The 57671-nt window shown below is 64.5% G+C and carries 46 protein-coding genes and 2 pseudogenes (1 of these 48 running past the window's edge); 32 read left to right on the top strand and 16 right to left on the bottom strand.

Annotated elements, in window-relative coordinates:
• Window positions 1–582 carry the 5' portion of an ABC transporter permease subunit gene (locus tag V7Q39_RS02665; RefSeq protein WP_333814796.1) on the bottom strand. 426 nt of this gene lie to the left of the window's left edge, so 582 of the gene's 1008 nt are visible here — the first part of the coding sequence; it begins with the start codon at window positions 580–582; its stop codon lies off the left edge, out of view.
• 69 nt (window positions 583–651) lie between these two features.
• Window positions 652–2253, bottom strand: coding sequence for an ABC transporter substrate-binding protein (locus tag V7Q39_RS02660; protein ID WP_333814794.1), 1602 nt, complete (start codon window positions 2251–2253; stop codon window positions 652–654).
• Window positions 2254–2508: 255 nt separating this feature from the next.
• Here V7Q39_RS02660 and V7Q39_RS02655 point away from each other — a divergent pair, with 255 nt between their 5' ends.
• From V7Q39_RS02655 to V7Q39_RS02620, 8 genes are all read left to right on the top strand, one after another.
• Window positions 2509–3942: an aldehyde dehydrogenase family protein gene (locus V7Q39_RS02655; protein ID WP_333814792.1), complete on the top strand. Its 1434-nt coding sequence runs from the start codon at window positions 2509–2511 to the stop codon at window positions 3940–3942.
• A gap of 3 nt (window positions 3943–3945) precedes the next feature.
• Window positions 3946–5340, top strand: a complete 1395-nt coding sequence (locus tag V7Q39_RS02650) for an FAD-binding oxidoreductase (protein WP_333814790.1) — start codon at window positions 3946–3948, stop codon at window positions 5338–5340.
• 87 nt (window positions 5341–5427) lie between these two features.
• A complete protein-coding gene (locus V7Q39_RS02645) occupies window positions 5428–7095 on the top strand; it encodes a thiamine pyrophosphate-binding protein (protein ID WP_333814788.1) in 1668 nt (555 codons plus the stop codon).
• Window positions 7092–9182 (top strand): hydantoinase/oxoprolinase family protein, encoded by a 2091-nt coding sequence (locus V7Q39_RS02640; protein ID WP_333814786.1) that lies wholly within the window; start codon window positions 7092–7094, stop codon window positions 9180–9182. Before V7Q39_RS02645 ends, V7Q39_RS02640 begins: the two co-directional genes overlap by 4 nt.
• A 1-nt stretch (window position 9183) precedes the next feature.
• Complete coding sequence (locus V7Q39_RS02635) at window positions 9184–10794, top strand: hydantoinase B/oxoprolinase family protein (protein WP_443082480.1); 1611 nt, start codon at window positions 9184–9186, stop codon at window positions 10792–10794.
• On the top strand, window positions 10791–12002 hold the full coding sequence (locus V7Q39_RS02630; protein ID WP_333814784.1) for a pyridoxal phosphate-dependent aminotransferase: 1212 nt from the start codon (window positions 10791–10793) through the stop codon (window positions 12000–12002). The genes V7Q39_RS02635 and V7Q39_RS02630 overlap by 4 nt, the downstream gene beginning before the upstream one ends.
• Entirely contained in the window at window positions 11999–12811 is an 813-nt protein-coding gene (locus V7Q39_RS02625) for an NAD-dependent epimerase/dehydratase family protein (RefSeq protein ID WP_333814782.1), read from the top strand. The genes V7Q39_RS02630 and V7Q39_RS02625 overlap by 4 nt, the downstream gene beginning before the upstream one ends.
• The gene (locus tag V7Q39_RS02620; protein WP_333814781.1) at window positions 12808–14016 is read left to right on the top strand and encodes an NAD(P)/FAD-dependent oxidoreductase; all 1209 of its coding nucleotides are present in this window, start codon (window positions 12808–12810) and stop codon (window positions 14014–14016) included. The genes V7Q39_RS02625 and V7Q39_RS02620 overlap by 4 nt, the downstream gene beginning before the upstream one ends.
• Here V7Q39_RS02620 and V7Q39_RS02615 read toward each other — a convergent pair.
• A complete protein-coding gene (locus tag V7Q39_RS02615) occupies window positions 14013–15221 on the bottom strand; it encodes an NAD(P)/FAD-dependent oxidoreductase (protein ID WP_333814780.1) in 1209 nt (402 codons plus the stop codon). The genes V7Q39_RS02620 and V7Q39_RS02615 overlap by 4 nt on opposite strands.
• A gap of 78 nt (window positions 15222–15299) precedes the next feature.
• Here V7Q39_RS02615 and V7Q39_RS02610 point away from each other — a divergent pair, with 78 nt between their 5' ends.
• The 11 genes from V7Q39_RS02610 (at window position 15300) to V7Q39_RS02560 (ending at window position 24802) form a co-directional block, all read left to right on the top strand.
• Complete coding sequence (locus V7Q39_RS02610) at window positions 15300–16106, top strand: shikimate dehydrogenase family protein (RefSeq protein WP_333814778.1); 807 nt, start codon at window positions 15300–15302, stop codon at window positions 16104–16106.
• Window positions 16099–16881: an SDR family NAD(P)-dependent oxidoreductase gene (locus V7Q39_RS02605; RefSeq protein WP_333814776.1), complete on the top strand. Its 783-nt coding sequence runs from the start codon at window positions 16099–16101 to the stop codon at window positions 16879–16881. Before V7Q39_RS02610 ends, V7Q39_RS02605 begins: the two co-directional genes overlap by 8 nt.
• Window positions 16878–17219, top strand: a complete 342-nt coding sequence (locus V7Q39_RS02600; RefSeq protein WP_333814774.1) for a RidA family protein — start codon at window positions 16878–16880, stop codon at window positions 17217–17219. Before V7Q39_RS02605 ends, V7Q39_RS02600 begins: the two co-directional genes overlap by 4 nt.
• 29 nt (window positions 17220–17248) lie before the next feature.
• Window positions 17249–18001, top strand: coding sequence for a FadR/GntR family transcriptional regulator (locus tag V7Q39_RS02595; RefSeq protein WP_333814772.1), 753 nt, complete (start codon window positions 17249–17251; stop codon window positions 17999–18001).
• A gap of 153 nt (window positions 18002–18154) precedes the next feature.
• Window positions 18155–18859: an SDR family oxidoreductase gene (locus V7Q39_RS02590; protein WP_333814770.1), complete on the top strand. Its 705-nt coding sequence runs from the start codon at window positions 18155–18157 to the stop codon at window positions 18857–18859.
• 7 nt (window positions 18860–18866) lie between these two features.
• Entirely contained in the window at window positions 18867–19610 is a 744-nt protein-coding gene (locus tag V7Q39_RS02585) for an SDR family NAD(P)-dependent oxidoreductase (RefSeq protein ID WP_333814768.1), read from the top strand.
• Between the two features lie 112 nt (window positions 19611–19722).
• Window positions 19723–20754 carry an amino acid ABC transporter substrate-binding protein gene (locus tag V7Q39_RS02580; protein ID WP_333814766.1) on the top strand — a complete coding sequence of 344 codons (1032 nt, stop codon included), beginning with the start codon at window positions 19723–19725 and terminating at the stop codon, window positions 20752–20754.
• A gap of 82 nt (window positions 20755–20836) precedes the next feature.
• Window positions 20837–22015: an ABC transporter permease subunit gene (locus tag V7Q39_RS02575; RefSeq protein ID WP_333814764.1), complete on the top strand. Its 1179-nt coding sequence runs from the start codon at window positions 20837–20839 to the stop codon at window positions 22013–22015.
• On the top strand, window positions 22012–23088 hold the full coding sequence (locus tag V7Q39_RS02570) for an amino acid ABC transporter permease (protein WP_333814762.1): 1077 nt from the start codon (window positions 22012–22014) through the stop codon (window positions 23086–23088). Before V7Q39_RS02575 ends, V7Q39_RS02570 begins: the two co-directional genes overlap by 4 nt.
• Window positions 23089–23090: 2 nt before the next feature.
• The gene (locus tag V7Q39_RS02565; RefSeq protein ID WP_333814759.1) at window positions 23091–23837 is read left to right on the top strand and encodes an amino acid ABC transporter ATP-binding protein; all 747 of its coding nucleotides are present in this window, start codon (window positions 23091–23093) and stop codon (window positions 23835–23837) included.
• Between the two features lie 59 nt (window positions 23838–23896).
• Window positions 23897–24802, top strand: a complete 906-nt coding sequence (locus V7Q39_RS02560) for a LysR substrate-binding domain-containing protein (RefSeq protein ID WP_333814757.1) — start codon at window positions 23897–23899, stop codon at window positions 24800–24802.
• 18 nt (window positions 24803–24820) lie between these two features.
• On the opposite strand, the gene V7Q39_RS02555 is transcribed toward V7Q39_RS02560, so the two are convergent.
• Window positions 24821–25681, bottom strand: a complete 861-nt coding sequence (locus tag V7Q39_RS02555; RefSeq protein WP_333814755.1) for a 2-hydroxy-3-oxopropionate reductase — start codon at window positions 25679–25681, stop codon at window positions 24821–24823.
• Window positions 25682–25746: 65 nt separating this feature from the next.
• Between V7Q39_RS02555 and V7Q39_RS02550 the strand changes: the two genes are divergently transcribed.
• Together V7Q39_RS02550 and V7Q39_RS02545 are read left to right on the top strand one after the other, a co-directional pair.
• Complete coding sequence (locus tag V7Q39_RS02550; protein WP_333814753.1) at window positions 25747–26517, top strand: HpcH/HpaI aldolase family protein; 771 nt, start codon at window positions 25747–25749, stop codon at window positions 26515–26517.
• A 31-nt stretch (window positions 26518–26548) separates the two neighbouring features.
• Window positions 26549–26827: an Arm DNA-binding domain-containing protein gene (locus tag V7Q39_RS02545; RefSeq protein ID WP_333814750.1), complete on the top strand. Its 279-nt coding sequence runs from the start codon at window positions 26549–26551 to the stop codon at window positions 26825–26827.
• 457 nt (window positions 26828–27284) lie between these two features.
• Here V7Q39_RS02545 and V7Q39_RS02540 read toward each other — a convergent pair whose 3' ends face one another.
• From V7Q39_RS02540 to V7Q39_RS02530, 3 genes are read right to left on the bottom strand one after another with little or no spacing between them, the layout of a single operon-like run.
• Window positions 27285–28487 (bottom strand): ABC transporter substrate-binding protein, encoded by a 1203-nt coding sequence (locus tag V7Q39_RS02540; RefSeq protein ID WP_333814748.1) that lies wholly within the window; start codon window positions 28485–28487, stop codon window positions 27285–27287.
• On the bottom strand, window positions 28484–30427 hold the full coding sequence (locus tag V7Q39_RS02535; protein WP_333814746.1) for an ATP-binding response regulator: 1944 nt from the start codon (window positions 30425–30427) through the stop codon (window positions 28484–28486). The genes V7Q39_RS02540 and V7Q39_RS02535 overlap by 4 nt, the downstream gene beginning before the upstream one ends.
• Window positions 30424–31068, bottom strand: a complete 645-nt coding sequence (locus V7Q39_RS02530) for a response regulator transcription factor (RefSeq protein ID WP_333814742.1) — start codon at window positions 31066–31068, stop codon at window positions 30424–30426. Before V7Q39_RS02530 ends, V7Q39_RS02535 begins: the two co-directional genes overlap by 4 nt.
• Window positions 31069–31558: 490 nt before the next feature.
• Here V7Q39_RS02530 and V7Q39_RS02525 point away from each other — a divergent pair, with 490 nt between their 5' ends.
• From V7Q39_RS02525 to V7Q39_RS02480, 10 genes are all read left to right on the top strand, one after another.
• Window positions 31559–32827: an ABC transporter substrate-binding protein gene (locus tag V7Q39_RS02525; RefSeq protein ID WP_333814740.1), complete on the top strand. Its 1269-nt coding sequence runs from the start codon at window positions 31559–31561 to the stop codon at window positions 32825–32827.
• A gap of 90 nt (window positions 32828–32917) precedes the next feature.
• The gene (locus tag V7Q39_RS02520) at window positions 32918–33781 is read left to right on the top strand and encodes a branched-chain amino acid ABC transporter permease (RefSeq protein WP_333814738.1); all 864 of its coding nucleotides are present in this window, start codon (window positions 32918–32920) and stop codon (window positions 33779–33781) included.
• A gap of 29 nt (window positions 33782–33810) precedes the next feature.
• Window positions 33811–34794, top strand: coding sequence for a branched-chain amino acid ABC transporter permease (locus V7Q39_RS02515; RefSeq protein ID WP_333814736.1), 984 nt, complete (start codon window positions 33811–33813; stop codon window positions 34792–34794).
• On the top strand, window positions 34787–35539 hold the full coding sequence (locus V7Q39_RS02510; RefSeq protein ID WP_333814735.1) for an ABC transporter ATP-binding protein: 753 nt from the start codon (window positions 34787–34789) through the stop codon (window positions 35537–35539). The genes V7Q39_RS02515 and V7Q39_RS02510 overlap by 8 nt, the downstream gene beginning before the upstream one ends.
• A complete protein-coding gene (locus V7Q39_RS02505) occupies window positions 35532–36239 on the top strand; it encodes an ABC transporter ATP-binding protein (protein ID WP_333814733.1) in 708 nt (235 codons plus the stop codon). The genes V7Q39_RS02510 and V7Q39_RS02505 overlap by 8 nt, the downstream gene beginning before the upstream one ends.
• Window positions 36240–36288: 49 nt before the next feature.
• Entirely contained in the window at window positions 36289–38313 is a 2025-nt protein-coding gene (locus tag V7Q39_RS02500) for a hydantoinase/oxoprolinase family protein (protein ID WP_333814731.1), read from the top strand.
• Between the two features lie 17 nt (window positions 38314–38330).
• The gene (locus tag V7Q39_RS02495) at window positions 38331–40112 is read left to right on the top strand and encodes a hydantoinase B/oxoprolinase family protein (RefSeq protein WP_333814729.1); all 1782 of its coding nucleotides are present in this window, start codon (window positions 38331–38333) and stop codon (window positions 40110–40112) included.
• A 62-nt stretch (window positions 40113–40174) separates the two neighbouring features.
• A complete protein-coding gene (locus V7Q39_RS02490) occupies window positions 40175–41368 on the top strand; it encodes an MFS transporter (RefSeq protein ID WP_333814727.1) in 1194 nt (397 codons plus the stop codon).
• 65 nt (window positions 41369–41433) lie between these two features.
• Window positions 41434–42900 (top strand): NAD-dependent succinate-semialdehyde dehydrogenase, encoded by a 1467-nt coding sequence (locus tag V7Q39_RS02485; protein WP_333814725.1) that lies wholly within the window; start codon window positions 41434–41436, stop codon window positions 42898–42900.
• 42 nt (window positions 42901–42942) lie between these two features.
• Entirely contained in the window at window positions 42943–45393 is a 2451-nt protein-coding gene (locus V7Q39_RS02480) for a GcvT family protein (RefSeq protein ID WP_333814723.1), read from the top strand.
• A 172-nt stretch (window positions 45394–45565) separates the two neighbouring features.
• Here V7Q39_RS02480 and V7Q39_RS02475 read toward each other — a convergent pair.
• From V7Q39_RS02475 to V7Q39_RS02435, 9 genes and pseudogenes are all read right to left on the bottom strand, one after another.
• Window positions 45566–45752: pseudogene (locus tag V7Q39_RS02475) on the bottom strand (transposase); the annotation flags it as partial.
• 67 nt (window positions 45753–45819) lie between these two features.
• Window positions 45820–46920 carry an amidohydrolase gene (locus V7Q39_RS02470; protein WP_333814721.1) on the bottom strand — a complete coding sequence of 367 codons (1101 nt, stop codon included), beginning with the start codon at window positions 46918–46920 and terminating at the stop codon, window positions 45820–45822.
• 151 nt (window positions 46921–47071) lie between these two features.
• Window positions 47072–48535 (bottom strand): aldehyde dehydrogenase, encoded by a 1464-nt coding sequence (locus V7Q39_RS02465; RefSeq protein ID WP_333814719.1) that lies wholly within the window; start codon window positions 48533–48535, stop codon window positions 47072–47074.
• 106 nt (window positions 48536–48641) lie between these two features.
• Entirely contained in the window at window positions 48642–50225 is a 1584-nt protein-coding gene (locus V7Q39_RS02460; protein WP_333814717.1) for a GMC family oxidoreductase, read from the bottom strand.
• 37 nt (window positions 50226–50262) lie between these two features.
• On the bottom strand, window positions 50263–52236 hold the full coding sequence (locus tag V7Q39_RS02455; RefSeq protein ID WP_333814815.1) for an ABC transporter ATP-binding protein: 1974 nt from the start codon (window positions 52234–52236) through the stop codon (window positions 50263–50265).
• Entirely contained in the window at window positions 52125–53045 is a 921-nt protein-coding gene (locus tag V7Q39_RS02450) for an ABC transporter permease (protein WP_333814715.1), read from the bottom strand. The genes V7Q39_RS02455 and V7Q39_RS02450 overlap by 112 nt, the downstream gene beginning before the upstream one ends.
• Window positions 53045–54085 carry an ABC transporter permease gene (locus V7Q39_RS02445; protein WP_333814713.1) on the bottom strand — a complete coding sequence of 347 codons (1041 nt, stop codon included), beginning with the start codon at window positions 54083–54085 and terminating at the stop codon, window positions 53045–53047. Before V7Q39_RS02445 ends, V7Q39_RS02450 begins: the two co-directional genes overlap by 1 nt.
• A gap of 80 nt (window positions 54086–54165) precedes the next feature.
• Window positions 54166–55794, bottom strand: a complete 1629-nt coding sequence (locus V7Q39_RS02440; RefSeq protein ID WP_333814711.1) for an ABC transporter substrate-binding protein — start codon at window positions 55792–55794, stop codon at window positions 54166–54168.
• A gap of 188 nt (window positions 55795–55982) precedes the next feature.
• On the bottom strand, window positions 55983–57071 hold the full coding sequence (locus V7Q39_RS02435; RefSeq protein ID WP_333814710.1) for a helix-turn-helix domain-containing protein: 1089 nt from the start codon (window positions 57069–57071) through the stop codon (window positions 55983–55985).
• A gap of 156 nt (window positions 57072–57227) precedes the next feature.
• Between V7Q39_RS02435 and V7Q39_RS02430 the strand changes: the two are divergent.
• Window positions 57228–57446: pseudogene (locus tag V7Q39_RS02430) on the top strand (transposase); the annotation flags it as partial.
• Window positions 57447–57671: the final 225 nt, after the last annotated feature.

Raw genomic sequence — 57671 nt, 5'->3', positions numbered from 1 at the left:
GGCGCCGTCCTGCCCCGACAACAGGCTGTCGATCAGCATGAAGCCGGTCACATCGGGAAAGAAATACAACAGGTTGATCCGCCCCGAGACCGGGGTCCAGCCCAGCATGCCGGAAAACAGGATGATCAGCAGCAGGCCCCACCAGAAGATCGGCATCGAAAACCCGACAAGCGCGCCCGTCATGGATATCTGGTCGAACCAGCTGCCGCGTCGGATGGCCGCGATCACGCCGACCGGCACGCCGATCACCGTTGCGATCACGATGGCGCAGAGACCCAGCTCGACCGTCGCCGGGAAGAGGGTCAGGAATTCGGTCAGCACGGGTTTCTTCGTGACCAGCGAATTGCCAAGATCGCCGTGCAGCAGCCTGCCCAGGAAATCGAAATACTGCAGCACCACGTTCTTGTCATAGCCAAGCTGTGCCGAAAGCTGGGCATGGCGCTCGGGCGTCACGCCACGTTCACCGGCCATCAGCAGCACCGGATCGCCGGGCAGGACGCGCACGAAGCTGAAGGCGATGATGGTGATCCCCAGGAAGGTGGGGACCAGGTAGAGCAGCTTGGACAGGATGAAGCGGATCATGCGCCTGGCTCTTTGAGGCAGCGCGCGGGGCGAACCCCGCGCGCGCTGGTTTCGATCGACGGGCCTAAACTACTCGGCAATATCGACCGTGTCGAAGGTGAAGTCGCCCAGGGGGCTCATCACGAAGCCGGTCACTTTGGCCGACATCGGCACATACTGCGTCGAGTGGGCGATGGTGAACCAGGGCGCCTGATCCTTGAAGATCACCTGTGCCTCTTCGTAGAGCTTGGTGCGCTCGGCCGGGTCGGCGGTGATCTTGGCATCCTTCAGAAGCTTCGAGAAGTCCTCGTTGCACCAGAAGGCCCGGTTCGCCCCGCCTTCGCCCGCGGAATCGCAGGACAAGAGGACCGACAGGAAGTTGTCCGGGTCGCCGTTGTCGCCGGTCCAACCCAGGATCACCGCGCCATCGCGGCCCGGTTCCATCGACTTGGCCAGGTATTCGCCCCATTCGTAGGACACGATCTCGACGTTCACGCCGACGGCCGCAAGGTCGGCCTGCATCAGCTCGGCCGTGCGCCGTGCGTTCGGCATGTAGGGCCGCTGCACCGGCATCGCCCAGATCTTCATCGACAGGTTCGAGACACCGGCCTCGGCCAGCATGGCCTTGGCGGCTTCGGGATCGTAGGGATCGTCCTGGATCGCGTCGTTGTAGGACCACATCGTCGGCGGGATCGGGTTCTTGGCCGGTTCGGCCGCGCCCTGGAAGACCGCGTCCACGATGGCCTGCTTGTTGATCGCCATGTTCAGCGCCTTGCGGACCTTCGGATTGTCGAAGGGCGCCATGGTGGTGTTGTAGGCCAGATAGCCCACGTTCAGCCCGGCCTGTTCATCCAGCTTCAGGCTGGGGTCGGCCTTGATCGCCTCGATGTCGGCCGGAGCCGGATAGGGCATCAGCTGGCATTCGCCCGCCTTCAGCTTCTGCAGGCGCACGGCTGCATCGGGCGTGATCGCGAAGACCAGGTCGTCGATGATGGGCTGGGTGCCCCAGTAGTCGGTGTTCTTGGCGTAGCGGATCACCGCGTCCTTCTGGTAGGCCACGAACTTGAACGGGCCGGTGCCGATCGGCAGGTTGTTCAGGTCCTCGGGCGTGCCCGCGGCCGTCAGCGCATCGGCATATTCCTTCGACACGATCGAGGCGAAGGGCATGGCGATATTGGCAAGGAACGGCGCTTCCGGCGTCTTCAGCGTGAACTTGACCGTGTAGTCGTCGACCTTCTCGATCTTGCTGATCAGGTTCGGCATGTCCATCGAGGTATAGTACTCGTAGGTGATGCCGGCGATGTACTGGTGCCACGGATTGTCGGCATTGCCCTGACGGTCGTAGGAGAAGATCACGTCATCGGCGTTGAACTCGCGCGTCGGGGTGAACTTCTCGTTCGATTGCCACTTCACGCCCTTGCGCAGGTGGAAGGTGTATTCCAGCCCGTCCTCCGACACGTCCCAGCTTTCGGCCAGCGCCGGTTCGACCTCGGTGGTGCCCTTCTTGAATTCGGTCAGACGGTTGTAGATCGGATGGGCCGAAGCGTCGAATGTGCCGCCGGCAGTGTAGGGGGCCGGATCGAACCCTTCGGGCGAGGCTTCCGAGCAATAGACGAATGTCTTGGCATCTGAGGCGGCCGCCGTGAGCGCCAGCGCCGAAGCGGCGATCAGGCTGTGAGCGAGATACTTCATCGCGAAGGTTCCTTTTCTGTTGGTCTGTCGTTTCTATGCTCGCCGCCAGCAGGGCTGGGCGACGATTGATCTCTGTGCATCATGACTACCGGGAAGGCATTCCGGAATCCATGCCCCTTTCAGATTGTTTTTCCAAGGTGCCGGTGTGTAGGACCGATGCGAAAGGTCTTCTTTGCATTCGACAGCGCTTCTTTGCAGACAGGACGTGGCCGTTGCGGGACATTCCGCCGGGATTTTCCCGTGCCGGAACATGCGATGACCCAGACCCATCTCAATCTGATCGCCGGCCGCTGGCAGGAAGGTCAGGCCTTCACCGAAAACCGCAATCCCTCCGATCCCTCCGATCTGGTGGGTCTCTATGCCCGTGGCGGAGCCGATGATGTCGCCCAGGCGGTTGCCGCTGCCAGGGCGGCACAGCCTGCCTGGGCTGCGGCTTCTCCACAACTTCGCTCGGATGTCCTGCGACGAGCCGGGGACATTCTCCTGGCAAGGGTCGATGACATGGCGCGTCTTCTGGCGCGAGAAGAAGGCAAGACCCTTGCCGAGGCGAAGGGCGAGGCCTTGCGTGCTGCCCAGCTTTTCCATTTCTACGCCGGCGAGCCTGTGCGGGCCCCCGGAGAAAAGCACGCCTCGATCCGCGACGGGGTCGAGGTCGATGTGACACGCGAACCGCTGGGAGTGGTGGGGCTGATCACGTCGTGGAACTTCCCGATTGCGATCCCGGCCTGGAAGACCGCGCCCGCCCTTGCGGCGGGAAATGCGGTGGTTCTGAAGCCCGCCGACCTGACCCCGGGATGCGCGCATCTTCTCGCGCAGATATTGGTCGAGGCAGGTTGCCCGCCCGGCGTCTTCAACCTGGTCATGGGGCGCGGGTCGGACATCGGCGCGGCGCTGGTGGCGCATCCCGACGTGGCCGCCATCTCGTTCACCGGGTCCGAGCGCGTCGGTCGCGGCATTGCTCTGGGCTGTGCCGAAGGGATGAAGAAGGTTCAGCTGGAGATGGGCGGCAAGAACCCGATGGTGGTCACCGCCAGGGCGGACATCAACCTCGCGGTCGGAGCCTGTCTGAACGGCGCATTCTTCTCGACCGGGCAGCGCTGCACGGCCTCGTCACGGCTGATCGTGGAAGAGCGGGTCCTGCCGGAATTCACCGACAAGCTTGTCGCGGCGATGGGCGCGCTTCGGATCGGCGATCCGCTGGACCCGGCGACGCAGATTGGCCCGGTGGTTTCGGAAGCGCAGCTTTCGGGCAATCTGGACTATGTCCGGCTGGCGGTAGAGGAGGGATGCGAGGTCATCGGCGGGCAGCGTCTGAACCGCCCCGGCAGCTTTCAGGCACTCGCCCTGTTCCTGGGCGCGCGCAATGACATGCGCGTCGCGCGCGAGGAAATCTTCGGCCCCTGCGCGGCGGTCATCCCGGCGGGGGATTTTGACGAGGCGGTGGCGATTGCCAACGATGCCGCCTTCGGTCTTTCATCGGGCATCTGCACCGGCTCGTTGAAGGAGGCGACCCAGTTCAGGCGCCAGTCGAAGGCGGGGATGGTGATGGTGAACCTGCCGACGGCGGGCGTCGATTACCACGTCCCCTTCGGCGGGCGCGGGGCGTCCTCGCTGGGCGGGCGCGAGCAGGGGCGGATGGCGATGGACTTCTACACTTCGGTCAAGACGGCCGACACATTCGCGGGATAGGCGATGGACGACTTTGCCTTTCTGGGGCCTGCGGGTTGGCTGACGGGGACGGATGCCCTGCCATATCAGCGGGACTGGCTGGACCGCTATGGCGCGGCCCCCGTGGGTGTCGCGCGCCCGGCTACGACCGCCGAGGCCGCGCGGATCGTCACGCTGGCGCGTGAGCTTGGGTTGGCAGTGGTGCCGCAGGGCGGGAACACCGGGCTTTGCGGGGCTGCGGTGGCCGAGGGGCGGGCGCTGATCCTGTCGCTGAACCGGATGGCGGCCATGGGGGCGGTCGATCTGGACGGTGGCACGGTCGAGGTCGAGGCCGGGCTGGTGCTGGCCGACCTGCACGCCCGGCTGGAAGGGTCGGGGCTGGTCTTCCCGCTGCATCTGGGCGCCGAAGGCTCGGCGCGGATCGGCGGGCTGATCGCCACCAATGCCGGGGGCTCGCAGGCCTTCCGCCACGGCACGATGGCCGACCTTGTGCTGGGGCTGGAGGTGGTGCTGGCCGACGGCACGATCTGGGACGGCAGACGGGCGGTGCAAAAAGATAATGCGGGCTATGCGCTGCGGCGGCTCTTCGCCGGGTCGGAGGGGACGCTGGGCATCATCACCCGCGCGGTCTTGCGGCTTGCCCCGGCGCCGCGGGCCGAGGCGATGGCGCTGATCGCGCTGCCCGATGCCGAGGCGCTGGTCTCCTTCGGCCGCCACCTGCGCGCGACGGCGGGCGAGTTCCTTGCCGCTGCGGAGTTCTTTTCCGACCAGGGTCTGGACTGGGCGCTGAAGCATCTGGCGCTGGACTGGCCGCTGGACAGCCGTGCACCCTTCTATCTGCTGGTCGCACTTTCCACGACCTCGGCGCAGGTCGCGCTGGACGATATCTTTGCCGAGGCGCTGGAGGCGGGGATGGGGCAGGGGCTGGTGCTGGATGGGGCGATTGCGGCCTCGCTGGCGCAAAGGGCGGCCTTCTGGCGCCTGCGCGAAGAGCAGCCCGAGGGGCAGCGGCTGGAGGGGGCACAGGTCAAACACGACATTTCGGTGCCCGTGGCGCGCATCCCGGACTTCCTGGCCCAGGGCGCGGCGCTTTGCGCGGCGCATCAGGCGGGCATCCGGATCAATCCGTTCGGCCATCTTGGCGACGGGAACATCCATTACAACATCTCGCCGCCAGAGGGCGCGGGCTTCGCGGGCGACATGGGCGACCTGAGCCTGCGCCTTTGCGCGCTGGCGCAGGACATGGGCGGCTCGTTCGCGGCAGAGCACGGGCTGGGGCGGTCCAAGGTGGCGCTGGCCGACCGGCTGCGCAGCCCGGCGGAGCGGCGGCTGATGGCGGAAATAAAGGCCGCGCTGGACCCGGAGGGGCTGTTCAATCCGGGTGTGGTCCTGCGCAACGCGAAAGAAGAACTTTCCTGAAGATCGACGATCTTTGTTTAAGCCGATTGGGGTTGTCGGCCATACTCAGCAGGCACACCCGGCGGGGCTGGAAGAAAAGAGAGCGAGATGACACGAAACGGCGGACAGCTACTGGTCGAGAGCCTGCTGGCGCTTGGGGCCCGAAAAGGGTTCGGCGTGCCGGGGGAGAGCTTTCTTGCGGTGCTGGACGCCCTGCATGACACGCAGGATCAGCTGGCCTTCGTGAACTGCCGGAACGAGGGGGGCGCGGCCTTCATGGCGGCCGCCTGGGGCAAGCTGACGGGCGAGCCGGGGCTTTGCTTCGTCACCCGGGGACCGGGCGTCACCAATGCCTCGATCGGCATTCATACGGCGATGCAGGATTCGGCGCCGATGATCGTCTTCGTCGGTCAGGTGGCGACCTTCATGAAGGGTCGCGAGGCATTTCAGGAAATCGACTACCGCGCCGTGTTCGGCACCTTGGCGAAATGGGCGGTCGAGATCGACGATGTGGATCGGATCCCGGAAATCCTGGCCCGTGCCTGGGTCACGGCCACCACCGGTCGCCCCGGTCCGGTCGTCATCGCCCTGCCCGAGGATATGCTGACCAGCCTGACCGAGGTCTCTCCGCTGGCCGGACCGGCGCGGATCGCCGAAGCCGCCCCTGCCTCCGGCGCGATGGAAGAGGCGCTGGCGCTTCTGCAAGGCGCCGCACGTCCGCTGGTCCTGATCGGCGGCTGCAACTGGACCGACCAGGGCCGTGCCGATCTGCTGGGTTTTGCCGAAGCGTCCGATATCCCCGTGACCGCCGCCTTCCGCTATCAGGACCAGGTGGACAACCATTCTCCGGTCTATGCCGGAGAGGCTGGGGTCGGAATGCCGGCGAACGTCCGGCGGCTGATCCGCGAGGCCGATGTGATCCTCGCGGTCAACGTCCGCTTCGGCGAGATGACGACGGATGGCTACACCCTGCTGTCCGTCCCGGTTCCGTCGCAGGTGCTGATCCATGTGCATGGGTCGGACCGCGAGATCGGCAAGGTCTATCAGCCGACGCTGGGCATCCATGCCGGGCCGAACGCCTTCGCCGCGGCGCTGCGCCCGGTGACTGGGGGCTGGGCCGGTTGGAGGGCGCAGGCACGGGCCGAGTGGGAAGCGGGGTTCGATCTGGGACCGCTGCCCTCGCCGGTGGATATGGGGGTGGTGACGGCCCATCTGCGCGACCTCCTGCCCGAGGACGTGATCCTGACCAACGGGGCGGGGAATTTCACCGTCTGGCCGAACAAGTTCTTCAAATTCGGCCCCAAGGCCCGGCTTCTGGCGCCTCAGTCCGGGGCGATGGGCTATGGCCTGCCCGCCGCCGTGGCCGCAAAGATCGCCGATCCCGCGCGGACCGTGGTCTGCTTCGCGGGCGATGGCGATTTCCAGATGAATTGCCAGGAACTGGCGACCGCAGCGCAATACGGCGCGCAGCCCATCATCCTGCTGCTGAACAACGGCATCTACGGCACGATCCGCGCCCATCAGGAACGCGAGTTTCCCGGACGCGTCTCCGGCACGGATATGATCAACCCCGATTTCGTGGCATTGGCCCGCGCCTATGGCTTCCATGCCGAACGGGTGGAGACGACCGACGCCTTCCCGGCGGCGATGGCGCGCGCCTTGGCCTCGACGACGGGCGCGGTCCTTGACCTGACCATCTCGCCCGAGGCGCTGACGCCACGCCAGACCCTGTCGCAGATGCGTGCCGCAGCACTTGCCAGGAAAGACGCAAAATGACCCGCTCCATCCGCCTGGGTGCCGATATCGGCGGCACCTTCACCGACATTGCGCTGGAAGTCGGCGACCAGATCTTCTCGACCAAGATCCTGACCAACTACACGGCCCCCGAACAGGCGATCCTTGACGGGATGGACATCGTTCTTGCCGAGGCCGGGCTTGGCTATGGGGATCTGGAGATCGTCATCCACGGCACGACGCTGGCCACCAACGCCCTGATCGAACGGCGGGGGGCAAAGGTCGCCTTCCTTACCACCGAGGGGTTCCGCGACGTGATCGAGATGCGGACCGAAAGCCGCTTCGATCAGTACGACCTGAACCTGCGACTGCCGACGCCCCTTGTCCCGCGCGAGGATCGCTTTCCGATCGCCGGGCGGGTCGGCGCCTCCGGCGCCGAACTGGCGCCGCTGGACGAGGACGCGCTGCGGGCATTGGTCCCGGTCATCGCGCAGGGCGGCTATGGCGCGGTGGCCATCGGTTTCATACATTCCTACCTGAACCCCGACCACGAACGCCGCGCGCGCGACATCCTGTCCGCCTGCGGGCTGCCGATCTCGATCTCGTCCGAAGTCTCGCCGCAGATGCGGGAATACGAACGCTTCAACACGGTCTGCGCCAATGCCTATGTCCGACCGCAGATGGCGTCCTATCTGGACCGGCTTCAGGACCGGCTGAAGGAGCAGGGCGCGACTTGCCCGGTCTTCATGATCCATTCGGGCGGCGGTCTTGTCAGCGTGGCCACGGCGGCCGAGTTCCCGGTGCGTCTGGTGGAATCCGGCCCCGCGGGCGGAGCGATCTTTGCCGCAGACGTGGCCCGCCGCTTCGGCCTGGAGAAGGTGGTCAGCTACGACATGGGCGGCACGACGGCGAAGATCTGCCTCATCGAGGACTACGCGCCGAAGACCGCGCGCAGCTTCGAGGTCGCGCGGACGACGCGCTTTGCCAAGGGATCGGGGATGCCCATCTCGATCCCGGTGATCGAGATGATCGAGATCGGCGCAGGCGGCGGCTCCATCGCCTGGGTCGACCCGATGGGGCGCATCCAGACCGGGCCGGAATCGGCAGCGTCGGAACCGGGACCGGCCTGCTACCAGCGCGGCGGCACGCGGCCCGCGATCACCGACGCCGATCTGATCCTGTCCAAGCTCGACCCCGACAATTTCGCGGGCGGGGCGATCCGGCTCTCGACCTCCGGTGCCGCCTCGGCGATTGCCGCCCATGTCGGCGACCGTCTGGGCCTGTCGCCGCAATCCGCCGCCTTCGGCATCTGCGAGGTGGTGGACGAGAACATGGCCAATGCCGCCCGCGTCCATGCGGTCGAGAACGGCAAGAACATCTCGGACAACATCATGGTGGCCTTCGGTGGCGCGGCCCCGCTGCACGCTGCACGGCTCTGCGAGAAACTGGGGATCGACCAGTGCCTCGTGCCGCCCGGCGCGGGCGTAGGCTCGGCCATCGGCTTCCTGAAGGCGCCCTTCGGCTACGAGGCGCTGGCCTCGCGGATCATCGGGTTGTCGACTTTCGATCCGGCGGCGTTCAACGGGCTGGTCGACGGGCTGAAGGAGACCGCCAGGCGGTTCGTTGCGCAGGGCACCGCGGGCGTGATCCGCTGCGAGACCGTGGCCTTCATGCGCTATCGTGGCCAGGGCTGGGAAATCCCGGTGCCGCTGCCCGACCGCCCGCTGACGGCGGCGGATGCCGGGCTGATCCGCGACGGATTCCGCACGGCCTATGCCCGCTTCTTTGGCCGCGCCATCGACGGGCTGGACGGGCAGGGCGCGGGGCTGGAGATCGAGATCGTCACGATTTCGGTGAAGGCTGCCGATGAACGTCCCGCACCGACCCCCGTTGCCCTGACGACCGGGGCGCGCGTGGTGTCCGCGCCGCAGATGCGGGCCGTCTTCGACCCGACCACCGGGGCGGACCTGCCCACTGCCATCGTCGCGCGGGACAGCCTTGCAGCGGGCAACCGTCTTGCCGGCCCGGCGATCATCGTCGAGCGTGAAACCTCCACCGTCGTGACCTCGCCTTTCGACGTCGTCAAACAACCGGACGGCTCGCTGCTGATCCTGCGGAAAGGGGCTTGAGATGACCGACCAGACCCAGGAAATCCGGATGCAGGTGATGTGGAACCGCCTGATCTCGGTGGTCGAGGAACAGGCGATGACGCTGCTGCGCACCGCCTTTTCCACCTCAGTGCGCGAGGCGGGCGATCTGTCGGCAGGTGTCTTCGACCCGCAAGGCCGGATGCTGGCCCAGGCGGTGACCGGCACGCCGGGGCATGTGAATACCATGGCCGAGGCGGTCCTGCATTTCATCGCCGAGATCGGGCGGCAGAACATGTTCTCCGGCGACACCTATGTGACGAACGACCCCTGGAAGGGCACCGGCCACCTGCACGACATCACCATGGTCTCGCCCAGCTTCAAGGGCGACACGCTGGTGGGTTTCTTCGCCTGCACCGCCCATGTCGTCGATGTGGGGGGCAGAGGCTTCGGGGCCGACGGCAAGTCGGTCTACGAGGAAGGCATCCAGATCCCGATCATGAAGTTCGCCGAAAGGGGTGTGGTGAACGCCGACCTCGTCCGCATCCTGCGCGCCAATGTGCGCGAGGCGAACCAGGTGGTGGGCGATTTCTACTCGCTGGCCGCCTGCAACGACGTGGGCCACCAGCGCCTGATCGCGATGATGGAGGAGATCGGGCTTCCGAACCTGGATGCGCTGGGCGAGTTCATCTTCTCGCGCACCCGCGCCGCCACGCTGGAGCGGATTGCCGCCCTGCCGCGGGGCGTCTGGGTCAACACCATGATCACCGACGGCTATGATGAGCCGGTGAAGCTGCAGGCGACGGTCGAGACCCGTGACGGCACTGTCAACGTGGATCTGACCGGCACCGACGGCATCAGCCGCTGGGGCATCAACGTGCCGATCATCTACACCAAGGCCTATGCCTGCTATGCGATGAAATGCGTCGTGGCCCCGGACATTCCGAACAACTGGGCCTCACTGGAGCCCTTCACCGTCTCGTCGCCCGAAAACATCCTGAACGCGCCGTTCCCGGCCCCGGTGTCGCTGCGCCATGTCTTCGGCCATATGGTCCCGGACCTGGTGCTGGGCGCGCTCGCGCAGGCGCTGCCCGGCAAGATTCTCGCGGAAGGCGCGGGGGCCCTGTGGAACATCCACATGTCGGTGAAACCCACCACGCCCGGCGGGCAGCGGGCCGAGATCCTGATGTTCAACTCGGGCGGCATGGGCGCACGACCCCAGGCGGACGGACTTTCGGCCACCGCCTTCCCCTCGGGCGTGATGACCATGCCGATCGAGGCGACCGAGCATACCGGCCCGGTGGTCATCTGGCGCAAGGAACTGCGGCCTGACAGCGGGGGCGACGGCCAGTATCGTGGCGGTCTGGGCCAGATCATCGAGATCGAGCCTGCGAAGGGTCACATGATGGACTTCTCGGCCATGTTCGACCGGATCGGCTCGGCCCCGCGCGGACGCGACGGCGGGCAGGCCGGGGCGAGCGGTACGGCGACGCTGGACGATGGTACGAAGCTGCGCCCGAAGGGCTGGCAGCAGGTTCCCGAAGGCCGACGGCTGGTGCTGCACCTGCCGGGCGGCGGCGGCTATGGTGATCCCGAAAAGCGCAGCCCGGAAGCGCGGGCCGATGACCTGTCGAAAGGCTATGTGACGAAATGAGCTATCTCGCATCCCGACTTGCCGCGGTGAAACCCTCGGCATCCATGGCGGCCTCGATGGCGGCCAAGGCCTTGCGGGCCAAGGGCTTCGACGTGATCGACCTTGGCTTGGGCGAGCCCGATTTCCCGACGCCCCCGCATATCGCCGAGGCCGCGCACAAGGCGGCGCTGGCGGGCGAAACGCTCTATACCGCCGCCGCCGGAACCCCTGCCTTGCGCGCCGCCGTGGCCGAGAAGTTCCGCCGCGAGAACGGGCTGGACTATTCGGCGGACGAGATCGTGGTGGCGAACGGCGCCAAGCAGATCATCTTCAACGCCCTGATGGCGACGGTGAACGAGGGCGACGAGGCGATCCTGCCCGCGCCCTATTTCGTCTCCTATCCCGAGATGGTGAAGCTTTTCGGTGGCGTGCCGGTCAGCCCCGTCTGCGGGGCCGACACCGGGTTCCGGCTGACGCCGGAAGTGCTGGAGGCCGCGATCACCCCGCGCACGAAATGGCTGTTCCTGAACATGCCGGGCAACCCCTCGGGTGCGGTGTATTCCAAAGACCAGTTGCAGGCTCTCGGGGCGGTGCTTGCGCGTCATCCGCAGGTGCTGATCCTGTCGGACGAAATCTACGAACACATCCTGTTCGACGGGCGCGCCTTCGTCAGCTTCGGTGCGGCCTGCCCCGAACTGCGCGACCGCACGCTGATCGTCAACGGCGTTGCCAAGGCCTATGCGATGACCGGCTGGCGCGTGGGCTATGCGGCGGGACCTGCCACGCTGTTGAAAGCCATGTCCACGGTGCAAAGCCAGTCCGTCACCTCGGTCGCGGCGCCGATGCAGGCGGCGGCACTGGCCGCACTGACCGGCCCGCAGGATTGCATTCCCCGCTTCCGCGAAGCTTTCGAGCGGCGGCGCGATCTGGTGGTCGCGGGCGTGGCGAAGATCCCGGGTCTGACCCTTCCGCCGCCGGAAGGGGCCTTCTACGCCTATATCGGCTGTGCGGGACTGATCGGCAAAGTCACCCCGGACGGGAAGGCGCTGACGAATGACGCCGATGTCTCGGACTACCTGTTGAACCAGGCCCATGTGGGATCGGTGCCCGGTGCGGCCTATGGCGTCTCGCCATTCTTCCGCATCTCGACCGCGACTGCCGACGAAATCCTGACCGAGGCCCTGTCGCGTATCGCCAAGGCCGTCGCCAATCTGAAGGACCCGACATGAGCTCGCGCTACGACACGATCCTTTTGACCGGCGCCGCCGGGCGGCTTGGCACCGAGTTGCGCCGCGCGTTGGGTCCCCTGTGCCGCCGCCTGCGCCTGGCCAGCCGCAACGGCATTGCCGATCTCGCCCCGAATGAAGAGTCGGTGGCCTTCGATCTGGCCGACATGGATGCCGTCCTTGCCGCCTGCGAGGGCGTCGATGCCATCGTCCACTACGGCGGCGTGCCGTTGGAGCGGCCCTGGCAGGACATTCTCGACAGCAATATCCGCGGCAGTTACCACATCTACGAGGGCGCGCGGAAACACGGCGTCAAGCGCATCGTCTATGCCAGCTCTGTCCACGCGATCGGCTATCACAAGCTGGAAGATCACATCGACACCAATGCCCCCCACCGCCCCGACGGCCTGTATGGTCTGTCGAAATGCTTCGTCGAGGATCTGGGTCGGCTCTACTGGGACAAGTTCGGGATCGAAAGCGTTGCCTTGCGCATCTTCTCCTCCTTCCCGGAGCCGGCGGATCGGCGGCATCTGTGGTCGTGGCTGTCGTTTGAAGACTGCAACCGGCTGACCGTTGCCGCCCTGACCGCGCCGCGCGTAGGGTTCACCGTGTCCTTCGGCATATCGGACAATGCCGTGAAGCCGGTGGACAACCGACTGGCCGGACACCTGGGCTATGTGCCGCAGGACAACACCGAACCCTACCGCGCCGCGGTCGAGGCGAAATTCCCGATCCCCGACCCGAAAGCTCCAGCGGTCCTGCATCTGGGCGGCTTCTTTGTCGAGCTTGGCCATCCGGATGACGAGAAATGAAACCCGCCTATGACGTGGTGATCGTCGGCGGGGCCGTCATCGGCTCGGCGGTGGCCTATTTTCTGAAGGCCAATCCGGATTTCACCGGCTCGGTGCTGGTGGTCGAACGCGACCCGACCTATCGCTTCGCCTCGACCTCGCTGTCGTCGTCTTCGATCCGGGTGCAGTTCTCGAACCCGATCAACGTGAAGATCAGCCAGTTCGGCAGCGCCTTCATCAAGGACTTCGCCCGGACCATGCAGGTCGCCGGTGAGACCCCGCCCGATCTCAACTTCCATCAGGGCGGCTATCTGTTCCTGGCCGGGACTGACGCGGAGGAGCAGACCCTGCGCGAAAACCATGCGGTCCAGCGCGCCTGCGGGGCGGACGTGGTGCTGTGGGGGCAGGAAGACCTGGCGCGTGCCTTCCCGCATCTGAATGTCGACGATATCCGGCTGGCGAGCTATGGCCGGTCCGGCGAGGGCTGGTTTTCCAATACCGGGCTGATGAACGGCTTCAAGGCCAAGGCGCGCGAACTGGGCGCGGATTATGTGACCGACGAGGTCGTCGCAATCGCCCGCGAGGGCGCGCGCGTCACGTCGGTCACGCTGAAATCCGGGGCGGTGATCGCGGCGGGCACGGTGGTCAATGCCTCAGGTCCACGCGCCGGGCTGACCGCGCGGATGGCGGGGCTCGATGTGCCGGTGGAACCGCGCAAGCGGACGCTTTTCGTTTTCGACTGCGCCGCAACGCCCGAAGGCAGCGCCGCCGTCAACCAGGGCCGCCTGCCGCTGATGATCGACCCCACCGGCGTCTTCTGCCGCCCCGAGGGCCGCTTCTTCCTGTCCGGTGCCGCGCCCGAGGACGATCCCGCCGTGGACTTCGACGATTTCGAGCCACGCTGGGAGGAATTCGAGACCCAGGTCTGGCCTGCCCTCGCCCTGCGCTCCCCCGCCTTCGAGGCGATCAAGGTGGTGAACCAGTGGGCCGGGCACTACGATTTCAACGCCTTCGACCACAACCTGATCGTCGGCCGCCACCCCGAGGTGCAGAACTTCGTTTATGCGAACGGCTTCTCCGGCCATGGCTTGCAGCAGGGTCCGGCCGCGGGGCGTGGTGTGGCCGAGCTGATCATCTACGGCGGCTACCGCACGCTGGACCTGTCCGAAGTCGGATACGAGCGGGTCATCGCCGGGCGTCCCTTCCTGGAAAAAGCCGTGATCTAGATCACCGCCTCCTCAAGGAACGGTTTCCCCGCCGGAATCCGGTCATAGGCGAAGGGCGACAGGTCCAGCGTCTGGAACCTGCCATGCACGATCAACTCGGCCACCGCGCGGCCCGTGGCGGGGGATTGTTGTAGCCCGTGGCCGGAAAAGCCGTTGGCGAACATGAAGTTGGTCACTTCGGGGTGGAAGCCGACAATGCCGTTGTGATCGAGCATGTTCATCTCGTAATGCCCGGTCCAGCGGTTCACCACCTTCAGCGCGTCGAAATCCGGGATGCGGTGGTAAAGCGCGGGCCAGATCACCTCGTCGAACTCCTGGTCGCGGGGGGAGAAATCCTCGTAATCCGCCGGACCGTCATCGCCCGGCGTGTTGCCGGTCAGGAACAGCGGACCTTCGGGGCGGACGAAGGTGCCCGACAGGTCGATGACGTTGGGCATCCGGCCCGGGATCGGGTTGGCGCTGGCAAACACGAAGCTGTAGCGTTTGAAGGGTGCCACCGGGATCGTGAGGCCCGCCATTGCCGCCACCTGCTGCGCGCGTGGCCCTGCGGCATTGACCAGCACCCCGCAGGCGATCTCTTCCCCGGTCTCCAGACGGACCCCCGTGACCCTGCCGTTCGCCAGCACCAGCCCGGTCACGCGATTGTCGACATACTCAACCCCCATCGCCCGCGCCGCCCGGCGGAAGCCGGTCAGAAGGCCCATCGAATCGAACCAGCCTTCCGCCCCCGCACCCCAGGAGCCTCCGCCAAGATCCTCCACGTTCAACCAGGGAAACCGGTCCTTCAGCGCACCGGGCTCCAGAAACACCGTCTCGGCGCCCAACTCCCGCTGCATCTCGACCCGAGCCTTCGCGGCCTCCACCCCCTCGGGCGAACAGCAGTAGAGATAGCCGTGTTCCTTGAAGCCCAGATCGGGCGCGGCCTCGCCCGGAAAGTAGGGCGCCATGCGCTCGGCAAAGCTGCGGATGACCTCGACCCCGAACTGGCTGATCTTCACGTTGATCGGGTTGGAATATTGCTGCCGGATCGCGCTGGTCGACAGCGCGGTCGACGAGAATTCGTAAGTCGAATCGCGTTCCACCACCAGGACCGACAGTCCCGACCGCCCCAGCCAATAGGCCGTGGAGGACCCAACTGCCGCCCCGCCGACGACGACCACGTCATACGAGCGTCTCTTCGGCGCAGAATAGGGTGGGATCGGCATCTTGGCTCTCGATTTCAGTTGTCTGTTGTATGATGACTGATAAGATATGCCTGCGCAAGATGTCAGAAGGGAAAGCAGATGCGGGGAACGGGGAAGGCGGATGTGTTCGCGATGCTGGCCCATCCGGTGGGCCATGCCAAAAGTCCGGGCGCCGTCAACGCGGTGTTCGAGGAGCGGGGGCTGGACAGCCTGATGGTTCCAATCACCTGTGTGCCCGAGCGGTTCGACGCCTTCTGGGAGGGTTTGGACGCGATGCAGAACCTGCGTGGGGTGATCGTCTCGATCCCCTACAAAACGCGGGTGATGGAGAAGGTGGCCAAGGCCCATCCCCGTGCCGCGCGCGTCGGTGCCGCCAATGTGCTGCGCCGTCTGCCCGACGGCGGCTGGGAGGCCGACAATTTCGACGGCTATGGTTTCATCATGGCGATGAAGGCGGCGGGTCATGTCATGGCGGGGAAGAAGGCGCTGTTGGTCGGCGGCGGCGGAGGTGGTTCCTCCATCGCGCATTGTCTTGCCGAAGAAGGCGTGGCCGAACTGACCATCGCCGATACTGATGGCCCGCGCGTCGCGGCGCTCGTGGCGGCGGTGCAGGCGAACTTTCCGGCCTGTCGGGTGAAGGTTGGCCCGGCCGATCCCGTCGGCATGGACATTGCGGTGAATGCGACCCCGGTGGGCATGAAGCCCGCCGACCCGCTGCCCATGCCGGTTCAGACCATCGGCCCCGGCATGGTGATCTACGACATCATCATGGAACCCGCCGAAACCCGGCTGATGGCCGAGGCCCGGGCCTGCGGTGCCCATGCCCATGGCGGCCGTCCGATGATGGATGCCCAGATGCAGGCTTGGTCCGACTTCTTCGACTTCGAAAGGAAACACCGTGGCTGATACATTGGCCCTGATCATCGGCGGCACCTCCGGGATTGGCCGCGCCATCGCCTTGCGCTTTGCCGCCGAAGGGATGCGCGTGGTCGTCACCGGACGCGACGCGGCGCGGGGCCGGGCGGCTGCCGACGCCTGCCGTGCCGCAGGCGCCCCCGAAGCCAGCTTCCTGCCGGTGGACGTCGCCGACCCAGCCAGCGTCGAGGCGCTGTCCACCGCGATGCCCGAGGCTCCGGCTATCCTGGTGAACTGCGCAGGCATCCTGCAAAGCGGCAAGCGGGTGCTGGACCAGCCCCTGGACGAGGACGAACGGCTCTGGCGCATCAACTATCGCGGCACGCTGATCGGCGCGCAGGTCTTTGGCCGCCGGATGGGCGAGGGCGGGGCGATCCTGAACATCGGTTCGCTGGCCTCCTTCGCGCCGCTGTCACTGCCGGCCTACACGCCCGGCAAGCAGGCGGTGAAGGCCTTGACCGAAATCCTTGCCTGCGAGCTTGGCCCGCGCGGAATCAGGGTCAATGCGCTCGCCCCCGGCTACACGCTCTCGGACGGTCTCAAGGCCCGGATCGCTGCCGGGGAACGCAACCCGGAGGCCATCGTCGCCACCACCGCGCTGCGCCGGTTCGTCCAGCCCGAGGACGTGGCCGAGGCCGCGCTGTTCCTCTGCTCGGCGCGCGCCGGTGCGATCACCGGCGTCACCCTGCCGGTCGATGCCGGTTGGCTCGTCCAGGCCCCCTACGCGCAATACCTGCGCGGCAACCCGATCAAGGAACTGGCATGATCGAACGTTTCGATTTCGACACCCGCATCCACCACGGGGTGATCCACAACGGCACCGTCTACCTGACGGGACAGGTCGGCACGCCCGGCGCCCCGGTCGAGGCACAGATGGCCGAGGTTCTGGCCAAGATCGACCGGCTCTTGCAGAAGGCAGGCAGCGACCGGACCAGGATCCTGCATGTGCAGATGTGGCTTGACGATATCCGCGACTTCGACGCGGTGAACCGGGTCTGGGATGCCTGGATGCCGATGGAACATGCGCCAGCCCGGTCCAGCGGCGAGGGGCGGATGGCAAAGCCGGGGATGCTGGTGGAGTTGATTGTGACGGCGGCCGTCTGATACACCCGCACAAGCAACGGAAGCCTGCGATGAAGCGCCCCTCTCTTTCGACCGTGGTTTCCGAAAGCCTGCTGGGGCGTATCCGGTCGGGCGAACTGCCGCCAGGGGCCCAGCTTCCAACCGAGTCCGAACTGTGCGAGAGCTACGCGGTCAGCCGCACGGTCGTGCGCGAGGCCATCGCGCGGCTGCGGTCCGAAGGTCTGGTGATCCCGCGCCAGGGCAAGGGCGTATTCGTCTCGGAAGCGCCCTTGGCCAGTTTCACCATCCCCGAGTCCGATCTGGAAGCTCTGCCGCAGACCATCGCGCTTCTGGAATTGCGGCTGGGCGTCGAAGTCGAGTCTGCCGGGCTTTGCGCCTTGCGCCGCAGCGATGCGGAAGCCGCGGCGATCCGGGCCGAGATGGAGCGGACGGACTCTGCCCGCCCCGACCCGGACGCCACCCGCGTTCACTACGACTACGACTTCCATCTCTCCATCGCCAAGGCCTGCGGCAACGAGCAAATCTTTGGTTTCCTTGGCTACCTGCGCGGACAGATCGCGCCCCGGCTCGCCTTGGGATATCTTTTGGCTGCCGGGGTGAAGGACGATTACTTCGACCGGATCCATGGCGAGCATGAGGCCATCGTCGAGGCGATCGAAGCCCGGGACGAGGTCGCTGCCCGCGTCGCAATGCGCGCGCATCTGGCCAACAGCCTGGAACGGTTGCGTGCGCTGGCGCGCGCCGCAGGGCAGTGGGACGGAACGCCGCAGCCCCCGTTTCGCGCCGATTCCGAAGCAGTCTGATCCCGTGCCCGCCCCGCTGGTCATGTGCGCGGGTTCTCCCGGCCAGCGCGCGGCGGAAGCTGTGCATCGCGAAAGCTGAGCTTTCGCTTATCCGACATTTCTTCCTTTTTTGAATCCACCCGCCACGACATCCTCGCACACGAAGGAGAGACCATGACCCGAGTTCTTGTTACCGGAGCGACCAGCGGCATCGGCCGCGCGATGGCAGAGGCACTGCATGCGGCAGGCTATCAGGTGCTGGCGCTGGGTCGCAACGCACAGGCGCTTGCCGAACTGGCGGCGGGTGGGATCGAGACCATGGCGCTGGATCTTTCCGATCCCCTGGCACTGGCCGCTCTGCGGGACCGGCCGGTGGATGTGCTGATCAACAATGCCGGTGTCATTCCCAAGCCCGGCCCCTTCGTCAAGACATCGGCGACCGAGATCGACGACACCCTCGCGGTCAATCTCGCCTCGGTCCTGCACCTGACGCAGGCGATCGTGCCCGGCATGATCGCGCGGGGCGCGGGGCATGTCGTCTTCACCGGCTCCACCGCGGCCCATGCGCCGGGTGCCAACTTCGCCGTCTATGCCGCCAGCAAGGCAGGCATCGCCGCCTTCGCGGCCGCGCTTCGGGCCGAGCTTTCGCCCCACGGCATCCGCGTGACCGAACTGGTCCCCGGTCGGGTCGAAACCGGCCTTTACAGCGCCGTCCTGCCCGACGCCGCCCGGGGCGACATGTATGCCGACGGAAATTCCCTGCAACCGCAGGATCTGGCCGATGCATTGCTGGCCGTCCTGTCCCTGCCGACACGGGCGTCGGTCACGCGGCTGGACATCCTGCCGACCCGCCCCGTCCCTGCCATTCAGCTGAAGTGAGAGCGCAATGAAAGACCTCAATATCGTTATCGTCGGCGGCGCGATGGGCTTCGGCGCGCTGATCGCAGAAATGGCCGTCGAGACTGGTGCCAAAGGCGTGGGCATCATCGACATCGCCGATGCAACCGGCGCCCTGGCTCCGGCCCGCGCCAAGGGGCTGAAGACCGCGCAGACGCTGTGCGACATCCGCACCGCGCCCGCCTGCCAAGCCGCCTTCGACCGGATCGCCGAACAGCTGGGCCGCGTCGATACTCTGGTCAACTGCGCCGCGATCTATCCGCGCAAGCCGACGCTGGGCGTCACGGACGAGGAATGGGATGCCTCGAACGCGATCAACATCAAGGGCACCTATCACATGATGGTCGCGGCCATCGCCCATATGAAGACGCTTGACCCCGTCGCCCATGTGCGCGGCCGCATCGTCAACATCACTTCGGTCGATGCCTTCAAGGCGCATCCGAAGAACATCCACTACGCCGCCACCAAGGCTGCGGTCGTCAGCCTCACCAAATCCGTCGCCGACTATGTCGCGCCCGACGGCATCCTGGTGAACTCGGTCGCGCCTGCGGGTATGGCCACCGAGAAGGCTCGGGCATCCGGCTTCCTCGACGAACTGGCCAAGGCAAGCCCGCTCGGCCGCGGCGCCCTGCCGCGTGAGATCGCCGAATGGGTCATCATGGCCGGCAGTCCGAAAAACACCTACATGACCGGGGAAAACATCATCGTTTCCGGTGGTTACATCTACGCCTGACCCAAATTCCTGACCCTGGCAAGAGACCGGGGCAAACCCGAACCGGAGCGGCAGGCCCGGATCGGCGTGGCCGACTGTTGCCTGCCATCGCGCCAATCAGGGAGTGGCACCCATGAATTTCAAGACGACAACGGCCTTCGGGCTTGGCATGCTGGCACTGTCCGCCCTCGGGGCACAGGCCGGAACCGGCGACACGCTGAAGGCCGTGCAGGCCCGCGGCACGCTGAACTGCCCCGGCGACATCGGGTCCTACATGGGCTTTGCCGAGGTCGATGATCAGGGCAACTGGAAGGGTCTCGACATCGAGCTGTGCCGCGCCATGACCACGGCGATCTTCGGCGATCCCGCCAAGGCCAACATCGTTCCGATCGACTGGGCCCAGCGCTGGCCGTCCCTGCAGTCGGGTGACATCGATATCGTGATCAAGGCCTCCGGTGGTACCCGGTCGCGCGATACCGAACTCGGCCTGCAATTCTCCATGTCCTACTATCTCGGCACCACCAAGGTCCTGGCGCACAAGGAGCTGAACCTGACCGCGCTGAAGGATGCCGAGGGGGGGTCGATCTGCGTGCCCGCCTCCACCTCGACCGAGCGTCAGGTGGCCTCCTATCTGGAAGCCAAGGGCATCAAGATGGAGATCGTCGCCATCGAGAAGAACGAAGAGGTCGAAGCCGCCTATTTCTCGGGCCGCTGCGACACCTATGCGCAATGGGGGCCGGTCCTGGCCATCGCCGCCTCGCAGGCGGAAGACCCTACTGCCCATGTGCTACTGCCCGACGTGCTGGCGCTGGAGCCGGAAGTGATGATCACCCGTCAGGGCGATGACAACTGGGTGGACATCGCCAACTGGACGCTGACCGCGCTGGTCTATGCCGAACAGGAAGGTATAACCTCGGCCAACATCGACGAGATCAAGGCCAACCCGCCTTCGGCCGAGATCGGCAAGTTCCTGGGCGCGACCCCCGGCATGGGCGCGGGCCTCGGGCTGGGCGACGACTGGGCCTACAACGTCGTCAAGAAGGTCGGCAACTACTCGGAAATCTTCGAGCGCAGCCTCGGCCAGGGCTCGCCCTACAAAATGCCGCGCGAGATGACTGCCCTGTGGAAAGACGGCGGTGTGCTGTTCCCGCTGGTGGTCGACTGATCAAGGTCTCGCCCGTGGCGGATCGTGCCGCCACGGGCACCCCCGAACCCCACGTCCCCGTTCGTCGACCAAGGGCAGACCGATGGCAGGATCCTCCTTCCGGCGCAGGAAGTCCGTCCGGGGCATCGTCCTCCAGGGCGGTTTCCTGGCACTGATCGCCGCCGTCGTGATCGGCGCCACCCTGACCGCGCGCGACACGCTGGCCAAGCAAGGGTTGACCTCGGGCTTCGGTTTCCTGCGCAAGGCGACGGGATGGGAAATGAACTTTTCCCTGCTCCCGACGACCACCAGCGATCCCTATTGGTGGTATCTGCTGATGGGCCTCCTGAACACGCTCTTCATGGGCGTGATCGGCCTGACCGGAGCTTCCGTTCTGGGCTTGGTCGTCGGCCTCATGCGGTCGGGCCGCAACCCCGCCGCCCGGCTGTTGGCCACGCTCTATATCGAGCTGTTCCGCAACCTGCCGCTGATCCTGCAACTGTTCTTCTGGTATGCGATGGCGAATGCGCTGCCCGCGCCGCGCCAGTCGCTGGAAATCGGCAGGGCGCTGGTCAACGCGCGGGGCATCTATCTGCCGGGCCTGGCCATCGGGCCCGGCACGGTCGCGCTTGCCATCCTGGCCGTGGCCGTGGGCGCCTGTGTCGCGATCTGGGTGCTCGCCGCCCGCCGGTTCCGCCGGATGGAGCCGCAGCGCCAGCGCCGCCTGTCGCTGGCCGCGCTCGGGGCCGGGCTGGCGCTTGCCGCCGTCGCGGTCCTTGCCGGACATGAGCCCGGCACGGCCTGGACTTCCTGGCCCGCTCTCGCCGGGCTGAAGGTTGATGGCGGCTTCCGCGTCCAGCCCGAAGTCTATGCCCTGGCCATCGCGATCATGACCTATGGCGCAGCCTATGTCGGAGAGATCGTCCGGGGCGGTTTCAAGGCGGTGGGTCGCGGCCAGATGGAAGCTGCGGCTGCCTTGGGTCTCTCGCCGTGGCAGATATTTTCCCGCGTGCGGATGCCGCTCGCCTTCCGCGCCATGCTGCCGATCCTGATCAACCAGTATGTCTGGCTGATCAAGGCGACCACGCTCGGCATCGCGGTCGGCTTCTCGGACTTCTTCATGGTGATCGCCTCGTCGATCAACCATTCGGGCCAGACCTTCGAATTCATCGCCATCCTGATGGGCGGCTTTCTTCTGATCAACTTCACGCTTGCCGCCGTGCTGAACCGGCTGAATCGGGCCATCGCGCTGAAGGGTCATCAGACCACGGGCGTCCAATGACCGGCCCCGCGCGCTCCAGAACCCGGCTCAAGCGCTGGCGCAAGGATTACTTCGGCTCGCCTGGCGCTGCGCTGATGACGCTGTTCAGCGTGGCTGCGCTCGGGGCGATCCTGTGGTTCCTGATTGACTGGGGCCTGATCCGCGCCACCTTCGGCACGGACGGAACGCAGAAAACCTGCGCCGCCGCCGGCGGGGCCTGCTGGTCGGTCATCGCCGTGCGCTGGCGGGTGATCCTGTTCGGCATCTATCCGTTCGACGAACAGTGGCGCGCAGCCCTCGCCTGCGGTGTCGTCGCGCTGGTGATCCTTCTGTCCTGCATCCCCCGGCTCTGGAGCTTCAGACGCCTGGCGCTGATCTGGACCCTGGGCACGGCGGTTTTCTACGCGCTCATGCGTGGCGGGGTGCTGGGGCTTGTACCGGTGAACGAACAGCAATGGGGCGGGTTGCCGCTGACGCTCTTCGTCTTCGTCGCCACCGGAGTGATCGGGATGCCGCTGGCCATCGGCCTCGCGCTGCTCAGGCGGTCGGATTATCCGCTCATCGCCCGCGTCTCGGGCTGGATCATCGACACGATCCGGTCGCTCCCCCTGCTCTCGATCCTCTTCACCTGCGCCATCGTCCTGCCCTTCATGCTGCCCGGCTTCCTGATAGGCGAGAAGCTGTACCGCGTCGTCTTCGGCGCCGCCCTGTTCTTCGCCGCCTACCAGGCCGAGATCATCCGTGGCGGGTTCCAGGGCATACCGCTCGGCCAGGAAGAGGCGGCGAAGGCGCTCGGCCTGTCCTACTGGCAGCGCATGGGTCGCATCGTCCTGCCGCAGGCCTTCCGGCTGGCGCTGCCAGCCACGATCAACCAGTTTGTCATCGCCTTCATGGAAACCTCGCTGATCGTCGTCGTCGGCTTCATGGAACTGCTGGCCGCGGGCAACACCGCCTTCAAGACCGGCGACTGGAAGTTTGCTTATGCCGAAGTCTACGTTTTCATCGCCCTCATCTACTTCACCTTCGTCTTCGGCCTGTCGCGCTATGGCGCCTATCTCGAGGCCCGGATGAACGCAGGCCACGCCAGGGATTGACCATGGACCTCACCGCCCCCGCTATCGACATCGCCGGACTGGACAAGTTCTACGGCAACTTCCATGCCCTGAAGGGCATCGACCTCCGCGTCGCGAAAGGCGAGAAGGTGGTGATCTGCGGGCCCTCGGGCTCGGGCAAGTCGACCCTGATCCGCTGCATCAACCAGCTTGAGGAACATGACGGCGGCGCGATCCGCGTCTTCGGCACGGCGCTGGACGACAGTCTCGCCTCGCTGGACGAGATCCGCCGCGAGGTCGGCATGGTCTTCCAGCAGTTCAACCTCTTCCCGCATATGACGGTGCTGGAAAACTGCACCTTGGCCCCGATGCTGGTGCGCAAGGCTGCGCGTGCCGAAGCCGAGGCGACCGCGATGCGCTATCTGGAAAAGGTCCGCATCCCCGATCAGGCGCAGAAATATCCCGGACAGCTGTCGGGCGGCCAGCAGCAGCGTGTCGCCATCGCCCGCGCCTTGTGTATGCAGCCCGAGATCCTTCTCTTCGACGAACCGACCTCTGCGCTGGACCCCGAGATGATCGCCGAGGTGCTGGACGTGATGGTGACCTTGGCGCAGGAGGGCATGACCATGGTCTGCGTCACGCATGAGATGGGCTTCGCCCGCAAGGTCGCCGACCGGGTCATCTTCATGGACAAGGGCGAGATCGTCGAGGAAGCCGCCCCCGAGGACTTCTTCACCGCCCCGAAAAGCGAACGGACGCGGCTTTTCCTGTCGCAGGTGCTTGGGCACTGACTTTTTCTACGGGGGTCCGGATGCTAGCATCGGCGCGCCGCTCATCTCACGGACACCGAATGGCCCCGCGCGTCAAACTGCCGCCCTTGAACTCGCTGCGCGTCTTTCACGCGGTCGTGCGGCATCGTTCCCTGCGCGAGGCCGCGGACGAGTTGCTGGTCTCGCCACAGGCCATCGGCCAGCAGGTGCGCCTGCTGGAAGAGGCGCTGGGTGTCGTGCTGATGGAGCGTGACGGACGGTCGATCCGCTTCACCGAAAAGGCGATCACCCTGTCGCATTACATCCAGGCCGGATTCGAGGAGTTCGAGGAAGGTATCCGCCGGGTGACGGCGCCGAGGGAGCGGGCACGGATCAACCTCAACGTCAGCCCCTATTTCGGGACGCGCTACCTGATGCCGCGCCTGGCCGAATTCCGCATCGCCGTGCCCGAGGCCGAGATCGGCCTGACCACGATGATCGACCTGGTCGACCTGGAACGCGACCAGATCGACCTCGCCGTGCAGTGGGGCTATGGCGACCGCAAGGACGCGCTGTCGCATCTCTTGCTGCGCGACCCGAAGGTCATCTGCTGTCGCGCCGACATGGCCGAAAAGATCGCCTCGCCATCCGATGTCCTGCGCTTCAACCTTCTTCAACCGGCGCGATCCAAGCGGCTCTGGCCGGACATCCTTGCCTTTCTCGGCGTCGATATTCCCGAACTGGACCGCAGCCTGACCTTCGACGATGCGGCGACCATGCGGCGCGCGGCGCATCAGGGTCTGGGGATCGGTCTGATTTCGCGGCTGGACGCCGAAGAGGATATCGCCGCGGGCAAGCTGGTCGCGCCCTTGGGCATAGACGCGCTGGCAGGGATACCGCTGGAAACCGTTCCGGGCTTCTACGTCATCACGACAAAGGCCCGGCTCAGGGCCCGGCATGTCGCCGCGCTGCACCGTTGGCTCCTTGAACAGGACTGGCAGGCCTGAGGCCCGCCAGTCCTGACGTCACCCCAGCTGGTGAGAGGCGAGAGCTTCGAGAGCCTTCACGAGGCTGGAGTGATCCTGTTCGCGATCGCAGGCGCTCATCAATTCCTGCGCCGTCGCGGTATTGGGCAGCGCGACCCCCAGCGCCTTCGCGCTGTCCAGCGCAAGCGTCAGGTCCTTCTGATGCAGCTTCAGCCGGAACCCCGGCGTGAAGCTCCGCTTGATCATGCGTTCGCCATGCACCTCAAGCACCCGGCTGGCGGCAAATCCCCCCATCAGGGCCTGCCGCACCCTGGCCGGATCGCAGCCCGCCTTGGACGCGAAGACCAGGGCTTCCGACACGGCCTCGATGTTCAGGGCCACGATGATCTGGTTCGCCAGCTTGCAGGTCTGGCCAGCGCCCGTCGCGCCCACCAGGGTGATGTTCTTCCCCATGGTCTGGAACAGCGGCAGCGCCCGGTCGAAATCGGCCTCCTCGCCCCCGACCATGATGGTCAGCGTGGCGTTCTCGGCTCCGACCTGTCCGCCGGACACCGGCGCATCGAGATAGGCAGCACCCTTTTCCGCCACCGCTTCGGCGAAACGGCGCGTGGCGATCGGGCTGATCGTGCTCATGTCGATCACCAGGCTTCCCGGCCGAAGACTTGCGAGAACCCCTTTCTCGCCCAGAAGGACCCGTTCCACATCCGGCGTATCGGGCAGCATCAGGATGACGATCTCCGAAGCTTCCGCCACATCTGCCGGGGCTGGCAGCACCCGTGCCGCAAGCCCTTCAGGAAGGGGGGAGCGGTTGAGTGTCGTCGCGATCTGATGCCCTGCGTTTGCAAGATGCCGGGCCATGGGCGATCCCATCACACCCAACCCGATAAAGCCGATCTTCATCTGTCCTCCGCTTGCGAGCGATAATTATATGATGTATGACAACTGATAAGCCAAGAGGAGCGATCATGCAAGAACGAGAAAATGTCCTGAAGCCGATGATCGCAGAAGGTCGGGCCGCCATTGGCCTCTGGTGCTCGCTCGGCTCCGCCTTGACGACCGAGATCGTGGCCGGATCGGGCGCCGACTGGATCCTGATCGACGGCGAGCATAGCCCGAACGATCTGCGATCCATCGTGGCGCAGCTTCAGGCCGCAGCGGCCTTCCGTTGCGAGGCTGCCGTGCGCCTGCCCTCGGACGACGCAAACCTCATCAAGCAGTTCATGGACGGTGGCGCCCGCAGTCTGATGATTCCCAACGTGAAGACCGCCGATCAGGCCCGTGCCATCGTGTCCGCGATGACCTATGCCCCGGGCGGCATCCGCGGCTTCTCCGTCGGCCATCGGGCGAACGGCTTTGGCCGGATCAAGGGCTACCACGCAAATGCCCGGAAAGAGCAGCTTCTGGCCGCCCAGATCGAATGTGCGACCGGGGTGGCCAATGCAGCCGACATTGCAGCTGTCGAGGGCGTCGATGTTCTGTTCGTCGGACCGGGCGATCTTTCGACCAATCTGGGTGCGATGGGCAATCCCTCGGCTCCGCATGTGCAGGAGGCCATAGCTTCCGTCCTTGCTGCCGCGAAGGCGGCAGGCAAGGCTGCGGGCATCCTTGCCCCCAATCCGGTGGATGCAGACCGCTACCTTGCGGCAGGCTTCACGATGGTGGCTGTGGGCTCCGACCTGGGCCTCCTGGCGCGTGGCACAGACGACCTGATCGAGCGGTTCAGCGCACCGGCTTGACGATCGGTGTTACCTGCAAAAGGTCGACAAAATGCCCAAACTCACCGAGACGTTTGTCAGCAAGCTTCCGCTCGCAAAAGAGGGCAGGGTGAAGCTCTGGGACCCGGAGATCCGGGGCTTGGCTATCTTCTTCGGGAAGGCCTCCAAGACCTGGTACTTCCAGAAGGATATGGGCGGTCGGACTCGGCGCGTGATGATCGGACGCTATCTGGCAATCTCTGCTTCTGCAGCCCGGGAAACGGCGCTGGAGTTCATGCCCGAATGGGGCAGGGGGCCGGCAAGGCGATCCAGATCGGTGCTCCAACCCTAGGCAGGGCGCTGGATGCCTATCTGGCGCGACCGAAGCTCAGATCGGAGGTGCACAAGAGTGTCCTGCGGCAGCAATTCGGGTTGCACCTCAAGGACTGGCTGAAGCTGCCGCTGACTGAGATCTCCAAGGCTAAGGTGGCGGTGGCATTGCGACTGCCTATCACCTGACTGGTGTTGATTTTCAGTTCTCTCAGCGCCGCACGTAACTGGCCCATTCCTGACATTCGGCCCTGGAACTTTCTGCAACGCAGCATTCCGCGAAGCAGAAGCTCGACTGGTGCGCAGCGGAAGCGGGAACTGCATGGTCAGCTTGCTATCGCAGCACAAGAGCTCTTGTGGCTGCGGCATGCCCCTACTGAGGGGCAGCAGACAAACTGCTGCCTCGAGAAACGTCTTTTCGGGGGCCGGTTCGCAGCGTGGCACTGTGCCAAACCCTTGGTCATCCGTCCCGCCGGTGATCAATACCAGCTCGGCAGCCGGAAGCGGGCGGTCGTGTAGGGCTCCGGTGCGATGATCTCGTGTTCCTGTCCGGATTTCTGGATCTGGTAGAACAAGTGCGGCATCCCCAGCGAGGGATCGTTGGTATAGTCGGGGTAGGGGATCGCCGCCTGCCAGCCGGGGTGGTAGTTGATCGTGCCTACCACGCTGCGGAACGGGACCGATCGCAGGACGGCCGCGACCTTGCGGTTCTGCTCGGCCGGATCATAGGGGCCGCCCGTCCCGCCCGCGATCGCCGCCGCCATCGCATAGTGATGAACCGCGCTATACGTGACGCAGCCGACCTCGGGGGTGGAAGCATCGCCGAAGGCGGCAGCGTAGCGCTCGGCGAAGGCCCGGCCGATCCGGTCGGCCAGAAGCCCGATCACCGTGCCGACGATCACCCCCTCGGCATGGTCGCCGGCGATGTCGGTGAAGCTGCGATGGACCCCGCCGTATTGCATGTATACCAGGCAGCGGAACGGATCGTCCAGGAACTGCTTGTGGAAATGCGCCAGGTCGCTGGCGTAGAAATGGGTGTTTACCAGCACGGCCGGCTTGCAGGCCCGGGCCTTCTCCAGCGCAGCTCGCCAGTCCCGCGTCGGGGTCTCGACGATTTCGGGGCCGAAGGCGACCTCCCAGCCGAATTCCCGCGCGACCGATTGCATAGCCCGGGCGATAACGATGCTGTATGGGCGCGAGCCCGAGATGATCGCCAGCCGGTTCGATTCCGGCCGCCACTGGCCGCTGTCGCGCAGCCAGGAGATGAACTTGATGAAGCCCTGACCGTACCAGTAGTCGGCCGGGTTGCCCATGAAACAGCCGAAATAACGGTCGGGGTCGCTGGCGATGGTGTCGTGGTGCTGGATCAGGGTGTTGGAATGGATGTAGATCAGCCCGGCATCGGCCACCACCTCGTATTCCGAATTGTGCGAGCCCATGTTGTAGCCGTTGATGATGGCATGGACGCCATGCTCGTCGACCAGCCGCTGCGCGGCGACCGAGACGGCGACGGCGCTCTGGTCGCCGGAATCAACGCAGACCAAGCTGACCGGCCGACCGTTGATGCCGCCGCGGGAATTGATCTCGTGGATGGCGAGTTCGGCGCCGTTGCGGAATTCGGTCGCGTCGCTCATCGTGGCGGCGCGGAAGGGAAGCATGCTGCCGATCTTGATGCTGCTCATGGCGGGCTCTCTCTCGGGGCGATGCCGCGGTCAGGGTTTTCATAGAGCAGGTGGTGCATCACCGAGCGCAGCCGCGCCGGGCTGACCGGTTTGATCAGAAGCGGCACCCCGCCCGCGCGGATCGCGGTCAGCAACTCGGGATCGGTGTCGGCGGTGCAGACGATGCCCGGTACCTTGGCCCCCAGTTCCTGGTGCACCTGTGTCAGGATCTGCGTGCCGGTCTTGCCGTTCGGGAAGCTGTAGTCGACCAGGATGAGGTCTGGCCGGAAGCCTTGGGCGCGGAGCATGGAAACCGCCCCGTCGCCGTCGCGCGCGGCCAGCACAGTGACGCCCCAGCGGGCCAGCATCCCCTCCAGTGCGGCGCGGAAATCGTCGTTGTCCTCGATCACCAGCGCTGAGGCGCCGAAGAACTCGCCGGCCAGCCTTTCGCTGATCTCACGTTCGCCCACGCGGCTTTGCCAGATGTTGCCCACCGGCACCTCGACCGAGAACATCGTGCCCCGCCCCAGCCGTGAGGCCACGCGCAGATTATGCGACAAGAGGTCGGCGATGCGCTGCGCGATGTTCAGCCCCAGACCCAGGCCGCGCTGCCGGGCCGAGGGGCTTCCGTGAACCTGGTGGAACTCCTCGAAGATCTTCTTGTGCTGGTCTTCCGGGATACCGCAGCCGGTATCCCAGACCTGGATCTCCTTGTGTGCGCCGCGATTGCGCAGCCCGACCAGAATGCCACCCCTGTCGGTGAAGCGGATGGCGTTCGAGATGAAGTTGCCCAGGATGCGCTCCAGAAGCACGCGGTCGGTCTCCAGCGTGGCGGCGCTGTCCATCACTCGCAGCGTCAGGCCCTTCTGCTCGGCGATGGGGGTGAACTCGCGCCGCAGCCGTTCCAGCATCTGCGAGGCCTGGAAATGGTGGCGCTGCACCGCGATGCGGCCGGCGTCCAGCTGGCCGACCTGCAGGAGCAGCCCGAGGATCTCGTCCATGACCGACACAGCCACATCCATCGACCGCACCAGATCGCGCAGCTCGGCCTCGCTTTTGCTTTCGATGCCGCTGTAAACAAGGATCTTCAGTGTTGCGAGGGGCTGGCGCAGGTCGTGGCTGGCGGCGCTCAGGAAGCGGCTTTTCTTGTCGTTGGCATCCTCGGCCAAGCGCTTGGCTTCGCGGAGCGCGCGCTCGGCGTTTCGGGCGCGGGTCACGTCCTGCACGGTCATCAGAACCATGCCCTCCATCGCGCGCCAGGCCACGTCCACCGACTGGCCGTTGGACAGCAGCCATTCGCCCGGTCGCTCGCGGGTTCGGTCGGCCAACACCCGGGCCACCCAGTCGGCGGCGGCCCCCTCGGCCAAGTCGACCTCGCGCGAGGCGGCGAGGGCGGCTAGGAAATCGTGCAGCGGCCGGCCTTTGGGGCAGGCGACCCCCAGGCCCGCAGCGAGCTGGTCGAAGCGGCTGTTGGCGAAGGCCAGCCGCCCCTCGCGGTCCCAGCAGGCGACGGCTTGGTCCATGGCCTCGACCGCTAGCCGCGGCCAGTCGGAGCGGCTGTCGCCGGCAGGAAGGCCGCGGCCCGACACGTCGTGCGCGAAGCCGGTAATGCGGAAGAGCCCGTCCTCGGATCGCTCGCAACTGGAACTGTCGTGCAGGAAGCCCTCCGGCACCTGGTCGCTGGACACGGCGAAGCGGGCCTCGGAACCGCCCGTTTTCAGCAGCCGCGCGATATGGTGCTGCACCGAGGCCGGGTTGGCAAAGGCGGGGTGGCCGGCAAGCGCATCGCGGATCGGCATGAGGTCGCCGAACCGGCCGGCCGCGCCGCAGGCCCAGTCGAGCCAGAGATCCCGCCCATCCGACAGCACCGCATAGCCCAGGCTCTGCGATGCCCGGGCGGCCAGTTCCGCAAGGCCCGGCGTGTTCCCTTTCGGCGCAATGGCCCGCCAGCGGAACGTCACTCCAGCCGCCCCCGGGTCGCCGCGCCGGCGCTGCGCGCGGCCTCTTCTTTGCCGATCTTCAGCGAGATGTTGCGCAGATGCACCCGCACCGTGTTGGTGCTGAGCCCCAGCCGCTCGGCGAGCTCGGCATTGCTGTGTCCGGCGGCGTGCAACTGGTGCACCTCGGCCTCGCGAGGGGTTAACTGCGCCTCGGCCTGCGCCGCAGCCTCGCTGTTTGCCGGTCCGGGCAGCGGGCCGCGGTCGGATTTCTGCAATATGCTGCGCGGAAAGGACACCTCGCCGTTGATCACCAGCGTCAGTGCGCGCAACACCTCCGGCCCTTCGGCGCTTTTGGGGATATAGCCGATCACGCCTTCCTCGATGGCGCGGATCACGTAGTCGCGTTCCTCATGGACCGACACCACGGCGATCGGGATGTCGGGATAGGTGGAGCGCAGCATCCTCAGACCAGTGAACTCGGTGAAGCCGGGCATCACCAGATCGACCAGCATCAGCGCGGTGTCCGGGTTCTTGCGCAGAAGTTCCAGCGCCTCGTCGAAATCGGCGGCCTCCAGCACCTCGACATGCGGGCCCACGCTGCGCATGGCGTGCTTGAGCGAGTCGCGCACGATCCAGTGGTCGTCGGCAAGCAAGACCTTCATTGCGGCGGCCTCGTGTAGGTGCAGTCTCTCATCAGTCGAACCCCGAAATCGTGCAGGTTGGCTCCTTTGTTGATATCTAAACGCTATCTAATCATCACGCAAACGTAATCTGTCGCAAACGGATCCTGATCCCGTCCGTTCACAGGCGGTGCATGGGTGTGAAGCCCGCGAGACAGCGGCTGGTCGTGGCGGCGAGTAGTTGATTTGCCATGGGATATGCCGGGTATCTTCAAGAATTAGCTCGCATATACAGCCAGTTGAGTCGATGTCACGTCCTGCAATGTGCCAAGGCGCGGATTGTCCCCGCGCCCAGAGGACGATAGGCGGCGCAGATTCGCTTTGCGGAGTGACGTAGGAGCGGCAGGTCGGAAGCTCTATCGGCTAAGCGCCTGATTCGCCCTGATCATTTATTGTTGACTAGTGTGTGACTAGTCGTGCTACTAATCGGCTAATCAAAATAATATAACTGGGAGTAAAGACCATGACCGGAATGACCAGACGTATGCTTCTTCAGACGGCCGGCGCGGCCGGTGTGCTGTCCTTGACGGGCCTGCCGGCACGGGCCGAGGGGGGCACGATCCGAATCGGCGTGTTGCAGCCGCAACAGGGCGATTGCGCGCAATGGGGCATCCCGATCACCCGTGCGGTCGAGATGTGGGCCGAGGAGATGAACGGCTCCGAAGGGTTCAAGGCCGGCGATGGCAACACCTACAAGCTGCAGGTAAGCTCCTACGACAACAACTGCTATGCCGCGGGCGACGAGTTGAAAGCCGCTCGCCGCGCCATCCTCGACGACGGTTGCACCTTCCTTCTGCAGACCTACACGCCGTCCGCCCGCCAGGCCATCGGCCCGCTGACCAATGAAAGCAAGGTGCTCGTCACCTCTTACGGTGCGGGTTTCATCGGGGCTGACTTCCCCTATCTCCTGGGTGCGCAGACCGGCCAACCGATGGGCAACATGCTGACCATTAGCCATATCATCGAGCGCCACCCGGACGCGAAGAAGGTGGCCATCATCACCGGCGATACCTCTTTTGCCAAGGCCGCGCGGGCCTACATCCAAGCGGGTTGCGCCGCCCATGCCGACCGTATCGAGATCGTTTACGATCAAAGCTATGGGGCGTCGGCAGCAAACGACATGCTGGGCCTCCTCGCACCCCTGGCCGACAGCGCTCCGGACATCGTCTACGAGATGGGCTTCTCGCCCGGCCCGAAAGCCGCGATGGTGGCAACGTTGGAACAGCTTGGCTTCACCGGCATCTACGGCTCGGAATCCTGGGAGGCCAACTTCCTGGAGCAGTCTGGCGTCCTTCAGGCCACCGCTGGGCGTCTGTTCAGCGGCCCGTCGGTCGACGCACAGGAACCCACCTTCAGCCCTCGGGCGCATGAATTCTACAAGGCTTACGTCGAGAAATACGGCGAGGCGGAATGGGCACCCTGGGCCTCGTCAACCTATGCTGCCGTCATGGCTTTCGAGGTCGCCTTCAAGGCCGCTCCCGCGATGGACGCGGAAACGGTCATGAAGACGCTTTACGCGATGGAGACGGTGGACCATCCCCTGTTCGGGCCGTCGAAATGGGGCGGGGCCGAGATTTTCGGGGTGAACCATCACCTCTACACGCCGCAGCCGGTCTATGGCGTCAGCGCAGAAGGTGCGGCGGTGATTGACGGTGTCGTCGACACTTTCGGTTGGTGGGAAAAGAACAAGGCTGCGGCCCTGCCGGTCCTGGCGGCAGGTGGTCAGGTCTACGCGGGCTAAGCCGCCAGTCACCAAACCATAAACCACACAGGTCGCGCCCGGAGGCGGGCGCGGCGCTGGTATCGGCTTGCACGCAATGGGGAAGAGACGGTGCAGATATTAGCCAACGCGATGTTCCTGACGACATTCTACCTGTCGTTCGCCATCGGTCTCAGTCTGATCTTCGGCGTGATGCGCGTGGTCAACTACGCCCACGGTGAGATCTTCATGATCGGCGGCTACAGCCTCTATCTGGTGACGGCCCTGTTCGCGGGAACTCTGGCAGGATTGCCGATGCTGGGGATCGCGATCCTCTGCGCCCTTGTGGCCGGGGGCATCCTAGGCGCGCTGATCTTCTGGGGCCTCATCACCCCGCTGCGCGAACAGCCATTCTCAATCTTCATGGCGACCCTGGCGCTCTCTTATGTGCTGCAGGTTGCGGTGATCGAGGCGTTCGGACCCGTCGGCCGGACGATACCCCCGCTGGTTCCGGGAATTTTCCGCGAGGCGGGGATGATCCTGCCGACGCAACGTCTGGTCGTCGTCGGGCTGACGCTCATCACCATCATCGGGCTCTGGGCCTTTCTCACCCATTCGCGGCTGGGCCGGGCAATTCGCGCCACCGCGCAGAACAGCGTCGGCGCGCGGTTGCAGGGTGTCAGCATCGGCAGGATCGGGCTTGTCACCATCATCATTGGCAGCGCGCTGTCGGCGGCCTCGGGCGTGCTGATGGGCAGCATCATGAACATCAATCCCTTCATGGGTGGCGAGGCAATCTGGCGGGCCTTCATCGTGATCATCGTCGGCGGCATCGGAAGCCTGCCGGGCGCGGCACTGGCCGCGGCGCTGTTCGGCACGCTTGACTCGTTGCTGACCGCCTTCGGCCACGGCCAGTATGTCGCCTTGGTCGATGCGGTGATCATGCTGGCGATCCTTTCCTTCCTGCCCAATGGCATGATGGGGGCGCGGCAGTGAGCAACACGTCCCTCAATCCGGATCTGACCTTGGCCAATTCCGCGGCCGCGCGGCGCAAGAGCCCCGTGCAACCGGCTGAGCTTGCGGGCCTTCTGGCGGCGGCGGCGCTTCTGGTGGTAGCCTTCCGCTTCTCCAGCATCTACCTTGGCCAGGTCCTGATCCTGTTTCTGATCAACGCCATGCTGGTGATGAGCTTCCGGCTTATCACCACAATGGGCGGCTGGTCCTTTGCCCATGTCGCCTTCGCCGCGATCGGTGCCTATTCGATGGCACTGCTGACCACCGGGCAGGGTTGGCCGTTCTGGCCCACATTGCTGGTCGGCACCCTGGCCTCGGGTGTGCTGGCGCTGGCGCTGGCCTATCCGGTGCTGCGCACGCGGGAATACAACTTCTTTCTGGCGACTTTCGCCGCCAGCGCCGCGATTCAGCAAAGCCTGATCCAATTCTCGGACATCACCGGGGGGCAAAACGGCATCGCCTTCATCCCGCGCCCTACGCCGCTGTTCGGCATAGACTTCGTCACAACGGGCGGGTTTTTCGGCCTGGTCCTGGTGGTCGCGCTTCTGGTCACGCTGATCCTGCTGGCAATCGACCGCTCACACATCGGCAAGACGATCAAGGCGGTGGCCGAGAACGAACAGCTGTCGGAAACGCTGGGCGTCCACACCTGGGGCTATCGTACGCTGGCTTTCGTGATCGGCTCGTCCATCGCGGGGGCGGCGGGGGTGCTTCTGGGGAACTTCAACGGCATCGTAAACCCCGGCGACTTCGGCCCGGCCTTCATGTTCAAGATCGTCGCGGCAGCCATCGTCGGTGGCACCCGCACCTTCACCGGGCCGCTGCTGGGTCTGATCATGCTGACGTTGCTGGAAGAGCTGTTCCGCGGCGCGGCGCAATACATCCCGCTGCTCTGGGGCCTCAGCGTCATCGCCGCTCTCTTGTTCACCAAAGGCGGACTGGAAGTGGTGCTGGCAAAGGCTGTCGCCAAGCTGAAGGGGCCGCGCAATGCTTAGGGTCGACAACATCACCAGGAGCTTCGGCAAGCTGGTAGCAATCAAGGACGTCAGCCTGTCGGCGCGCGAAGGCGCGATCACTGGGCTGATCGGTCCGAACGGTTCCGGCAAGACCACGATGTTCAACCTGATCAGCGGCTTCCTGAAACCGAACGCCGGCCAAATCCTGTTCGATGGCAGGGACATCACTGGCAAGCGACCCAGCAGGATTGCCTCAATGGGGCTGGTGCGCACCTTCCAGCTGACCAGCATCTACCGTGACCGCTCCGTCTTTGAGAACGTGATGATGGGGCATCACATGGCCCGTCTGGGTGGTGTGCGTCACCACGCCCATTCGGTACTCGGTCAGGAGCCCATCCTGTTGAAAAGCGCCGAAGGCATCATCGACTTCATGGGGCTTGCAGCGGTTGCAAATACCCCGGCGCACCTTCTGCCCGGGGGAACGCAGCGGATGGTGTCCATCGCCACCGCGCTGGCAGCGCGTCCTGCGCTTCTGCTGCTGGACGAGCCTCTGGCCGGTCTGCACCCGGCGGAAAAGGCCAACGTCGCCCAAAGACTGATCGAACTGCGCAAACGCGGGCTGACCATGCTGCTTATCGAACATGACATGAAGTCGGTGATGTCGGTCTGCGACGAGGTTCACGTCATCAACTTCGGCGTCAAGATCGGCCAGGGCACTCCGAAGGAGATCACCGAAAACCCGGCTGTGGTCGAGGCCTATCTGGGGGCGGCGCACCATGCTTGAGGTTGAACACCTTCACGTTTCTTATGGCCATAGCGTTGCCGTAAACGGCTTTTCCATGCAGGCTGAGAGCGGTCAGATCACTGCGGTGATCGGCAGCAACGGTGCTGGCAAGACCACTCTGCTGAAGAGTATCTGTGGGCTGGTAAAGGTGCAGTCGGGCCGCATCGCCGCCTTCCATTCCGACATCCAGGGCCTGTCCACCGCCGAAATCGTCAGCCGTGGCATCTGTCTTGTACCCGAGGGGCGTGAGTTGTTCCCACGCATGACGGTGGCGGACAATCTGATGGTAGGGGCGTTCCTGCGTCGCGACAAGGCCGCCATCGCCCGCGATCTGGCCAAGGTCTACGGCTACTTCCCGGTGTTGGAGCGCAAGGCGAAGCTCCCCGCGCGCAGTCTGTCGGGTGGCGAGCAGCAGATGATAGCCTTTGGTCGGGCGCTCATGGCGGGGCCAAAGATCCTACTCCTTGACGAACCGTCCATCGGCTTGGCGCCCCTGGTGGAAATCCAGCTGATGCAAGCCCTGCGCCAGTTGACCGACGAGACCGGCATTGCCGTCATACTGGTCGAGCAGAATGCCCAGCTGGCATTGCAAGTGTCTGATCGTGCTTACGTCCTAGACCTGGGCACCAAGGCCTTGGAGGGCGCGGCAGCCGACCTGCTGACCGATCCCCGCGTCAAGCAGGCCTATCTCGGAATCTGAAATCGTTCACAGGCGTCCTGCTTGGGCGCCGATCAAGGAGGAGAAGACTATGTGGAGAGTTGGCGTCGACGTGGGGGGCACCTTCACCGACCTTTTCGCCTGGGAGGAAGGCACCGGCCAGCACCGCACGGCGAAGGTGCTAACCACCAAGCGTGACCGTTCGCAAGGGGTGATCGAGGCAGTGAAGCTGTCGGGGGTGCCCTTCGACCAGATCGGCTATTTCATGCACGGGACCACCACGGCGACCAACGCCCTCCTAGAGCGCAATTACCCCGATGCCGCCTTCATCACGTCGGAAGGTTTCCGCGACACGCTGGAAATTGGCCGGCAAAGCCGGGAGTTTCTCTACGACCCCTACCAGCAGAAGCCGAAGCCTCTGATCAAGCGCCGCCACCGCTTTACCGTTGGCGGTCGGATGTCGGCCAAGGGCGTCGAGCGTCGTCCACTCGACGAGGCCGGAGTCCTCGCCATAGCTGAAGAGATTGCGCGGCGAGGCATTCAGGCGGTGGGCATCGGCTTCATCAATTCCTACGCCAGCCCGGCGCATGAACAGCGCGCTCGCGAGATTGTAAAAGGGGTGCTTCCAAACGCGCATGTGGTGATCTCGGCCGAGACGCGGCCGGTCTTCCGCGAACATTCGCGCTTTGTCACCACGGCGATCCGCGCCTGCATGATGCCAGTGATGGCCACCTACTTCGATCGGCTGGACGAAGCACTGCGCGAAATGGGCTTCAAGGGATCGCTTTTGATCCTGAAGTCGAACGGCGGTGTGATGGGTGCGAAACTGGCCAAGGAACGTCCCGAGGAGCTGATCGAATCCGGCCCGGCAGGTGGCGTGTCCTATGCGGCATACCTGTCCGAGACGACTGGCCTGCAGAACATCATCCACACCGACGTCGGCGGCACCAGCTTTGATGCCTCGATTGTCGAAAACGGCACCGGTCTGATCACGCGAAAATATGAGCTGGAATGGGAAATGCCGGTCTCAGTGCCAATGCTGGACATCCATTCAGTCGGCGCGGGCGGCGGGTCCATCGGATGGATCGACAAGGGCGGATCGCTCCGGATGGGACCGCGCAGCGCGGGTTCCGAACCCGGTCCGGCCTGCTATGGCCGTGGCGGGACCGAGGCGACGATTACGGACGCCAACATGGTGCTGGGCCGCTTGCACCCGTCGCTCAGCGGCAAGTTCACGCTGGACAAAGCCGCGTCGGAAAAGGCGATCGACGCCCTGGCCGAACGCATCGGCCTCAGCCGTCTGGAAACGGCCGAGGGCATGATCCGCATTTCCTGCGAGACCATGGCCCAGGCGGTGAAGGGTGTCGTCACCGATCGTGCCCGCGACCCGCGCGACTATGTGCTGGCCAGCTTCGGCGGGGCAGGCCCGATGCACGCCTGCTTCGTGGCGCAGGCCATGGGCGTGCCAAAGGTGCTGATCCCCGCGCAGGCAGGCGTGGCCTCTGCCTTCGGGGCGACCACGATGGACCTCCGCCACGATGTTGAAACCTTCTTCTATTCGGAACTGGAGACGGTGGACATCGAGGCCCTGAAGAAGGCCTTCGCCGCCCTTGAAACGCGCGGGCTTGACCTTCTGGCCTCGGACGGAATGAAGGAAGGCGGTGCCACGATCACCCGCACACTGCAGATGCGCTATGTCGGCCAAACCTATGAAGTCGATGTCGACATGCCGACCGGCGAACTGACAGCCAAGAAGATCCCCGAGATCGCCGAGGCCTTCCACGCCGCTCACCACCGCGAATATGGTGTCAGCACGCGGGAGTTCCCTGTCGCCATCGTGGCCATCGGCATCTCAGCCGTGGGCAAGCTGCCGACAGCGCCCAAGTTCTCGTTCGACCTGGGCGGTGATGCCGTCAAGGGCGAAGCGCGCCGCAAGGTGTTCTTCAACGGCGAGTGGATCGAAACTGACGTTCTGCCCAGTGCCGTGCTGTCGGCGGGAAAATCCGTCCAAGGTCCCGCGATCATCGAATACCCCGACACCGTCGCCGTCCTGCCGCCCGGATCCCACGGGGAAATGGACAACTCGGGCAACCTGATCGTCACCCTGGCTGCATGAGCAAAGGAACCTGACAAATGAACGCAAACATCAAGCCGACCCAAGTGGACGCGGTCGACCCGATCACTTTCGAGGTACTCCGCAACGCCTTCGAACATGCCTGCAAGACCATGAGCTCGGTCATGCAGCGCACGTCCTTCTCGCCCATCCTGGCCGATATGCTGGACTTCTCGAACGCGATCTACGACGCCGATCTGCGGCTTCTGGCGCAGGCGGCGAACTGCCCGGTCCACCTGGCGGCGATGCAGGCCAGCGCTCTGGCCTCGACCGCCAAGTTCCCCATCAACAGCCTGCAACCCGGTGACGTGATCGCCCTGAACGATCCCTATCAGGGCGGCACCCACACCAACGACATCACATTCACCATGCCGATGTTCTACGAGGGCATCCTGATGGGCTTTGCGGTCAGCCGCGGGCACTGGATGGACTTGGGTGGCGGCGGCGCCGGCGGCCAGGGCTTCGGCACGCATATCGCCTCGGAAGGCCTGCGCCTGCCGCCGATCATGCTTTACCGCAACTACCGGATCAATGAGGAATACCTCGCGATCATCATGAACAACACGCGGACGCCGCATTACGTGAAGGGCGATCTCCAGGCCCATATCGCGGCGTTGCAAAATGCCGAGGCCGAGATCCAGCGCCTGGCCAAACGCTACGGCACCGACCTGGTGAAGGCCACCATGTCCGGCCTGATCGACTATACCGAGCGGCTGGTACGCAAGGCCATCGAGGAAATTCCCGATGGCGTCTACGAGGCGGAAGACTACGCGGATACCGACGGCTTCGTGATGGACACGGTGAAGATCAAGGTCCGGCTGACCATCAAGGGTTCGGACATCACGGTGGACTTCGAGGGCTCGGACGGGCCGGTCAAGGGCGCGATCAACTCGCCCTTCGCCAACACCGCCTCGGCCGCCTATTACTCGCTGCAGTTCTTCCTGGCGCCCGAGGCGCCGTCAAACTGGGGCATGTTCGCGCCGATCAATATCCTGATCCCGGACCAGTGCTGGCTGAACGCGAAATGGCCATCGCCCACCATCGCCTGCACCACGCTGGTCTCTTCCAAGGTGACCAGCGCCATCTGGCAGGCGCTGGCCAAGGCGATCCCCGAGCGGGTGACCGGATCGACCTTCTCCGAGGCCAACTGGTTCGTGGCGGCGACCACGGACCGGCAGGGCCGCACCAACGTGTTCTCGGACCTGCCTTCGGGCGGTTGGGGTGGCACGCCCTATGGCGACGGGATGAACGTCACGCAGGACCCGCTGGGCAACTGCATGAACATGCCAGCGGAATCGGCCGAGCTGTTCTACCCCATCGAATACGAGGCCTATGAGCTGCGCCCCGACTCCGCCGGGGCGGGCAAATTCCGCGGCGGGCTGGGTGCGGTTTTCAAGTGCCGATTCCTCTGCGACGGCGAGCTGTCGATGGAAACCTCGCGCACCCGCGCGGGCAGCCCGGGCGTCAATGGCGGTGGCGCCAGCATTCCGCAGCGCGCCAGCCATGTCGCTGCCGACGGCACGTCCAAGGTGATCGGCGGCATCAAGGAGAACGGCGCGTGGACCAATCCGCTGCTGGCCGGCTACCGCTTCGGCCATGACGAGCAGTTCGTGTTCGAAACCACCGGGGGAGGCGGCTGGGGCAACCCGATGACCCGTGATCCCGACATGGTGCTGGAGGACGTGCTTGACGAATACATCTCGCTCGAAAGCGCCGAGAGGCACTATGGCGTGGTGATTGATCGCGCGACGATGACGATCCGGCGCGAGGCGACAGCCGCCCTGCGCGCCAAGGCGGCCTGACGGCTGCTGGAGGTCCCCCGGCCGCTCCCGCCGGGGGATCCTTTTCCCTTCAGGAGAAACACATGCTGTCCGCGAATGCCCCAATCCCGCCTGCCTCCACCCAGTTGCGTCTGGTCGCGGCGGCCTGCCTGACCAATGTCGCCATGGGCGTTCTTTACGTCTGGAGCCTTTTCCTGCTGCCGATGGAGGCCTTCCTCCAGACCTCGCGGGCGGAACTCAGCCTGGTGCCGACGCTGGCGCTAGTGACCTTCACCCTGGGTATGTTCGTGCATGACGCGCTGTTACGGCGGATGGGGTTCCGGCTGTTTGCTGTGCTGGCCTTCGGGTTGGCTGGGGCCGGGCATCTCTTCTTCGCCCTGTCGGGGGGGGTTGCCGGGCTGGTCTTGGGCTATGGACTGGGCTTCGGCTTCGGCTCGGGACTGGGCTACGGCCTTGCGCTGGCACTGGTCATGCAACTGCCCGAGACGCGCCGCAGCCTGGCCATCGGGTTAGTGATGGCCGCCTTCGCTGTCAGCGGCGTTACGCTCTCCAGCCTTCTGGCGGGGCCGATACAGGCTGCCGACCCGCAGGACAGCTTTCTGGCGCTGGGCGGCGCCATCCTGGCCTTGGGGCTGGGGGTCCTGGCGTTGATGCCGGGAACGCTGCGTGCCGCCCAGGGCGGGGCAAAGGCCGCCGCCACCCCGCTGCGCCAGGATTTCACCGAGGCGCGTTTTCTCACGATCTTCGCCGTATTCTTCGCCATCTGTTTCAGCGGCCTGCTGATCGTTTCGCATTCCACCGGCATCGTCGCCGCCCGAGGTGCCGCGCCCTGGCTGATCGGCCTGACGCCGGGGGCCTTTACGCTGGGCTATGTGCTGGGGTCCTTCCTGGGCGGCAGGCTGGTCGAGGCGTTCTCGGGCCGGACAATGCTGATAGTCTCGAACCTGCTGGCGGGCGCTGGCCTTCTGGTGTTCTTCCTGCCTGCGTCGCCGGTGGTGCTTCTGGCCGCGCTGGCCATCGGCATGGTGTTCGGCGGCTCCGCCTCGCTGATGCCGGTGCTCATCGGCGAGCAGTTCGGTGCCGCCCGCGTGGGCGAGGTCTACGGCAAGCTGATGCTGGCCTATGGGCTGGCAGGGCTGATCGCGCCGTCGCTCTCGGGCAGGATTTTCGCCATGAGCGGAAGCTATGGCGCAGCGCTCGGCCTTGCGCTGGCGCTGTCAGCGGCCGGGCTGGTGCTTGGCCTGAGGCTGCGCCGGTCTGCCGCCGCCCTGGGCTGAGGCGGGGCAGGAGCCTTTAGGGCGCATCGCGGCCCTGCTTGCAGAAGAGACAATTGGATTTCCAGATGATCGCAGACAGCATTCTTTCCCGCCTGCGCGAGCCTTCGCTTCTGCCCACCGCCGGTCTGGTGGCGGGCGTCTGGCGGGGCGCAAGCGGGCCGGCCTTCGAGGTGGTGAACCCCGCCACCGGCGAGATCATCGCCCGCCTGCCCGAGATGGGCGCGGCCGAGACCGCCGAGGCCATCGCCGCCGCCCATGCCGCCCAGCCCGCATGGGCCGGGCGCACCGGCAAGGAGCGGGCCGCGATCCTGCGTCGGCTTTTCGATCTGATGGTGGAAAACGCCGATGATCTGGCCACGATCATCACCGCCGAAATGGGCAAGCCCTGGCCCGAGGCGCGCGGCGAGGTGCTGTATGGCGCCTCTTACGTCGAATGGTTCGGCGAAGAGGCCAAACGCGTCTATGGCGAGACGATCCCGGGCCACCAGCGCGACAAGCGCCTGATGGTGATCCGCCAGCCAGTCGGCGTGGCGGGGGCGATCACGCCCTGGAACTTCCCCAGTGCCATGCTGGCACGCAAGATGGCGCCGGCCTTGGCGGCGGGCTGCGCGATGGTGGCGAAACCGGCGGAACAGACGCCACTTTCGGCCATCGCCCTGGCGGTGCTGGCCTGCCGCGCGGGCCTGCCGCCGGCGCTGTTCTCGGTCATCACCGGCACCGACGGCCCCGCCATCGGGCGCGAGATGTGCGGCAACCCGCTTCTGCGCAAGATCACCTTCACCGGCAGCACCGAGGTGGGCCGCATCCTGATGCGGCAGGGGGCGGACCAGATCAAGAAGATGTCGATGGAACTGGGCGGCAACGCGCCCTTCATCGTCTTCGACGACGCTGATCTGGACGCTGCGGTCGAAGGCGCGCTGGTGGCGAAGTTTCGCAACAACGGCCAGACCTGCGTCTGCGCCAACCGGATCTATGTGCAGGCCGGGGTGCATGATGCCTTTGCCGCGAAACTGGCCGCGGCGGTCGCGCAACTGCACGTCGGCAACGGCTTCGACGAAGGAGTGGCCCTCGGCCCGCTGGTCGATGCCGATGCGCTGAGGAAAGTCGAGGACCATGTGGCCGATGCCCGCCGCCTTGGCGCTTCGGTCCTGACCGGAGGGGCGGGGCAGGGTGGTCTCTTCTACGCCCCCACCGTCCTGACCGGCGCTAGCCCCGCCATGCGCCTTGCGCGCGAGGAAACCTTCGGTCCCGTCGCGGCGCTGTTCCGGTTCGACACGGCGGAGGAGGCGGTCCGGCTGGCCAACGACACTGAATTCGGTCTTGCTGCCTATTTCTACACCCGCGACGTGGCCCAGGTCTGGCGTGTGGCCGAGATGCTGGAATACGGCATGGTCGGCATCAACACCGGCCTGATCTCCACCGAACTCGCCCCCTTCGGCGGCATCAAGCAATCCGGACGGGGCCGCGAGGGCGGCCGTCAGGGCATCGACGACTATCTGGAAACCAGATATCTCTGTCTTGGCGGAGTCTGACAGGTTTCTCTTCTGCATCGGAAAATCCAGGAGGCGCTTTTCATGACCCTTCCCCAGACCGCCGAAGTCCTGATCGTGGGCGGCGGCGTAGCCGGTTGTTCGATCGCCTATCACCTGACGAAGCTGGGGATCGCGGATGTGGTCCTCTTGGAGCGCAGGCAGCTGACCTGCGGCACCACATGGCACGCGGCCGGGCTGGTGACGCAGTTGCGCGCGACGCAGCGGATGACCGAGCTTGCGCAATATACGGGCGAGCTGTTCGGCAAGCTGGAGGCAGAGACCGGGCAGGCGACGGGGTTCAAGAGAAACGGCTCGCTGCGGCTGGCGAAGACCCCGGCGCGGTATGAGGAACTGGCGCGCGGCGCCTCGATGGGGCGCAACTTCGGCCTGCCGGTTGAGGCGCTGACGCCCGGCCAGGTCAAGGAGCGCTGGTCGCCGATCAGCACCGAGGGGCTGGTGGGCGGCTTCTGGTTCCCAGACGACGGCCAGGTCAACCCGGCCGACGTGACCATGGCCTATGCCAAGGGCGCAAGGATGGGCGGGGCGAAGGTGCTGGAGGGGATCGCCGTCACCAAGATCTTGACCGCGAACGGCCGCGCCACCGGGGTGATGACGGATCAGGGCCCCATTGCCGCGAAGAAGGTGGTGATCTGCGGCGGCATGTGGTCGCGCGATCTGGCCGCCGAGATCGGCGTCACGCTGCCCCTGCACGCGGCCGAGCATTTCTACGTGGTGACCGAAGCTATCCCCGGCCTGCCGCGCGACCTGCCGGTGATGTTCACCGCCGACGAATGGTCCTACTACAAGGAGGACGCGGGCAAGCTCCTGGTCGGCTTCTTCGAGCCGGGCGCCAAGCCCTGGGGCCAGACGGGCATCCCCGACAGCTTCTGCTTCGATGCCCTCCCCGAGGACATCGACCATATCGGCCCCTATCTCGAAATGGCGATGAAGCGGGTGCCGGTGCTGGAGCGCACCGGAATCCAGCTTTTCTTCAACGGCCCGGAAAGTTTCACCCCCGACAACCGCTATCATCTGGGCGAGACGGCCGAGGTGCGCGGGCTCTTCTCGGCCACCGGCTTCAACTCCATCGGCATCCTGTCCTCGGGCGGGGTGGGCAAGGCAATGGCCTCGTGGATCGCCGAGGGCCATCCCCCGGTCGAACTGAGCGACGTGGACGTGCGCCGGACGCAGGCCTTCCAGCGCAACCGCAAATACCTGCAGGACCGCTCGGTCGAGACCATCGGCACGCTGTTCGGCATGCACTGGCCGGGGCTGCAGTTCGAAACCGCGCGCGGGGTGCGCCGCTCGCCCTTCCACGACCGCTGGCTGGAGGCGGGGGTCTTCATGACCGAACTGGCGGGGTGGGAGCGTCCGGGCTTCTTCGGCACACCCGAGGAAGTGGCGAATGTCGAATATTCCTACCACAGGCCGAGCTGGTTCAAGAACGTCGCCGCCGAATGCCGCAATACCGCAGAAAACGTCTCGGTCTTCGACTACAGCTGCTTCGTCAAATACCGGGTCGAGGGGCCGGATGCGCTGGCCGCGCTGAACCATGTCTGCGCGGGCGATTGCGACGTGCCGGTGGGCAAGATCGTCTATACCCAGTGGCTGAACCCGCGCGGCGGGATCGAGGCTGACGTGACGGTGATCCGCGTCGCAGAGGATGCCTTCCTCGTGGTGACGGTGGCGCTGTCGCAGCGGCGCGACCTGGCCTGGCTGCGCCGCAACATGCCCGAGGGCGCGCGTGTCCATGTCGCTGACATCACCTCGGGCACGGCGATGCTGGCCATCATGGGGCCGAAGGCGCGCGAGTTGATGGCGCGGGTCTCGCCCGACGATGTCTCGAATGCGGGTTTTCCCTTCGGCACCTCGCGCGAGATCGACCTCGGCTATGCGCGGGTGCGGGCCAGCCGGCTGACCTTCGTGGGCGAATTGGGGTTCGAGCTGATGATCGAGACCGAATTTGCCGCCCATGTCTGGGAGGTGCTGGCGGAGGCGGGCCGGGACCTTGGCCTGAAGCCCGCGGGCTATTTCGCGCTGAATTCCCTGCGGATGGAGAAAGGCTATCGCCACTGGGGCCATGACATCGGCGAGGAAGATACTCCGCTCAACGGCGGTCTCGGCTTTGCCGTGGCGCTGGACAAGCCGGGCGGCTTCATCGGCAGCGCGGCGCTGTTGCGGCAGAAGGCAGAAGGGCCGGTCCGCCGCCGTCTGGTGCAGGTGATGCTGACTGGCGGCGCGGAGGCGCCGATGCTTTATCACCACGAGCCCATCCTGCGCGATGGCAGGCTGGTGGGCTCGGTGATGTCGGGCGCTTATGGCCACCGCGTCGGCGCCTCGCTGGGCCTCGGCTATGTGTCGCATCCCAAGGGGGTTGCGAAGGACTGGCTGGAAACAGGCACATGGGAGGTCGAGGTCGCCATGAAACGCTACCCTGCCAAGCTGCAGCTCGGCCCGTGGTATGATCCTAATGGGGAGAGGATCAAAGCCTGAGAAGGGGCGAATGCCGAAGATCCCTCCGGCCTTGGTCTTTCCGCAGAAGGCTTCGCTCTAGTCTCGGCTCTTTCCGCCATTCACTATGAGGGCATTCTTCCGACATGGCTGCGGCTCAGCTCCGGTGTTTTTCGGACTGCGGGACGGTTCTCGACTTGACCTTAGAACAGCACCTTATGGTCAGGCAGGTCTGGATCGCCGCATAGCTGTAGTCGGGCTGTCGACAGCGTTTGCCTTCGGCGCGGCTTCCCAGGTCATGGCGGGCTCGAACCAGATCGTCAGCGAGCCGAGACGCTTGAGTACCTCGTTGTAGGCTGGCCAGTTGCTGGTCTTGTGGATGGGGGTGTTGGCCTGCTCATGTGTCCCAACTATCATGTTGGGATCACGACATGAATCCGCGCAGGCGATTTGTGCAACAGAGCCGGCTCAGGCCGCCAAGGCTCCGGAAATCAGCTGGTTCCACAGCCGTATCCCGTCGCGCAGCACGGCATCGTTGAAGTCAAACCGGGGCGAATGCAGCATCGGATTTTCACCCTCCTTCCGCGCGCCAAGCCAGATATAACAGCCCGGCTTCCTCTCCATCATAAACGAGAAATCCTCAGCCCCCATCGAGGGCGGCGGAGAGGCGATGGCAAAACCCGCACCGGCTGCGATGTCACGGACGAAACGGGCGGCACCCGCGTCGTTGACGGTGGCGGGATAGCGGCGCTCATGCAGCACCTCGGCACGGCATTCGAAACCGGCGGCGACATGCTGGGCGACCTCGGTCAGACGGCGCTCGATCAGATCGGCGCCTTCGGGGGTGAACCAACGGGTGGTCCCCGCCAGCTTCACTGCCTCCGGGATGACGTTATAGGCATCGCCGCCATGGATCTTGGTGACCGAGACCACCACCGAGTCCAAAGGAGAGACATTCCGCGCCGCGATGACTTGCAATGACGAGACAATCTGGCTGGCTGCCAGCACAGGATCGGCCGACTGATGCGGCATCGCCCCATGAGCGCCTCGGCCTGCGATGGTGATATCAAAAGTGCCAAAGGCCGACATCATCGCCCCATCCGGCGCGGCCACCGATCCGGGTGCGGTATCGGGCCAATTGTGCATGCCAAACACCCGGTCTGGCGAGATCTGATCGAAGAGCCCGTCTTCAATCATCTGGCGCGCCCCGCCTTCGACCTCTTCGGCGGGTTGGAAGATCACATGCAGCACCCCATGCAGATCCTTGCGGCTGGCGGCATGGCGGGCAGCGGCCAGCAGCATCGCGGTATGACCGTCATGGCCGCAAGCATGCATCATTCCGGGCTGGGACGAGGCATGGGGCAGGCCGGTTTGCTCATGGATCGGCAATGCATCCATATCGGCGCGCAAAGCGATGGAGCGGTGCGAGCTGCCTCGGCGCAGTGTGCCGACGACCCCGGTGACGCCCAGACCCCGGCTTACCTCAAAGCCATATTCAGCCAGTTTGCCCGCGACAGGCCGACGTGCGATGCTCCTGATAGGCGATCTCGGGGTGGCGGTGCAGGTCATGCCGCCATCGCCGGGCTTCTTCGATCAGATAATGAGGCAACTCTGCTGTCATTTTGCTCTCCGGCACTCGGGTGATACCCGCCACGTCTCTAATCTTGGTAAGGCGCGCTCCTGGAAAACCTTAGGTTAAGGCACTTCCGGGGGCTTTGCGTCACAAGGCGATGGTTTTGTGTTCGATATAGTGGTTGATCCCCTCGGCTCCGAACTCGCGCCCGATGCCGCTTTGCTTGTAGCCGCCGAAGGGCGACAAAAGGTCAACTGCGGCATTGCCATGGGTTATTGTGCCAGTGCGAATCTGCCGGGCGATTGCTTCGGCGCGGGCTGCATCCGGGGTCCAGACCGAACCTGCCAGCCCGTAGTCGGAGGCATTGGCCAAAGCGACGGCCTCCTCCTCGCTGTCGTAAGGAATCATGCAGACGACGGGTCCGAAGATCTCTTCCTGAGCAATGCGCGAGGCATTGTCGACATCCGTGAACAGCGTCGGGCGGATGAAATTGCCGTGGTTGATCCCTTCGGGCAGGCCGGTTCCACCGGTGGCGATGCGGGCGCCCTCGGCTTCGGCCTGCCGAATGTAATCTGTGATCTTTTGGCGTTGGCGTTCCGAGACGACCGGACCAAGGAAGGTGTTTTCATCGCTTGGATCGCCAATGGTCATGGCTTCGATCATGGCGACCATGGCCTCGGCATAATCGGCCTGACGCGGGCGCGGCACCAAGACCCTCGTTTGCGCCACGCAGACCTGCCCGTTGTTGGGGAAGGAGCGATACTTGAGAGCGGCGACGGTTTCCGCCAGATCGGCATCGTGCAGCACGATGGCCGCGGATTTGCCCCCCAGCTCTAGGCTGACCCGTTTGAGCAGCGAGCCGCCAAGGCCGGCGATGCGGCGGCCAACCTCGGTTGAGCCGGTAAAGCCGATCTTGTCGATGCCGGGATGTATGACCAGGTGCTCGCTGGTCTCTTTATCCGCCGCCAGCACGCTAAAGACTCCTTCCGGCAGCCCGGCCTCGGCGAAAAGCTCGCCTAAGAATTGGCCATCTACGGCAGTTTCCTCGGCCAGTTTTAGCACCACAGTGCAGCCCGCGATCAGCGCGGGGTAGAGCTTGCCCAAAGCCACCTGATGCGGCGCATTCCATGGGATGATGGCTGCAACCACGCCCACAGGTTCGCGCAGCCACAGACCTTTTCCCGAGGGATAAGCCTCGCGCCGGTCTTCCCAAGGATAGCTACGCGCAGCCGTGAAGAAGGCATGGCTTTGATTCGTGATCAGCGTGCGTATTGCTTGGGTGAACCAATGCGGCCCGCCCATCTCACGCGAGGCAAGGCGGGCGAATTCATCTGACCGCGCTTCATAAAGCGCATGGAACCGCTCGATCACTTGCAGGCGGTCTTCCACCGTCATCCGGGGCCATGGGCCATGGTCAAAGGCCCGCCGAGCCTCGGCCACGGCGCGGTCGATATCTGCGGCACTGGCCAAGGGCGCGGTGCCGACGACTGCGCCATCATAGGGCGAACGGAGCTCAATGATCCGGGGGGCGGTGGAGGCGACGCGGCGACCGCCGATGAAAAGATCCGAGAAATCAGTCATGTCAGAACCGGCCTTTTGAACATGGGGCATTGGTCTGCGCCCCGGTGGGACGCAGGGAGAGGATGGCGGGGGCACCAAAGTGCCAGTCAGTCAGATGGGCAGCAGGGCCGGTTGGGCCGCCCCTGCCGAACCGGCATCAGGCGTGGATCAGATCCGAGGCCTTGTCTCCGATCATGATGGCAGTGGCATTGGTATTGCCCGAGATATGGCGCGGCATTATCGAGGCATCGGCCACCCAAAGCCCCTCAACCCCGCGCACTTTCAGATCGGGGCGCACCACGGCCGTATCATCCGGCCCCATCCGGCAGGTGCCGACGGGATGGAAGAAAGGCACTGTGCTGCGACGCAGATAGGCGATCTCTTCCTCGCGCGAGCTACCTTCGGCGGGCAGGTCAAGGAAGCGGATCATATCCTTCGAGAAAGGCGGCTGGGCGCAGATCTTGCGGATCCATGCGATACCGCCGAGCAGCGTCTCGACATCATCTGGATGGTCGAGCATGCGCGCGAAGATCGCCACTTTCTCGTGGGGATCTTTCGAGCGTAGCTCCAGATGCCCAACGCTTTTCGAATGGTTGATGTTCATCAAAATGGTGACGAGATCGGCTTTCGGTACCTCCAGCTTGGTCTTGGTTTGTGCCAGACCGAAGGGGAAGAGGTGGAATTGCAGATCGGTATATTCCAACTCGGGCCGGGATCTGATGAAGGCGATCAGCTGGGCGGTCGGCACGCTCATCACGCCGCGCCGCCTGAAAAGCCATTCGCCAAAGGCCAAAGCGCCGCGCAGGGGCCGCGCCATCCGGTTGGCGGTGGGCACTTTCATCTCGGCCAAGGCGTAAAGGCCGGGGTGTTCGAGAAGGTTCTTGCCGACTTCAGGGCTATCAACCAGCGGGGTGATCCCGTGCTTTTTCAACTCTACCGGGTCGCCAATGCCTGACAGCATCAAAAGCTGTGGCGAGTTGATCGAGCCTGCACAAAGCACCACGCCGCGACGGGCGGTGAAACTGACCTTGTTGCCCGATTGCAATGCCTCGACCCCGGTGGCGCGGCCGTCTTTGATCGTAACCCGTTCGACCACAGTGTCGTCGATAAAGCGCAGGCGCGCATCCTTCAGCTTTGGCAGCACGAAACTGTCAAAGGCCGATGCGCGGATGCCATTCTTGGTGGAGCCTTGGTTCCACGCCACGCCCTCATGCGAGACGCCGTTCATATCCGCGTTGAAGGTGGCACCGGCGGCGACAAAGCTTTTGAGGAAGGTCTCAGAGACCGGATGTTTCCACCGCAGGGCCGAGACACGCTGCGGACCCATGCCGCCGCGCACGCCGTTATCTTTGTCATTGTCCGCCGTCTCCATCCGGCGGAAATAGGGCAGCACATCCTTCCAGCCCCAGCCGGGATTACCCAAAGCCTCCCAAGCGTCATAATCCTGCTTGGCGCCGCGGATGAAGATCATCCCATTGATCGCCGAAGACCCCCCCGGCACCTTGCCACGCGGCCAAGCCTCGACCAGCCCGTTGCGGGTCGGGTCCGGCTCGGTCTTGTAGCACCAGTCATAGCGCGGATTGCCGACGGTATGGATCAAGGCGGCGGGCAGGCGGGTTATCGGGATCCGCTCGCGCTTGCCGGCCTCGATCAGCAGAACCTTCATGCCCTTGTCAAGCAGGCGAGCCGTCAGCGGAGACCCTGCGCTGCCTGAGCCGATGACGATATAGTCGAAGTCCATCTGATGAGTTCCTCAGGTCTTGCCCTGGCTCCGGCGCTCAGGCCAGGATGGTGTCGGATGTGGCATGGGAGGGCGCGGGCATTGCCCCCGCCGCCAGATGGCAGGCCGCCAGATCATCCTTGCCGCGCGGCTTCAGGCTTGGGTCAATGGTGGCGCAACGGTCAAAGGCAAAGGGGCAGCGGCTGCGGAAAGAGCATCCCGGCGGGATGTTGATCGGGTTCGGCGGCTCACCTTCCAGAAGGTAGGTCGAGGCGTTATAGGGCCGATGTTCGATCGCCGGCACAGCGGACAGAAGCGCGCGGGTATAGGGATGACCGGGGTCGAAGAAGGTAATTTCATTGCCAGCCAGCTCCACCACCCGGCCCAGATACATCACCGCCACCCGGCTGCAGACCCGGCGCACCATGCCAAGGTCATGCGAGATATAGATATATGTCATGCCATGGCGAGCTTGCAGCTTTTCAAACAAAGCCAATAGCTTGGCCTGTTCGACCTGATCCAAAGCCGAAAGCGTCTCGTCCAAGATCAGCAGTTCCGGCTCCAGCACCATCGCACGGGCGATATTCACCCTTTGGCGCTGCCCGGCACTCAAGCCGACCGGCAGGCTATGCGCCAGTTCGGGCGCAAGGCCGACCTCGGCCATGGTCTCGGCCACTTTCGCACGGATCTCTGCCCTAGAGCGCCCGCCGTGGATGATCAGCGGCTCGGCCACGGTGCGGCCAATGGTGAGGTGCGAGGGAATCGAGTTATAGGGGTCTTGCAGCAAAAGCTGAAAGCCCCGCCGCAGGTTCAAAAGGCTCTTGCCGCGCAGCCCCGCGATACTCTGGCCTTTGAACAGGATCTCGCCGGTATCGGGCGCCTCGAGGCGGCTGAGCAGACGAGACAAGCTCGACTTGCCGCAGCCAGATTCTCCAACGATGCCAAGGCTATCGCCCTTATAAACATCAAAGGAAACCCCGCGCACCGCTTGCACCTGTTGCTTGCCGAACAGGCGGTTGCGGTCCTTGGTGGCATAGGTCCGGCTGACATCCCGGACCGAAAGGATAACCTCGCGGCCATCGCTTGCGGTGACGGAAGGGGCGGCGGCTACGTCTGGCTGAGCCTCCCAGATCCGCGGCATCTCGCGCACCAGATGGCGGGTGTAATTGTGCTCGGGCCGGTGCAGTATGCCCTGCATCGACTGCCGTTCCACCACTTTGCCGTCCGCCAGAACCAGCACATTATCGGCAATCTCATTCACCATGCCCAAAAGCGACGAGACGAAGAGGATCGCAGTGCGGTATTCGGCCTGAAGATCGCGCAAGAGGCGCAGGATCTGGGCGGCAACGGTCACATCCAAAGGCTGGGTGATGTTGTCGGCGACCAGAAGATCGGGGCTGGTCACCAAAGCATCAACGATCATTACGCGCTGCATCATCCCGCCCGAGAATTGGAACGGGAATTCGTTGAACCGTTCAGCGGCCGAAGGGATACGAACGGCCTGCAGTGTCTCGATCACCCGGCGCTTGGCGTCGGCGTCGGAAATCCCCGGCTCGACCGATTTCAGTTTTTCAACGATCTGGCGGCCAATCGGCAGGGTCGGGTCCAGGGCGCTGGTCGGGTCGGCACCGATATAGGCAATCTTGCGCCCGCGCAGGCCTTGTAGCTCTGCCGGAGGCATCAGCCGCAGGTCTTGCCCACGGTAAAGGATCTGGCCGCTGGTCATCTCCAGCGGGCGCGAGACCCAATTGACCATGGCCCGCGACAGCACAGTCTTGCCCGAGCCGCTTTCGCCTATGATCCCCAGCACCTCATTAGCGTGTAGGTCCAGCGAGACATTATCCAGCACTTTGCGGCGCTGAGGGGCTGTATTCAGTTCGACGGAAAGATCGCGGACCTGAAGGATGGGTTCAGCGGCGCTCATGACACCCCCTGCAGAAGCTTGTTGCGGGCGCGCTCCAATGCGCCACCCATGAGGTTGATGCCACAAAGCGAGATCGCCAGCAGAAGACCGGGGACCGTGGTGATCCACCAAGCGTTCATCAGATATTTGGTGCCGTCAGCGATGATGGTGCCAAAGGTTGGGGTCGGGGGCTGAATGCCAATGCCGATGAAGCCAAGGATTGCCTCAATGATCATCATCCGCGCCACATCCAGCACTGCGACAAAGGCGATCGGCGGGAGGATATTTGGGGCGATATGGACCAAAAGGATCCGTAGGTTTGAGGCACCCAGGATCTTGGCGGCGCGGACATATTCCTTGCGCCGCTCGGACAGCATCACGCTTCGGGCGGTGCGGGCATAGGCGGGCCAACCGGCGAGGATCAGCACGCAGACGATTGTAACGGGCGTTGGGCGCGACACACCTAGGATGGTGATGGCAAGGATGATCACCGGAATTGCCATCTGCGCATCTGTGATCCGCATCAGGATCAGATCCACCCAACCGCCGACATAGCCCGCAATCATGCCGATGATCGATCCGATCAGGAACATACCGACCACGGAGACCACGCCGATCATCAATGCGTTGCGCAGGCCAATCAGCGATCGCGCAAAAAGGTCTCGACCCAGCTGGTCGGTCCCGAGGACATGCGACCAGCTTCCACCCTCAAACCCCAGGGGCGGCAGGAATTTATCCGCCACGCTGAATTTGGTCGGCGAGACACCCAGAAGCGAGGGGCCGACGACCGACAGCAGGATTAGGCCGAAGAAGATGAAAAAGCCGATGCGAAATTCGGTGGTTCTCCAGGCATTGGCAAACATGGTCGCCGAAAGCGTGCGCGGACCGTGGCTCTTGGTCGGCGTCTTGGGCAGCATGGGTGCAAGCTCGGCGCTCATCAGTATTGCAACCTTCTGTCGATGGTCGTGGCGGCGAAATCGACCAAGATGTTGACTACCACCAGCACCATACAGGCGAGGATGGCGATGGCCTGGATGACCGGGAAATCACGCTGGAAGACGGCGTTGATCATCAAGAGGCCGACACCGGGGTAGTTGAAGGCATATTCGATGACGAAAAGAGAGCCGAGCAGCAGGCCAATGGCCTGAATGCCAACAACATTCAGCATCGGGATCATCGAGTTGCGCAGCACATGCGCCACGATCATCCGCTTGCGCGACAGGCCGCGGATCATCCCAGATGGCACATAGGATTCCATCATATTGCTGGACACCGCGACCGAGGCCGAGCGAATGAAAACTGGCGTAAGTTCGATCGCCAAGACGATGGCAGGCAGGATCGCATAGGTCCAATTTCGGTAGCCGATGGCGGGCAGAAGGCCGCCTTTGACCGAGACCAGAAAGATCAACACCAAGGCCAGCCAGATATTCGGCAAAGAGACGAAGACAGAGCTGAGATAAAGCGCCATCCGGTCCGGCCAGCGCCCTGATTTTAGGCCGGCTGCAATACCGATGGGCAAAGACACGGCCATGGCGATGGCAAAGGACAGGCCTGCCAACAAGAGGCTATAGGGCAACGCGATCAGGATCAGACCCATCACCGAGGCACGGTTGGCCGCGTCAAAGGTGTCGCCTCCACGCGAGCCGCCTGTGCTGGCCCCTTGGGCGCTGCGCACGAAGGAACGGCCGAAATCGCCGCTGGCGACCTGGCCAACGTAACGGGCGAATTGCACCGGGATCGGGTCGCGCAGCCCCATTTTCTGGGCGGTCTCTTCGGCCACCTCTGCCGAGACCATCGGCCCGAGCATGATGCGGACCGGATCGCCGGGCACAATGCGCAGCAAAGTGAAGATCAGCATCGCAACCAGCACGATGATGACCAAACCCTGCAGCAGCCTGCGCAGGAAAAAGTCTACGGCAAATAGCATGGCCTGTCCTGTTTGGCTCGCCCAGCCCGTCGGCTCGGCCCTTTCAGCCATTCGCGCGGCCCAGCCGAAGGGGGGCTGCGCGAAAGCCTTTGGCGGGATACGCCTTTCGGCGCATCCCTTGTCGTTTGCGATTAGACCAGATCAGCCTTGTTCAGGTCGATCGGACCATTCGGGAAGTAATAAGCGCCTTCCAAGTTCTTCGCCGCGCCATGGAATACCACAGCCGAGAAGAGCGAGAAGCTGGGCAGTTTGGCGGCCATCAAGGGGAAGGTCTCTTCCGACAGCACCTTCATCCGCTCGGCCGGGTCGAGGGTCGAGCGTTCCTTGGCCAGCGAGGCGTCGATCTCAGGATCATTGATTCCACAGATCAGCGCGGCCGAGGAATGCCAGTTCGGGCGCAGCACCAGATCAGGCTCGGGCGAGCCGGTCATCCAACCCACGTCGCACATATGGCCAGCACCTTGGCCGTCGGCGCCGCGATAGATCGCCTGTTCCCAAGCAGCCGGTTCCAGCACGGTCAGCTGCACATCGAAGCCGACTTCCATCATCATCGCGGCGATCAGCTCACCATATTCCTTGGTCTTCGGGTAAAAGCCGATGGAGGTGATGTATTCCAGCTGAGGCAGGCCAGCACCACCGGGGAAACCAGCTTCCTCGAGTAGGCGTGCGGATTCAGCCGGGTCGTATTTCGGGTAGTTGGCAATATCGGTGAAGCCGAACTTCATCGGCGAGATGAAGCAGTTCGAGGCCACGCCCGCATCGCCCATCAACTCAAGGATCTGATCGCGGTCGATGGCATGGGCCGCTGCCAGACGGATGCGCGGATCATCGAAAGGCGCCTTATTGCATCGGAAGTGCAGATATTTGTTCTCAGTCGACATGCCCTTGCGGACGCTGACTTTGTCGTCGCTCAGGAGCGAGGCATATTGCTCGGGCTCAAGCCGTTCAGCGATGTGATATTCGCCGTTCATCAGGCCCAGAACACGGGTGTTGGCGTCCGGCACATAGGCATAGACGATCTCGTCGATCTTCGGGCGACCACCGAAATAGCCATCAAAGGCCTCGACATAACTGCGGTCGCCTTCGGTCTTCACGTATTTGAAGGCGTTGGTGCCGTTGGGGCGCTGCTGCAGCAGTTCCGGGGTGGCAATGTCGGTCGCCGACATGATCGGCAAAGAGCTGGCGACGAACCAGAAGGTCGAGGCTGGATAGCCGTATTTCTCGGTCTTCAGGCGCACGGTCAACGGGTCGACGATCTCAACATCGACTTTACCGGGGTAGTAAGAGGCGGCGGGGCGCGACGGGTCTGAGGCATATTCGTAGGTCGCCTTCACATCTTCTGCGCCGAAAGGCTTGCCGTCATGGAAGGTCACGCCTTCGCGGAGTTTGAATTCCAAGGTGAATTCGTCGATCATCGACCAGCTGACGGCCAGATCAGGCTCCAGCACATCGGTTTTGCCCTCTTCCATCGGGGCGCGGGTCAGTTGCGAGAAGACGATCTTCTCGAAATTGCCTTGGCCCAGAGTGGTATGCGAGCTGGGGTCGAAGTTGCCAGTTAGCGGCCCCATCGAGGCCAGAACCACAGTCTTCTTGCCTTGCGCCTTGGCGGCCATCGGCAGGCCGATGGCGCTAAGCGCCATGGCGGCGCCTGCACCTGCAAGGATCTGTCTGCGAGTTGTCATCGGCTTAATCCCTATTCCTGTTGGTTTTTTCGAAGGCAAACTTTCCTGTTTGCGCTGGGTTTCACGTTTGTTTATCACTGTCGCTTCGGAGTGGCGGCGGGCGGCACGGGCTTCACAATGGTCATGCTAGTGCAGATCTGTCCGAACGCCTTTGACCCTGCGGACAAATTACTTGTCCCAACGGACAGGTGAGAGGGCTGGCTGTTCAGCGGGGTGGGTCTGGCCTGAGTTTGTCTGACGTGTATGGGGCTGCGAGGCGGTCAGGGTCAGCCGCTATGCCGAATCCGCGACGGGCTGATGCCGAACACCCGGCTGAAGGCGCGGGAGAACGAGGCCAGTTCGGCATAGCCCAGCTCCAGCGCCACTTCGCTGACGGCCGCCCCTTGGCTGAGCCGGTCGCGGGCATAGCTCATCCGGCAGTGCTGCCAGTATCCTTCAACCGAACTGCCCATCACAGCGCGGAAGCCTTGGGTCAGCCTTGTGCGGCTGATGCCGACCTCGCGGGCGACCTCATCAAGGCTTCCCATCCGGTCCAACCGGCTGGAAACCAAGGTCGCGGCGCGGGCAATCGCCTCGGCGGTGCCGGGGGTCAGGGTGACACCGACGGCTTCGCCGGTGCCGGGCAACTCCATCGCGGCCTGATAGATCAGCGCAAGAATCTCAAGATAGCGCGAGCGCACAAAGGCCCGCCGGGTGCCGCCGGTGAAGGGGCAAGAAAGCACCTGACTGACCGCCGAGACCATACGGCCATCCAAAGTCAGCGAGAAATGCCGCGGCGTGTCGATATGGCCGGGATCGACCAGCAGCCTCAGATGCTCGGGCACCCGCGAGGTGGTGGTTTCCAGAAAGCGCAACACGGCGGCGGGGCGCAGCCACAGGCAAGCGGTATGCCAGTGGTCACGCGCCGAAGAGATCCGCTCGATCTGGGCGCCGGCCGGATAGCGGGTGACGATGCAACTGCGGCTTGGCTGATCGACATTGGCGTAGTTCGAGATGTTTTCGACCCCGCGACCGCCAAGGCGCAGGCAGAAATGCAGCCAATCACCAGAGTCTACGGTTTGGAAGTGATGCCCAACCTGAGGCAGGGGGCGCGGGGTGCCGCTGCCAGTGAAGGCCATGGCATCGGCGTCAAACTGGATCAGATCTTGATGGAAAGGATCGCCGTCGCATTCCGAGCGCACCACCATGCCACGATCATCATCATAGAATCGCCCCGCTTGCTCGGGTGAGGCGCCAAAGAAGGATTCGGCAAAGGCCCGGTCGAACAGCGATTCATAGGAAAAAGCTTCTTGAGGCTGCAAAGCGGCCTCAGGATAATCCTGCAGCAGGCTGGAGGTCGGGCTGAGGGGCGGCATTTGAGCCTTGTCGAACCTTGGACGATGCTGGGGGACTCGGGGTGGGCCGCAGAGTGGCAGGCTTAAACCTGAGGGTCAACCCTCGGGCGATTAGGCTCCAGACCCATTGATTTCAGTCATTTGGCGCGATTGAGACTCTGCAAGGAGACCTGATCGATGAGCAATCTTTCCTGGCTAACGCGCGCCCAGATGGAGCCCCTGAAGCCGTTTTTCCCCAAGAGCCATGGCTGTCCACGTGTTGATGATCGGCGTGTGCTTAGAGGGATAATCTTCATCAGCCGCAATTGCTTGCGCTGGTGTGATGCGCCAGGGACGGCCCGGCGAAGACCCCTCTACAATCGCTGGAAGCTCTGGAGCGACAACGGGGTCTTCGCCGCGCCCTGCGTGAACGGCCGCTTTCCCTGCGTCTCTGCGGCTCCTATGCTGCGCTGCCGTCAGTGGGCTTACCGCCCAACACCCTCGCCGGACCGTCAGGCGACCTACAGGCTATGGTTGACTGCATACCTTCTTGACGAACGGAACGCGGCCGAATAGCTACCGGAGCGACGCGGGCGTTGTGTAATGGTAAGACCTTAGCCTTCCAAGCTAAAGACGCGGGTT

The organism is Tabrizicola sp. (genome assembly GCF_036781545.1).
Lineage (GTDB): Bacteria > Pseudomonadota > Alphaproteobacteria > Rhodobacterales > Rhodobacteraceae > Tabrizicola.
Note: the sequence above shows the minus strand (reverse complement) of the source record. Positions and strands in the feature narration are given on the sequence as shown.

What these genes read in the sequence shown, in the direction of transcription:
- V7Q39_RS02575 (WP_333814764.1), top strand. Translation starts at nt 20,837, where the DNA reads ATGGCAGGATCCTCCTTCCGGCGCAGGAAGTCCGTCCGGGGCATCGTC.
- V7Q39_RS02635 (WP_443082480.1), top strand. Translation starts at nt 9,184, where the DNA reads ATGACCGACCAGACCCAGGAAATCCGGATGCAGGTGATGTGGAACCGC.
- V7Q39_RS02505 (WP_333814733.1), top strand. Translation starts at nt 35,532, where the DNA reads ATGCTTGAGGTTGAACACCTTCACGTTTCTTATGGCCATAGCGTTGCC.
- V7Q39_RS02640 (WP_333814786.1), top strand. Translation starts at nt 7,092, where the DNA reads ATGACCCGCTCCATCCGCCTGGGTGCCGATATCGGCGGCACCTTCACC.
- V7Q39_RS02465 (WP_333814719.1), bottom strand. Translation starts at nt 48,535, where the DNA reads ATGCCCCATGTTCAAAAGGCCGGTTCTGACATGACTGATTTCTCGGAT.
- V7Q39_RS02510 (WP_333814735.1), top strand. Translation starts at nt 34,787, where the DNA reads ATGCTTAGGGTCGACAACATCACCAGGAGCTTCGGCAAGCTGGTAGCA.
- V7Q39_RS02585 (WP_333814768.1), top strand. Translation starts at nt 18,867, where the DNA reads ATGAAAGACCTCAATATCGTTATCGTCGGCGGCGCGATGGGCTTCGGC.
- V7Q39_RS02500 (WP_333814731.1), top strand. Translation starts at nt 36,289, where the DNA reads ATGTGGAGAGTTGGCGTCGACGTGGGGGGCACCTTCACCGACCTTTTC.
- V7Q39_RS02550 (WP_333814753.1), top strand. Translation starts at nt 25,747, where the DNA reads ATGCAAGAACGAGAAAATGTCCTGAAGCCGATGATCGCAGAAGGTCGG.
- V7Q39_RS02495 (WP_333814729.1), top strand. Translation starts at nt 38,331, where the DNA reads ATGAACGCAAACATCAAGCCGACCCAAGTGGACGCGGTCGACCCGATC.
- V7Q39_RS02540 (WP_333814748.1), bottom strand. Translation starts at nt 28,487, where the DNA reads ATGAGCAGCATCAAGATCGGCAGCATGCTTCCCTTCCGCGCCGCCACG.
- V7Q39_RS02555 (WP_333814755.1), bottom strand. Translation starts at nt 25,681, where the DNA reads ATGAAGATCGGCTTTATCGGGTTGGGTGTGATGGGATCGCCCATGGCC.
- V7Q39_RS02570 (WP_333814762.1), top strand. Translation starts at nt 22,012, where the DNA reads ATGACCGGCCCCGCGCGCTCCAGAACCCGGCTCAAGCGCTGGCGCAAG.
- V7Q39_RS02485 (WP_333814725.1), top strand. Translation starts at nt 41,434, where the DNA reads ATGATCGCAGACAGCATTCTTTCCCGCCTGCGCGAGCCTTCGCTTCTG.
- V7Q39_RS02445 (WP_333814713.1), bottom strand. Translation starts at nt 54,085, where the DNA reads ATGGCTGAAAGGGCCGAGCCGACGGGCTGGGCGAGCCAAACAGGACAG.
- V7Q39_RS02620 (WP_333814781.1), top strand. Translation starts at nt 12,808, where the DNA reads ATGAAACCCGCCTATGACGTGGTGATCGTCGGCGGGGCCGTCATCGGC.
- V7Q39_RS02580 (WP_333814766.1), top strand. Translation starts at nt 19,723, where the DNA reads ATGAATTTCAAGACGACAACGGCCTTCGGGCTTGGCATGCTGGCACTG.
- V7Q39_RS02560 (WP_333814757.1), top strand. Translation starts at nt 23,897, where the DNA reads ATGGCCCCGCGCGTCAAACTGCCGCCCTTGAACTCGCTGCGCGTCTTT.
- V7Q39_RS02645 (WP_333814788.1), top strand. Translation starts at nt 5,428, where the DNA reads ATGACACGAAACGGCGGACAGCTACTGGTCGAGAGCCTGCTGGCGCTT.
- V7Q39_RS02630 (WP_333814784.1), top strand. Translation starts at nt 10,791, where the DNA reads ATGAGCTATCTCGCATCCCGACTTGCCGCGGTGAAACCCTCGGCATCC.
- V7Q39_RS02545 (WP_333814750.1), top strand. Translation starts at nt 26,549, where the DNA reads ATGCCCAAACTCACCGAGACGTTTGTCAGCAAGCTTCCGCTCGCAAAA.
- V7Q39_RS02590 (WP_333814770.1), top strand. Translation starts at nt 18,155, where the DNA reads ATGACCCGAGTTCTTGTTACCGGAGCGACCAGCGGCATCGGCCGCGCG.
- V7Q39_RS02625 (WP_333814782.1), top strand. Translation starts at nt 11,999, where the DNA reads ATGAGCTCGCGCTACGACACGATCCTTTTGACCGGCGCCGCCGGGCGG.
- V7Q39_RS02460 (WP_333814717.1), bottom strand. Translation starts at nt 50,225, where the DNA reads ATGGACTTCGACTATATCGTCATCGGCTCAGGCAGCGCAGGGTCTCCG.
- V7Q39_RS02435 (WP_333814710.1), bottom strand. Translation starts at nt 57,071, where the DNA reads ATGCCGCCCCTCAGCCCGACCTCCAGCCTGCTGCAGGATTATCCTGAG.
- V7Q39_RS02655 (WP_333814792.1), top strand. Translation starts at nt 2,509, where the DNA reads ATGACCCAGACCCATCTCAATCTGATCGCCGGCCGCTGGCAGGAAGGT.
- V7Q39_RS02470 (WP_333814721.1), bottom strand. Translation starts at nt 46,920, where the DNA reads ATGACCTGCACCGCCACCCCGAGATCGCCTATCAGGAGCATCGCACGT.
- V7Q39_RS02565 (WP_333814759.1), top strand. Translation starts at nt 23,091, where the DNA reads ATGGACCTCACCGCCCCCGCTATCGACATCGCCGGACTGGACAAGTTC.
- V7Q39_RS02530 (WP_333814742.1), bottom strand. Translation starts at nt 31,068, where the DNA reads ATGAAGGTCTTGCTTGCCGACGACCACTGGATCGTGCGCGACTCGCTC.
- V7Q39_RS02600 (WP_333814774.1), top strand. Translation starts at nt 16,878, where the DNA reads ATGATCGAACGTTTCGATTTCGACACCCGCATCCACCACGGGGTGATC.
- V7Q39_RS02595 (WP_333814772.1), top strand. Translation starts at nt 17,249, where the DNA reads ATGAAGCGCCCCTCTCTTTCGACCGTGGTTTCCGAAAGCCTGCTGGGG.
- V7Q39_RS02490 (WP_333814727.1), top strand. Translation starts at nt 40,175, where the DNA reads ATGCTGTCCGCGAATGCCCCAATCCCGCCTGCCTCCACCCAGTTGCGT.
- V7Q39_RS02615 (WP_333814780.1), bottom strand. Translation starts at nt 15,221, where the DNA reads ATGCCGATCCCACCCTATTCTGCGCCGAAGAGACGCTCGTATGACGTG.
- V7Q39_RS02480 (WP_333814723.1), top strand. Translation starts at nt 42,943, where the DNA reads ATGACCCTTCCCCAGACCGCCGAAGTCCTGATCGTGGGCGGCGGCGTA.
- V7Q39_RS02450 (WP_333814715.1), bottom strand. Translation starts at nt 53,045, where the DNA reads ATGAGCGCCGAGCTTGCACCCATGCTGCCCAAGACGCCGACCAAGAGC.
- V7Q39_RS02650 (WP_333814790.1), top strand. Translation starts at nt 3,946, where the DNA reads ATGGACGACTTTGCCTTTCTGGGGCCTGCGGGTTGGCTGACGGGGACG.
- V7Q39_RS02610 (WP_333814778.1), top strand. Translation starts at nt 15,300, where the DNA reads ATGCGGGGAACGGGGAAGGCGGATGTGTTCGCGATGCTGGCCCATCCG.
- V7Q39_RS02660 (WP_333814794.1), bottom strand. Translation starts at nt 2,253, where the DNA reads ATGAAGTATCTCGCTCACAGCCTGATCGCCGCTTCGGCGCTGGCGCTC.
- V7Q39_RS02525 (WP_333814740.1), top strand. Translation starts at nt 31,559, where the DNA reads ATGACCAGACGTATGCTTCTTCAGACGGCCGGCGCGGCCGGTGTGCTG.